At 69.9% G+C, this 54282-nt stretch carries 60 protein-coding genes and 1 tRNA gene (2 of these 61 running past the window's edge); 24 read left to right on the top strand and 37 right to left on the bottom strand.

Translation table 11 applies throughout. The annotated features are described in order from the left end of the window. From ACIPY5_RS01855 to ACIPY5_RS01890, 8 genes are all read right to left on the bottom strand, one after another. Positions 1-350: the start of an alpha/beta fold hydrolase gene (locus ACIPY5_RS01855; RefSeq protein ID WP_400965998.1), read on the bottom strand. The gene continues 646 nt to the left of window position 1, outside the view; the window shows 350 of its 996 coding nt (coding positions 1-350); its start codon is at positions 348-350; its stop codon lies beyond the left edge, outside the window. Positions 351-433: 83 nt separating this feature from the next. Beyond that, positions 434-736: a hypothetical protein gene (locus ACIPY5_RS01860; RefSeq protein ID WP_400966001.1), complete on the bottom strand. Its 303-nt coding sequence runs from the start codon at positions 734-736 to the stop codon at positions 434-436. Then, positions 733-966 (bottom strand): DUF4190 domain-containing protein, encoded by a 234-nt coding sequence (locus ACIPY5_RS01865; protein WP_400966004.1) that lies wholly within the window; start codon positions 964-966, stop codon positions 733-735. Before ACIPY5_RS01865 ends, ACIPY5_RS01860 begins: the two co-directional genes overlap by 4 nt. A gap of 661 nt (positions 967-1627) precedes the next feature. Beyond that, positions 1628-2068 carry a DUF3806 domain-containing protein gene (locus ACIPY5_RS01870; RefSeq protein ID WP_400966007.1) on the bottom strand — a complete coding sequence of 147 codons (441 nt, stop codon included), beginning with the start codon at positions 2066-2068 and terminating at the stop codon, positions 1628-1630. Between the two features lie 743 nt (positions 2069-2811). Then, positions 2812-3630 (bottom strand): TrmH family RNA methyltransferase, encoded by an 819-nt coding sequence (locus tag ACIPY5_RS01875; RefSeq protein ID WP_400966010.1) that lies wholly within the window; start codon positions 3628-3630, stop codon positions 2812-2814. 10 nt (positions 3631-3640) lie between these two features. Next, on the bottom strand, positions 3641-5995 hold the full coding sequence (locus ACIPY5_RS01880) for an ATP-binding cassette domain-containing protein (RefSeq protein WP_400966012.1): 2355 nt from the start codon (positions 5993-5995) through the stop codon (positions 3641-3643). Positions 5996-6082: 87 nt separating this feature from the next. Continuing rightward, a complete protein-coding gene (locus ACIPY5_RS01885; RefSeq protein WP_309338200.1) occupies positions 6083-6493 on the bottom strand; it encodes a VOC family protein in 411 nt (136 codons plus the stop codon). A gap of 10 nt (positions 6494-6503) precedes the next feature. Further along, on the bottom strand, positions 6504-6941 hold the full coding sequence (locus ACIPY5_RS01890) for a helix-turn-helix transcriptional regulator (protein ID WP_400966016.1): 438 nt from the start codon (positions 6939-6941) through the stop codon (positions 6504-6506). A 122-nt stretch (positions 6942-7063) separates the two neighbouring features. Here ACIPY5_RS01890 and ACIPY5_RS01895 point away from each other — a divergent pair, with 122 nt between their 5' ends. Continuing rightward, positions 7064-7648: a DUF308 domain-containing protein gene (locus tag ACIPY5_RS01895; protein ID WP_309338206.1), complete on the top strand. Its 585-nt coding sequence runs from the start codon at positions 7064-7066 to the stop codon at positions 7646-7648. 74 nt (positions 7649-7722) lie between these two features. Here the strand turns inward: ACIPY5_RS01895 and ACIPY5_RS01900 are convergent, their stop codons facing one another. Then, positions 7723-8487: an SDR family oxidoreductase gene (locus tag ACIPY5_RS01900; RefSeq protein ID WP_400966020.1), complete on the bottom strand. Its 765-nt coding sequence runs from the start codon at positions 8485-8487 to the stop codon at positions 7723-7725. A gap of 135 nt (positions 8488-8622) precedes the next feature. On the opposite strand from ACIPY5_RS01900, the gene ACIPY5_RS01905 reads away from it, so the two are divergent. The 4 genes from ACIPY5_RS01905 (at position 8623) to ACIPY5_RS01920 (ending at position 11439) form a co-directional block, all read left to right on the top strand. Continuing rightward, the gene (locus tag ACIPY5_RS01905; RefSeq protein ID WP_309338212.1) at positions 8623-9099 is read left to right on the top strand and encodes an NfeD family protein; all 477 of its coding nucleotides are present in this window, start codon (positions 8623-8625) and stop codon (positions 9097-9099) included. Between the two features lie 21 nt (positions 9100-9120). Further along, complete coding sequence (locus ACIPY5_RS01910) at positions 9121-10131, top strand: SPFH domain-containing protein (RefSeq protein ID WP_400966024.1); 1011 nt, start codon at positions 9121-9123, stop codon at positions 10129-10131. Between the two features lie 56 nt (positions 10132-10187). Further along, on the top strand, positions 10188-10901 hold the full coding sequence (locus ACIPY5_RS01915; protein WP_400968444.1) for a glycerophosphodiester phosphodiesterase family protein: 714 nt from the start codon (positions 10188-10190) through the stop codon (positions 10899-10901). A gap of 154 nt (positions 10902-11055) precedes the next feature. Further along, positions 11056-11439: an RNA polymerase-binding protein RbpA gene (locus ACIPY5_RS01920; RefSeq protein WP_309338216.1), complete on the top strand. Its 384-nt coding sequence runs from the start codon at positions 11056-11058 to the stop codon at positions 11437-11439. Here ACIPY5_RS01920 and lnt read toward each other — a convergent pair. From lnt to ACIPY5_RS01965, 9 genes are read right to left on the bottom strand one after another with little or no spacing between them, the layout of a single operon-like run. After that, positions 11436-13031: an apolipoprotein N-acyltransferase gene (gene lnt, locus ACIPY5_RS01925; RefSeq protein ID WP_400966028.1), complete on the bottom strand. Its 1596-nt coding sequence runs from the start codon at positions 13029-13031 to the stop codon at positions 11436-11438. The two genes, ACIPY5_RS01920 and lnt, sit on opposite strands and share 4 nt — an antisense overlap. Further along, a complete protein-coding gene (locus tag ACIPY5_RS01930; RefSeq protein ID WP_400966031.1) occupies positions 13028-15502 on the bottom strand; it encodes a DEAD/DEAH box helicase in 2475 nt (824 codons plus the stop codon). The genes lnt and ACIPY5_RS01930 overlap by 4 nt, the downstream gene beginning before the upstream one ends. Then, positions 15499-16254 carry a twin-arginine translocase subunit TatC gene (tatC, locus tag ACIPY5_RS01935; protein WP_309338223.1) on the bottom strand — a complete coding sequence of 252 codons (756 nt, stop codon included), beginning with the start codon at positions 16252-16254 and terminating at the stop codon, positions 15499-15501. Before tatC ends, ACIPY5_RS01930 begins: the two co-directional genes overlap by 4 nt. Positions 16255-16313: 59 nt before the next feature. Next, entirely contained in the window at positions 16314-16604 is a 291-nt protein-coding gene (tatA, locus tag ACIPY5_RS01940) for a Sec-independent protein translocase subunit TatA (protein ID WP_309338227.1), read from the bottom strand. 38 nt (positions 16605-16642) lie between these two features. Continuing rightward, positions 16643-17632, bottom strand: coding sequence for a helix-turn-helix transcriptional regulator (locus tag ACIPY5_RS01945; RefSeq protein WP_400966036.1), 990 nt, complete (start codon positions 17630-17632; stop codon positions 16643-16645). Next, positions 17629-18615 carry a helix-turn-helix transcriptional regulator gene (locus ACIPY5_RS01950; protein WP_400966039.1) on the bottom strand — a complete coding sequence of 329 codons (987 nt, stop codon included), beginning with the start codon at positions 18613-18615 and terminating at the stop codon, positions 17629-17631. Before ACIPY5_RS01950 ends, ACIPY5_RS01945 begins: the two co-directional genes overlap by 4 nt. Further along, a complete protein-coding gene (locus ACIPY5_RS01955; protein ID WP_400966042.1) occupies positions 18616-19524 on the bottom strand; it encodes an FKBP-type peptidyl-prolyl cis-trans isomerase in 909 nt (302 codons plus the stop codon). 10 nt (positions 19525-19534) lie between these two features. Further along, the gene (locus tag ACIPY5_RS01960) at positions 19535-20566 is read right to left on the bottom strand and encodes a tRNA (adenine-N1)-methyltransferase (protein ID WP_309338239.1); all 1032 of its coding nucleotides are present in this window, start codon (positions 20564-20566) and stop codon (positions 19535-19537) included. Continuing rightward, positions 20563-21249 carry an HAD family phosphatase gene (locus ACIPY5_RS01965; RefSeq protein WP_309338243.1) on the bottom strand — a complete coding sequence of 229 codons (687 nt, stop codon included), beginning with the start codon at positions 21247-21249 and terminating at the stop codon, positions 20563-20565. The genes ACIPY5_RS01960 and ACIPY5_RS01965 overlap by 4 nt, the downstream gene beginning before the upstream one ends. Before the next feature lie 92 nt (positions 21250-21341). On the opposite strand from ACIPY5_RS01965, the gene ACIPY5_RS01970 reads away from it, so the two are divergent. Next, a complete protein-coding gene (locus tag ACIPY5_RS01970; protein WP_309338244.1) occupies positions 21342-22193 on the top strand; it encodes a PAC2 family protein in 852 nt (283 codons plus the stop codon). An 82-nt stretch (positions 22194-22275) separates the two neighbouring features. On the opposite strand, the gene ACIPY5_RS01975 is transcribed toward ACIPY5_RS01970, so the two are convergent. Further along, positions 22276-23100: an undecaprenyl-diphosphate phosphatase gene (locus ACIPY5_RS01975; protein WP_400966048.1), complete on the bottom strand. Its 825-nt coding sequence runs from the start codon at positions 23098-23100 to the stop codon at positions 22276-22278. Between the two features lie 73 nt (positions 23101-23173). Further along, on the bottom strand, positions 23174-24475 hold the full coding sequence (locus ACIPY5_RS01980) for a M20/M25/M40 family metallo-hydrolase (protein ID WP_400966051.1): 1302 nt from the start codon (positions 24473-24475) through the stop codon (positions 23174-23176). Between the two features lie 147 nt (positions 24476-24622). On the opposite strand from ACIPY5_RS01980, the gene ACIPY5_RS01985 reads away from it, so the two are divergent. Then, positions 24623-24707, top strand: a tRNA-Leu gene (locus ACIPY5_RS01985). Between the two features lie 141 nt (positions 24708-24848). On the opposite strand, the gene ACIPY5_RS01990 is transcribed toward ACIPY5_RS01985, so the two are convergent. Both ACIPY5_RS01990 and ACIPY5_RS01995 read right to left on the bottom strand, forming a co-directional pair. Next, the gene (locus ACIPY5_RS01990) at positions 24849-25958 is read right to left on the bottom strand and encodes a VIT1/CCC1 transporter family protein (protein ID WP_400966054.1); all 1110 of its coding nucleotides are present in this window, start codon (positions 25956-25958) and stop codon (positions 24849-24851) included. Positions 25959-26104: 146 nt separating this feature from the next. Next, positions 26105-27847, bottom strand: coding sequence for a DEAD/DEAH box helicase (locus tag ACIPY5_RS01995; protein WP_400966057.1), 1743 nt, complete (start codon positions 27845-27847; stop codon positions 26105-26107). Positions 27848-28008: 161 nt separating this feature from the next. Here ACIPY5_RS01995 and ACIPY5_RS02000 point away from each other — a divergent pair, with 161 nt between their 5' ends. After that, the gene (locus tag ACIPY5_RS02000; RefSeq protein ID WP_400966060.1) at positions 28009-29268 is read left to right on the top strand and encodes an LCP family protein; all 1260 of its coding nucleotides are present in this window, start codon (positions 28009-28011) and stop codon (positions 29266-29268) included. Positions 29269-29336: 68 nt separating this feature from the next. Beyond that, entirely contained in the window at positions 29337-30161 is an 825-nt protein-coding gene (locus ACIPY5_RS02005; protein ID WP_309338262.1) for an SGNH/GDSL hydrolase family protein, read from the top strand. Between the two features lie 36 nt (positions 30162-30197). On the opposite strand, the gene ACIPY5_RS02010 is transcribed toward ACIPY5_RS02005, so the two are convergent. Beyond that, positions 30198-31016, bottom strand: coding sequence for a TrmH family RNA methyltransferase (locus tag ACIPY5_RS02010; protein ID WP_400966064.1), 819 nt, complete (start codon positions 31014-31016; stop codon positions 30198-30200). Positions 31017-31105: 89 nt separating this feature from the next. On the opposite strand from ACIPY5_RS02010, the gene ACIPY5_RS02015 reads away from it, so the two are divergent. From ACIPY5_RS02015 to ACIPY5_RS02025, 3 genes are all read left to right on the top strand, one after another. After that, entirely contained in the window at positions 31106-31942 is an 837-nt protein-coding gene (locus ACIPY5_RS02015; protein WP_400966066.1) for a Sir2 family NAD-dependent protein deacetylase, read from the top strand. Continuing rightward, positions 31939-32523: a histidine phosphatase family protein gene (locus ACIPY5_RS02020; RefSeq protein ID WP_400966069.1), complete on the top strand. Its 585-nt coding sequence runs from the start codon at positions 31939-31941 to the stop codon at positions 32521-32523. The genes ACIPY5_RS02015 and ACIPY5_RS02020 overlap by 4 nt, the downstream gene beginning before the upstream one ends. Positions 32524-32635: 112 nt before the next feature. Beyond that, on the top strand, positions 32636-33910 hold the full coding sequence (locus ACIPY5_RS02025; RefSeq protein WP_309338374.1) for an MFS transporter: 1275 nt from the start codon (positions 32636-32638) through the stop codon (positions 33908-33910). Between the two features lie 42 nt (positions 33911-33952). Here the strand turns inward: ACIPY5_RS02025 and ACIPY5_RS02030 are convergent, their stop codons facing one another. The 3 genes from ACIPY5_RS02030 to ACIPY5_RS02040 are packed head-to-tail and all read right to left on the bottom strand — an operon-like array spanning position 33953 to position 37468. Then, positions 33953-35350, bottom strand: a complete 1398-nt coding sequence (locus ACIPY5_RS02030) for a dihydrolipoamide acetyltransferase family protein (RefSeq protein WP_400966072.1) — start codon at positions 35348-35350, stop codon at positions 33953-33955. Then, complete coding sequence (locus ACIPY5_RS02035) at positions 35347-36357, bottom strand: alpha-ketoacid dehydrogenase subunit beta (protein WP_400966075.1); 1011 nt, start codon at positions 36355-36357, stop codon at positions 35347-35349. Before ACIPY5_RS02035 ends, ACIPY5_RS02030 begins: the two co-directional genes overlap by 4 nt. Position 36358: 1 nt before the next feature. Further along, positions 36359-37468 (bottom strand): thiamine pyrophosphate-dependent dehydrogenase E1 component subunit alpha, encoded by a 1110-nt coding sequence (locus ACIPY5_RS02040; protein ID WP_400966078.1) that lies wholly within the window; start codon positions 37466-37468, stop codon positions 36359-36361. 158 nt (positions 37469-37626) lie between these two features. Between ACIPY5_RS02040 and ACIPY5_RS02045 the strand changes: the two genes are divergently transcribed. Next, complete coding sequence (locus ACIPY5_RS02045; RefSeq protein WP_251440065.1) at positions 37627-38112, top strand: Lrp/AsnC family transcriptional regulator; 486 nt, start codon at positions 37627-37629, stop codon at positions 38110-38112. Here ACIPY5_RS02045 and ACIPY5_RS02050 read toward each other — a convergent pair. Next, positions 38072-38971, bottom strand: coding sequence for an alpha/beta fold hydrolase (locus ACIPY5_RS02050; RefSeq protein ID WP_400966082.1), 900 nt, complete (start codon positions 38969-38971; stop codon positions 38072-38074). The two genes, ACIPY5_RS02045 and ACIPY5_RS02050, sit on opposite strands and share 41 nt — an antisense overlap. Positions 38972-39061: 90 nt before the next feature. Between ACIPY5_RS02050 and ACIPY5_RS02055 the strand changes: the two genes are divergently transcribed. From ACIPY5_RS02055 to ACIPY5_RS02065, 3 genes are all read left to right on the top strand, one after another. Next, positions 39062-39808 (top strand): exonuclease domain-containing protein, encoded by a 747-nt coding sequence (locus tag ACIPY5_RS02055; RefSeq protein WP_400966085.1) that lies wholly within the window; start codon positions 39062-39064, stop codon positions 39806-39808. 41 nt (positions 39809-39849) lie between these two features. Beyond that, positions 39850-40143: a hypothetical protein gene (locus ACIPY5_RS02060; protein WP_400966087.1), complete on the top strand. Its 294-nt coding sequence runs from the start codon at positions 39850-39852 to the stop codon at positions 40141-40143. A 77-nt stretch (positions 40144-40220) separates the two neighbouring features. Beyond that, complete coding sequence (locus ACIPY5_RS02065) at positions 40221-40436, top strand: hypothetical protein (RefSeq protein ID WP_400966090.1); 216 nt, start codon at positions 40221-40223, stop codon at positions 40434-40436. A gap of 52 nt (positions 40437-40488) precedes the next feature. Here ACIPY5_RS02065 and ACIPY5_RS02070 read toward each other — a convergent pair whose 3' ends face one another. From ACIPY5_RS02070 to glgA, 3 genes are all read right to left on the bottom strand, one after another. After that, positions 40489-40746: a type B 50S ribosomal protein L31 gene (locus ACIPY5_RS02070; protein ID WP_045273153.1), complete on the bottom strand. Its 258-nt coding sequence runs from the start codon at positions 40744-40746 to the stop codon at positions 40489-40491. Positions 40747-40831: 85 nt separating this feature from the next. Beyond that, positions 40832-41614 carry an ABC transporter ATP-binding protein gene (locus ACIPY5_RS02075; protein ID WP_400966094.1) on the bottom strand — a complete coding sequence of 261 codons (783 nt, stop codon included), beginning with the start codon at positions 41612-41614 and terminating at the stop codon, positions 40832-40834. A gap of 16 nt (positions 41615-41630) precedes the next feature. Continuing rightward, complete coding sequence (gene glgA, locus ACIPY5_RS02080) at positions 41631-42815, bottom strand: glycogen synthase (protein WP_309338300.1); 1185 nt, start codon at positions 42813-42815, stop codon at positions 41631-41633. Positions 42816-42861: 46 nt separating this feature from the next. On the opposite strand from glgA, the gene ACIPY5_RS02085 reads away from it, so the two are divergent. From ACIPY5_RS02085 to ACIPY5_RS02095, 3 genes are all read left to right on the top strand, one after another. Further along, positions 42862-44106, top strand: coding sequence for a glucose-1-phosphate adenylyltransferase (locus tag ACIPY5_RS02085; protein ID WP_309338303.1), 1245 nt, complete (start codon positions 42862-42864; stop codon positions 44104-44106). A 63-nt stretch (positions 44107-44169) separates the two neighbouring features. Next, positions 44170-44805: a phosphoserine phosphatase SerB gene (gene serB, locus ACIPY5_RS02090; protein WP_400966098.1), complete on the top strand. Its 636-nt coding sequence runs from the start codon at positions 44170-44172 to the stop codon at positions 44803-44805. A gap of 90 nt (positions 44806-44895) precedes the next feature. Further along, complete coding sequence (locus tag ACIPY5_RS02095; RefSeq protein ID WP_400966101.1) at positions 44896-45588, top strand: alpha/beta fold hydrolase; 693 nt, start codon at positions 44896-44898, stop codon at positions 45586-45588. Positions 45589-45620: 32 nt separating this feature from the next. On the opposite strand, the gene fabG is transcribed toward ACIPY5_RS02095, so the two are convergent. Beyond that, on the bottom strand, positions 45621-46331 hold the full coding sequence (gene fabG / locus ACIPY5_RS02100) for a 3-oxoacyl-ACP reductase FabG (RefSeq protein ID WP_045273159.1): 711 nt from the start codon (positions 46329-46331) through the stop codon (positions 45621-45623). 117 nt (positions 46332-46448) lie between these two features. Here fabG and ACIPY5_RS02105 point away from each other — a divergent pair, with 117 nt between their 5' ends. From ACIPY5_RS02105 to ACIPY5_RS02120, 4 genes are read left to right on the top strand one after another with little or no spacing between them, the layout of a single operon-like run. Next, positions 46449-47078 carry a DUF4190 domain-containing protein gene (locus ACIPY5_RS02105; RefSeq protein ID WP_400966105.1) on the top strand — a complete coding sequence of 210 codons (630 nt, stop codon included), beginning with the start codon at positions 46449-46451 and terminating at the stop codon, positions 47076-47078. A gap of 38 nt (positions 47079-47116) precedes the next feature. Continuing rightward, a complete protein-coding gene (locus ACIPY5_RS02110) occupies positions 47117-47473 on the top strand; it encodes a DUF3099 domain-containing protein (protein WP_309338314.1) in 357 nt (118 codons plus the stop codon). Then, positions 47470-47694: a hypothetical protein gene (locus ACIPY5_RS02115; protein WP_400966108.1), complete on the top strand. Its 225-nt coding sequence runs from the start codon at positions 47470-47472 to the stop codon at positions 47692-47694. The genes ACIPY5_RS02110 and ACIPY5_RS02115 overlap by 4 nt, the downstream gene beginning before the upstream one ends. Further along, entirely contained in the window at positions 47691-48518 is an 828-nt protein-coding gene (locus ACIPY5_RS02120) for an SURF1 family protein (protein WP_400966110.1), read from the top strand. The genes ACIPY5_RS02115 and ACIPY5_RS02120 overlap by 4 nt, the downstream gene beginning before the upstream one ends. A 112-nt stretch (positions 48519-48630) precedes the next feature. Here the strand turns inward: ACIPY5_RS02120 and ACIPY5_RS02125 are convergent, their stop codons facing one another. From ACIPY5_RS02125 to ACIPY5_RS02140, 4 genes are all read right to left on the bottom strand, one after another. Beyond that, on the bottom strand, positions 48631-50229 hold the full coding sequence (locus ACIPY5_RS02125; protein WP_309338322.1) for an ABC-F family ATP-binding cassette domain-containing protein: 1599 nt from the start codon (positions 50227-50229) through the stop codon (positions 48631-48633). 119 nt (positions 50230-50348) lie between these two features. Next, positions 50349-50951, bottom strand: coding sequence for a CbiQ family ECF transporter T component (locus tag ACIPY5_RS02130; RefSeq protein ID WP_400966114.1), 603 nt, complete (start codon positions 50949-50951; stop codon positions 50349-50351). 10 nt (positions 50952-50961) lie between these two features. Then, positions 50962-51642, bottom strand: coding sequence for an energy-coupling factor ABC transporter ATP-binding protein (locus ACIPY5_RS02135; protein WP_400966117.1), 681 nt, complete (start codon positions 51640-51642; stop codon positions 50962-50964). Then, the gene (locus tag ACIPY5_RS02140) at positions 51632-52201 is read right to left on the bottom strand and encodes a biotin transporter BioY (RefSeq protein WP_400966119.1); all 570 of its coding nucleotides are present in this window, start codon (positions 52199-52201) and stop codon (positions 51632-51634) included. Before ACIPY5_RS02140 ends, ACIPY5_RS02135 begins: the two co-directional genes overlap by 11 nt. A gap of 98 nt (positions 52202-52299) precedes the next feature. On the opposite strand from ACIPY5_RS02140, the gene ACIPY5_RS02145 reads away from it, so the two are divergent. After that, positions 52300-52869 (top strand): TetR family transcriptional regulator, encoded by a 570-nt coding sequence (locus tag ACIPY5_RS02145; RefSeq protein WP_400966122.1) that lies wholly within the window; start codon positions 52300-52302, stop codon positions 52867-52869. Here the strand turns inward: ACIPY5_RS02145 and ACIPY5_RS02150 are convergent. Further along, positions 52832-54271 (bottom strand): MFS transporter, encoded by a 1440-nt coding sequence (locus ACIPY5_RS02150; RefSeq protein WP_400966125.1) that lies wholly within the window; start codon positions 54269-54271, stop codon positions 52832-52834. The two genes, ACIPY5_RS02145 and ACIPY5_RS02150, sit on opposite strands and share 38 nt — an antisense overlap. After that, positions 54268-54282, bottom strand: the final stretch of a protein-coding gene (locus ACIPY5_RS02155) for a MalY/PatB family protein (protein ID WP_400966128.1). 1158 nt of this gene lie beyond the right edge of the window; only the last 15 of its 1173 coding nucleotides appear in the window; its start codon lies off the right edge, out of view; its stop codon occupies positions 54268-54270. Before ACIPY5_RS02155 ends, ACIPY5_RS02150 begins: the two co-directional genes overlap by 4 nt.

A 54282-nucleotide genomic window follows, 5' to 3' on the forward strand; every position in this document is an offset into this window, starting at 1 on the left:
CCCTCGCTCGAGGTGCCGGGACGGTCGTAGGCGCAGACCCGGGTCAACCCCGCGGCCAGCGAGAACACCGCAGCGGGATCCGGAGAGGGGGTCGACAGGTTCTGCCAGATGTCCGCACGATCTCCGAAGCCGGACAGCAGCACCACCGTGGGGCTTCCGCTCCCGCGGCAGTCCATGAAGATCACGCGGTTGTGCCCGATGGCGACCGACCCGGCGAACGTCCCGTGCAGGGGAGAGGAGGCCGCGGTCGGCACCGACGTCGGCGCACCGGCGCAGCCTGCGAGCAGGGCGACGACGACGATCGCCGGCGAAACGCCGTGAAGGCGGGTTCGACGAGCCGTGCGCGTCATAGGAAAGACCTACACCACAGCGGACATGGTGGCTACTGCACCGACGAACAGGCGCGACAGATCGCCCGCGACGACGCGTGGCGTCAGCGGGCCTCTTCCCGGGTTGCAGGAGTCCGCCGGAGCTGGTCGGCCGTGGCCTGCACTGTGCTCGCGGTTATGAGTTCGCGCGGCGTCGTGCCCAGCGCGTCGGCCAGGCGTGCGACATCGTTCAGGGTGAAGCCCCCGTGGATGCAGGTGCGGAAGTCCGTCGCTTTCATTCCGACGTCGAACAGGATCCTTGACACGGACTTGCCGCTGCGGTCGCGGAAACGCTCCAGGGCGCGAGGGTGAAGCGCCACGCGGACCTCTCTGGTCGTGCCTTTCTGCTGTGCCTCGGCGTGGGTCATGGCCGGTTGACGATGATGACGATGATGGCGATGGCGATCACGACGACGAGGCCGGCCCACCCGAGCATGATTCCGCGGCCCGCCCGCTCTCGACCGCGTTCCCGATGCACCTCGATCTGGCGCCGCGCCGTGTACCCGGTGATGAGCGCGACGACGGATCCGAGCACGGGGGCCAGGCACACGATCCCGAGGAGCCCGCTGATCACCGAGATGGTGGCCAGGGTGTTCATCCGGGCGGAGGCGAACGGCGGATCCGTGAGGGGCACAGATCTCGCGGTCCGAGGACGGATCTCCATCGTCACACCGTGATCGTGCGCGCGGGCAGCGGGGCGGGAGGGGCAAGCGGATTCATGGGCTCACAGTGCTCGGGGGGCTGTTCGTCGCGGCAGAGGACGTCCCTGCGCCGCGACGCCGATGCGCCTCAGGGGGTCTGTGCCGCGCATCGAGGTGTCACCAAGAGAGACGCCATTGCCTGGGCTTCATTACGCGACGGTCTCCCGGCCGGGGCCCGAGTCTCGCGGAACTTGAACCGGCTCATCCGCAGCGCAGCTCTTCACCCTCCGCCGCGAGCATCTCGGCGGCTGGGGATCCTTCTGCGCGCAGTCGACTTGCGACCTGTCTGATTCGACGCACAACGGCTGGATCAGCGCGCGGATCCTTTCTGTCTCGCGAGTGATTCGCTCGAAGTGCTGTTGTCGGTGGGTCGTCGGTCGTCGCGAGCGAGCGTTCCGGATGATTGCGGTTCGAGCAAGACGCGCAACTGTTGGCGAGCGCGTTGGTAGCGTCCTCGGGCAGTGGAGGCGGGGATGCCGAGCAGGTCCAATGGGGAGGGGGCCAGTCGGGCCTCTGGCCGGCGTCGGGGCCGTCCGTAGCCTTGCGGCCAGCAACAAACTAGCTGTTGGTTCTGCTGATGATGTTCTGCGCCATCACACTGATGAAAGCGCCGGACTCGCCCTTCGTCCAGCGTTTTGCGACGGCGTTTGCGGGATATACGAGAAAGTCGGTGTCCTGGTCGCGAACTGCGAGTTCGGTTCCGTGCAGGTCGGTTGCGATTACCCACCGCATCGGCCCCTTGCGGACGAGGTGTTCGCCGAACGCAGTCCCGATGATGTTGATCGAGATGTTGGGATCGCTTCGGGATTCTGGAGGAGACTCTGTCCAGCTCTGCAACAGCATCTCGTAGAAGGAGGCGACTTGATCGGCGTCGTCGACGTCGACGTTCATCTCTGCTGCGAACAGGAGGTGTCCGGCCATCCAGTCACGCTCTGCCTGGTTGGGCTCCTCGAACTTGGGCCCGTAGCTCTTGCTACTCCGCTTTGAAAACAGCGCCATGACCAAAGCCTCGCATGAAGTGCGGCGATGATGAGGAAATCAGCTGAAGGCCTGCCCGCAAGCTGCTGACGCTTCCACCCGGTCAAGACCTCGCTCAGAAAGGCATCCGGATCCGCCTGCACGTCGGGCACCGGCAGCCAGCTCAGCCGCCCAAGCACCTCACCACCAAGCCCGTCCATCGAGTGCAAATCTTGCAGAGAAGATGCAGAACCTGCAAGAGACGCGAAGAGAATCCCAGTTCAGAGCACATCTCAGCGCCTGCACAAGCGATGCACCCCGAGCGCCACTAACCACACTCAGACGGACCGGAATAGTCCTGATCCGCGTCCTATTCGAGAACTCGGTAACCCGGCTATCAGGGGAGAGTACATCTGCAAGTTCCGCAGATGTGCCCGTTACGACCTGACATAATGTTGATTATCAGCGATATCACACCAGGCCCGCTGGCGCCCTCGAAACCGTGCCGATCACGCTCTGCCGCCTCGCGATCACACCGCCACACTGATCCTGCGCCTCGTGGACGCCGCATCAACGCCCACGAGGCGTCCGACGCGGCTCAGCTGTTCGAGTTTCCGACACGACCGCGCCGGCGCGAGCATCCGCTGGACCGCGCTCCGGTTCGCACGACCGAGCAATGGGATCGCGTCCTCGCTCGAAGGTAGCTCTTCCCTGTGGCGCCCCGCAGGTTGACCAACGCGAGAAGCTGACATAACGGATGCTCTCTCGTTATCGCCTGCTGCCATTCACCGGGCCGATGCCCGCTGCCTCGCCGCCTCGTAGAGCATGAGCGTGGCGGCGTTCGAGGCGTTCAGAGAACTCGCCGAACCGCTCATCGGCACGCGAATCATCACGTCGGCGGCATCGCGCCAACCGCGGGCCAGCCCGGTGGTCTCGTTGCCGATCAGGACGAGCGACGGCTGAGTGAAGTCGTAGTCCCAGACATCGACGTCGCCATGCTCGTCCGTCGCGACCAGCGTGAGCGGCGTCCCCCGGGCGCGCAACTCGTGCACCCAGTCGAATACCGGACCACCTGAGGCCGTCCTGATGACGGGCGTCGCGAACAGCGAGCCCGTTGAGGCGCGGACGGACTTCGGATCATAGGGATCCGCCGCGTGTCCGGAGACGATCAGGCCGTGCCCACCCAGAGCGTCCATCGACCGCAGGATCGATCCGATGTTGCCCGGCTGGGTCGGACGGTCGAAGACCATCCCCAGGAAGTCGTGCGGCACCGGAATCCGCGAAAGCTCGTCCTCTGGCATTGCCACCACGGCGATGATCTCGGTGGCCCCCTCGTCCTTGTCCGCGAGTTCAGCGAGGAGCGCAGGACTCATCGCGATCGTCTCCGGCGCCTGCTGCACCACCTCGCGCGCCCAGGGCGACAGGGATCGCTCCGCGTCATGGATCACTGTGAGGATCGTCCAGCCGTGCTCGATCGCCTGCGAGATAGGGCGCACTCCCTGCACGACGAAGCGGTGTTCGCGCAGCCGATGGTTGCGATTGCGGGTCAGCGCCTCGAGCAGTTGGAACCGCGAATTGCGCGTCGAGATCCGAAGGTCTGCCATCGTCTTCCCCTCACGCACCCACGTAGGCGGCGAGGTGCTCCCCCGTGACCGTGGACTTCGCCGCGACCAGGTCGGCCGGCGTGCCCTGGTAGACGATGCGCCCGCCGTCGTGGCCCGCACCGGGCCCGACGTCGATGATCCAATCGGCGTGCGCCATGACCGCCTGATGATGCTCGATCACGATCACCGATCTGCCGGCGTCGACGAGCCGGTCCAGCAGGCCCAGCAGGTTCTGCACGTCGGCGAGGTGCAGCCCCGTGGTCGGCTCGTCCAGCACATACGTCGCGGCGCCGTCTGCCATCTGCGTGGCGAGCTTGATGCGCTGACGCTCCCCGCCGGACAGCGTGGACAACGGCTGCCCGAGCGACAGATAGCCGAGCCCGACATCTTCGAGCCGGCTCAGGATCGCGACCGCGGCGGGGATCTTCGCCTCTCCCCCGCGGAAGAACTCGTGCGCCTGGGCTACCGGCATGTCGAGCACCTCGGTGATGTCCTTGCCCGCGAGCTTGTATTCGAGCACCGCAGCCTGAAAGCGCTTTCCACCGCAATCCTCGCAGGGGCTCTCGACAGTGTCCATGAAGCCGAGCTCCGTCACGATGACGCCGGCGCCCTTGCACGTCGGGCAGGCGCCCTCGGAGTTGGCGCTGAACAGCGCGGGCTTCACACCATTCGCCTTCGCGAATGCCTTGCGGATCGGTTCCAGCAGTCCGGTGTACGTGGCCGGGTTGCTCCGCCGAGAACCCTTGATCGCGGTCTGGTCGATGGAGACGACGCCCTCGCCCTTGGCGACGGAGCCATGGATCAGGGAACTCTTGCCGGATCCCGCGACCCCGGTGACGACGGTCAGGACGCCGAGAGGCACGTCGACGTCGACGTCCTGCAGGTTGTTGGTCGTCGCCCCGCGCACCTCGATCGCGCCGGTGCGCTCGCGCACCTCGGTCTTGAGGGCCGCCCGATCGTCCAGGTGACGCCCCGTGAGGGTTCCGCTGGCGCGCAAGCCCTCGACCGTGCCCTCGTAGCAGATCTCCCCTCCTGCGCTGCCTGCTCCTGGCCCCAGATCGACGACGTGGTCGGCGATCGCGATGGTCTCCGGCTTGTGCTCGACGACCAGCACCGTGTTGCCCTTGTCGCGCAGCTGCTCGAGCAGACCGTTCATGCGCTGGATGTCGTGCGGATGCAACCCGATCGTGGGCTCGTCGAACACGTACGTGACGTCGGTGAGCGAGGACCCCAGGTGCCGGAGCATCTTGATCCGCTGCGCCTCTCCCCCGCTCAGCGTGCCACTGGGGCGCTCGAGCGACAGATAGCCGAGCCCCAGCGTGACGAAGGCCTCGAGGTTGGCGCGCAGTGCGTCGAGCAAGGGCCCCGCGCCGGGAAGATCCAGGTCGCGCACCCACGCGGCGAGGTCCGTGACCTGCATGCGGCAGGCGTCCGCGATGCTCACGCCCTCGATCTTCGAGGAGCGCGCCCCTTCGGTCAGCCTGGTGCCATCGCACTCGGGGCAGATCGCGAACGTCGCGACGCGCTCGACGAAGGCGCGGATGTGCGGCTGCAGGGCCTCGATGTCCTTGGACAGCATGGACTTGGTGATCTTCGGGATCAGTCCCTCGTAGGTGATGTTGATCCCGTTGATCTTGACCTTGGTGACCTCTCCGTAGAGGAACAGCTGACGCTGCTTCTCCGTGAACGCCGAGACCGGCTTATCGGCCGGGTAGAAGCCCGACTCGGCGAACTGACGCACCATCCAGCCGTCGGCGGTGTAACCGGGCACCATGATCGCACCATCGTTCAGGGACTTCGCCTCATCGACGATCTGGGAAAGATCCAGATCCGACACCGCTCCCCTGCCCTCGCACCGCGGGCACATGCCACCGAGATAGATGGCGTCCTTGACGATCTTCTTCTCACCGCCAGGCCCCGTCATCACACCGCTGGCCTTCTGCGTGGGGATGTTGAAGGAGAATGCGGTCGGCCCGCCGATGTACGGCGTGCCGAGCTTCGAGAACAGGATCCGCAGCATCGCGTTGGCATCGGTCACGGTTCCGACGGTCGAGCGCGGGTTCGATCCCAGGCGCTCCTGATCGACCAGGATCGCCGTGGTCAGTCCCTCGAGCACGTCGACGTCGGGGCGCGGAACGGACGGCATGAAGCCCTGCACGAAGGCGCTGTAGGTCTCATCGATCATGCGGCGCGATTCGGCCGCGATCGTGTCGAACACGAGCGAGCTCTTGCCGGATCCGGAGACCCCGGTGAACACCGTCAGTCGGCGCTTCGGCAGCTCGATCGAGACGTCTTTGAGGTTGTTCTCCCGGGCGCCCTGCACCCGGATCGCATCGTGGGTGTCGGCGATGTGCGACTCGGTCATCGGCGTGCGGCTCCGTATCGTGCGGTAGAGGGGGCGGGACAAAGAATAGCGGTGCCCGCCGACGCAGCGCCGGGCACCGCAGAGCGGTCAGGCGACCTGCTGCAGACGGATCATGTTGCCCGCCGGGTCGCGGAACGCGCAGTCGCGGATCCCGTAGGGCTGGTCGATCGGCTCCTGCACGACGTCTGCCCCGCGCGCCTCGATCTCGGCGAACGCGGCGTCCACGTTCTCCGTGGCGAGGACGACGCCGCCGAAGCTGCCCTTCGCCATGAGCTCGAGGATCGTGCGCCGCTCCTCGTCGTTGATGCCGGGATCCACCGCGGGGGGCGTGAGCACGATGGAGGTGTCGGGCTGGTTCGCCGGCCCGACCGTGAGCCAGCGCATCTGCTGGTAGCCGACGTCCTTGCGGAGCTCCCAGCCGAGCACATCGCGATAGAAGCGGAGCGACTCCTCCGCGTCGGTGTGCGGAAGGAAGCTGGCGTTGATCATGATGTCCATGCCGCTCACGCTACGCCCGAGGATCCTGCGGTGCTTCTCGATTCCTGATCGGTCTCGTCGCCTGCTTCTCGATCCACGACGGGATGCCGGGGCCCAGCCCGGGATCGGCGCGGTACCGGCTCGGCGAGACGCCCACGAGCTCCGAGAAACGGGTGCTGAACGTGCCCAGCGACTGGAAGCCCACCGCGAAGCACGCCTCCGTCACCGAGACGTCGCCCCGGCGCAGCAGCGCCATCGCACGTTCGATCCGGCGCGTCATCAGATAGGAGTACGGGGGCTCGCCGTACACGAGCTTGAACTGCCTGCTGAGATGCCCCGCGGACATGTGCACGCCTGCCGCCAGCCGCTCGACGTCGAGCGGCTGCGCGTACTCGCGGTCGATTCGATCCCGTACCGTCCTCAGGGCCGCGAGGTCGCGCAGGCGATCGTCGTCGGCGGCCGAGGTCATCCCCCGATCCTCGCACGGCCGAGAGGGACACGGCTGCTCCCCCTTGCGGGCGCGGTCACAGCCGCCGCTGTACAGTGAGGGCATCCCCAACTCCCAGGGATTACTCAGAAAGGGCCATCCCCATGTCCGAAGCAGTTGCCGGAGCGAAGAGCCTCGTGAAGTCGCTTCGAGTGTTCCTCGCCGTCTCCGGCGTCATCGCCCTCATCGCGGGCATCGTCATGCTGGTGTGGCCGGTCAAGACCGCGTTCGTCCTCACCGGCATCATCGCCGCCTATCTGATCGTCGCCGGCGTCGTGTACGTCGGACTCGGCATCTTCAGCGCCGGGAAGTCGGGATGGGCCCGCCTGGGTCACATCCTGCTCGGCGTGCTGTACGTCGTCGCCGGCGTGATCGCGTTCACGAACATCCAGACCGCCGCGGTCGCCTTCGCGCTCGTGACGGTGATCTTCATCGGCGTGAGCTGGATCTTCGACGGCGTCGTTTCGCTCACGCTCATGGGCACCGACGGCTCGAAGACCTGGACGCTGCTGTACGCGCTGCTCAGCATCGTCGCGGGCATCGCGGTGATCAGCCTGGGCCTCGCCGCAGTGACGTTCTTCTGGCTGTTCCTGGCGATCTCGCTCGTCGTCCTCGGGATCGCGCAGATCGTCCGCGCGATCACGATCGGCAAGGACGCGAAGGCCGCGGCTGCCGCCGCCGGAATCTGATCCGAGCGCATCCCGCATGCGAGAAGCGGCCCGGAGCCATGAGCTCCGGGCCGCTTCTCGCATGTCTTCGGGGACTACTCCGCGACGAATCCGCTGACGTCGCCGATGAGCCGGGTGTGGTCGGCCGGAACCGGCTCGACGGCGGCCTGGGCGACCTCTGCCGCGAACTCCGCGACGTTGTAGAGGCGTCCCGCCGACTCGCGCCGCTGCGAGATCGCGCCGGGGTTCGCCCGCTCCAGCAGGGTGGCGGTGATGGTGCCCTCGATCATGTCGCCGGACACGACGACGAACTCGACGCCCTGCTCCTCGATCGACGGGATCAGTTCGCGCAGCGCGTCCTCGCCCGCACGCTTGGAGAGCGCGACGGGCTCGTACTCCGGCATCGTCGGCGTGGTGCGGATGAAGTGCGCCTGGTGGCTGGTGACGAACACGATGCGGCCGCCCTCGCGCAGCAGCGGCAGCGCTGTCTGCAGCACGTTGACCTGGGCGTCGCGGTTGAGGCGCAGCGCGTAGTCCTCGCCCATGTTCGACTCCATGCCGCCGGAGGCGTTGAGGACCAGGACGTCCAGGCCGCCGAACTCCGCCTTCACCGCGTCGAACATCTCGGCGACGGACGCGGGGTCCGTCAGGTCGGCGCCGACCACGAGGGCGCGGCGGCCGAGGGCGCGCACCTCGTTCGCGAGCTTCTCCGCGCGAGGGGCCTTGTTGCGGAAGTTGATCACGACGTCGGCGCCGGCTTCGGCGAAGTACCGGATCGTGTCGGCGCCGATCCCGCGGGAGGATCCGGTGACGAGGGCGACCTTGCCGGTCAGTGATTCGGCGGGAAGGATCTGAGACACGGGGACTCCTCGAGAGGGTGCGCACGCGGCGCGCGGGTGGGACCAGATCACCCTACCAATCCGCGTGATTCCGCGGCGCGTGACGCGGTGGCCCGGCGCGAACCGCATGGTAGGTTGGCAAAAAGAGGGGGCGGTATGGATACGATCCTGCAGATGTTCCAGGACTGGGCGTGGATCGGCTGGCTGGTCCTCATGGTCTTGTTCTTCGTCATCGAGATCTTCACTCTCGACATGACGTTCCTCATGCTCGGACTGGGCTCCGCCGTGGGCCTGCTGTCCACGCTCACCGGGTGGCCCGTCTGGGTGCAGGTGATCATCGCCGCCCTAGCAGCCGTGCTGCTGATCTTCTTGCTGCGACCTCCGCTGCTGAGGCGCCTGCACCGCGGCGAGGACCAGACCCGGTCGAACGTCGACGCGCTGCTCGGCCTGCATGGCACCGTGCTGCTCGAAGTCACGACGCTCACCGGGCAAGTCAAGCTCAGCAACGGCGAGACGTGGACCGCCCGTCTCGCCTCGGATGCGCCCGTCATCGCGCCCCTCTCCCCCGGTGCCCCCGTGACGGTGTCGCGCATCGAGGGCGCCACCGCTTACGTCCGTTCCGCCCACGTCTAGGAGAAACAGGAGCAGCCCTTCATGGACAGCGCATCCTTCATCCCCACCGCCATCGGGTGGATCCTGGCGATCGCCGTCATCATCTTCGTGCTGGTGACGATCGCGCGATCGGTCAGGATCATCCCGCAGGCGACCGCCGGTGTCGTCGAGCGGCTCGGCAGGTACCACAAGACCCTGATGCCGGGTCTGAACCTGCTCGTGCCGTTCATCGACCGCCTGCGCCCGCTCATCGACATGCGCGAGCAGGTCGTCTCGTTCCCGCCGCAGCCCGTGATCACCGAGGACAACCTGGTGGTCTCGATCGACACCGTCGTCTACTTCCAGGTGACCGACGCTCGGGCCGCGACCTATGAGATCGCGAACTACCTCGGCGCCGTCGAGCAGCTCACCACGACCACGCTCCGCAACGTGGTCGGCGGTCTGAACCTCGAGGAGGCGCTGACCAGCCGAGACAACATCAACGGCCAGCTGCGCATCGTGCTCGACGAGGCGACCGGCAAGTGGGGCATCCGCGTCGGACGAGTCGAGCTCAAGGCCATCGACCCGCCTGTCTCCATTCAGGACTCGATGGAGAAGCAGATGCGCGCCGAGCGTGACCGTCGTGCCGCGATCCTGACGGCCGAGGGCACCAAGCAGTCGCAGATCCTCGAGGCCGAGGGTCAGCGGCAGGCGGAGATCCTCCGCGCCGAGGGTGAGAAGCAGGCGGCGGTGCTCCGCGCGGAGGGTGAGGCGGAGGCGATCCAGAACGTCTTCAACGCCATCCACCAGGGCCAGCCGGACGACAAGCTGCTCGCCTACCAGTACCTGCAGATGCTGCCGAAGATCAGCGAGAGCGCATCCAGCAAGCTCTGGATCATCCCGAGCGAGTTCACCGAGGCCCTGAAGAACTTCGGTGGCGCGTTCACGCCGGGATCCGGCGGATCCACGCCGTTCACCCCGAAGGCGCCTGCGGCCGCCTCTGCGCCGACCACGCGCGCAGCCGCATCCGCGGCTGCCGTTCCCCCCGCGACCGCTGCCGACGGCGTCGCGTGACGCACCCGTACTTCCAGGGTGCTTCGGCGCCGAGAGTCCTCGCTCACCGCGGTCTGGTGGGCGGGGACTCGTCTGTGTTCGACAACTCCGCCCTCGCGATCGCCGCTGCGGACGCCGCGGGTGCGGAGTACGTGGAGACCGACTGCCGGGCCACCGCCGACGGCGATGCCGTGCTCTTCCACGATGAGACCCTGCAGCGGCTGCTGGGCGATCCGCGGCCGGTCGCCGAGGTCACGACGGCCGAGCTGGCGAGGCTCTTCGCCGCGCACGGCGGGCTCCTCACCCTCGCGGAGGCCCTCGATTCGTTCCCGCTGCTGCGGTTCAACGTGGATGTGAAGGCGCTTGCGGCCGCAGAGGATGTCGGAAGAGCGGTCGCCCCTCACGCGCATCGGGTCCTTCTCACGAGCTTCGACGATCGCAACCGGCACGCGGCGCTGGCGGCCACCGTGAAGGCGGATGCGGATGTGGTTCCCGCCTCCTCCGGAGGCAGGAACGCGATCGCGCTGCTCCGGCTCGCCTCCGCCCTCCGCCTGCGGGGCTGGGCGCGGCGGATCCTGCGCGGGCTCGACGCCGTGCAGATCCCCGAGCGCTTCGGTCCCCTTCGCGTCCTCACCCCCTCTCTCGTCCGCGCGGCGCATGACGCTGGCGTCGAGGTGCACGTGTGGACGATCAACGACCCGGAGCGCATGAGGGCTCTGGTCGCTGCCGGCGCCGACGGCATCGTCACGGACCGTGCGGACCTCGCCATCCGGACGCTGACGCCGCGCTGACATCCGATCCCACGCGGAACAGGACTCGATCTCATTCCCCGCGCCGAGCGGCTTCGGGCTGGGTATCGACTGTGAAAGCGTTCATGGTTTGCCCCCTTCGCATCTTCTGCACAGGCCGGGCCGATATACCTGAGGGCGACGAGAGGACCACACAATGGCAGATCGCAGCCTTAGAGGAATCCGACTCGGCGCCCAGAGCCTTCAGAGCGAAGAGGGCGTCGTCTTCATGGAACGCCAGCAGAGCGCATACACCTGCGACTCCTGCGGCCACGTGACCACCCTGATGTTCGCGGCCGACGCTGAGCCGCCGACCACCTGGGAGTGCCGCGCCTGCGGCGCCGAAGCCCGTCTGCAGGTCGACGGCAAGCCCGTCGAGATCGCGGAGGACGGCGACAAGGCCGGACGCACCCACTGGGACATGCTGCTGGAGCGCCGTACCCGCGCCGAGCTCGAGGAGCTCCTGGAGGAGCGTCTCGCCTTCATCCGCGCGCGCCGCGGAGCCGGTGAGGATCCGACGCGAGAGCGGATCGGCGCCTAAGCTCCCGACCGGCCCCGTCGCACCCGGGCGGCCACGCCCCCGATCACGACCACGAGCAATCCGCCCCACAGCAGGATCTGCTCCAGCCAGGGCCCGATGAGCACCCCCGCGGTCGCCCCGGTGTGCAGCTCGACATCCTCGAGCAGCGCACCGGGGCGATCCTCGTTCAGAGACGCTTGAGTGGATCCGTCCGCGCGGATCACCTGACTCGTGCCGACGGTCGAGATGTTCACGACCGAACGTCCGGTCTCCACGGCGCGCATGCGGGCGATCCCGAGCTGCTGCAGATTCTCCTCGGTGCCCCGGAAGTCCGCGTTGTTGGTCTGGAAGACGAGCACCTGCGCACCCGAATCGATGCCCTGCGCGATGAGGTCGTCGTAGATCACGTCGAAGCAGATCGCGAGTCCCACCGGGGTGCTCCCGACGCGGACGACGGGCGCATCCGTACCCGGGGTGTACTCGCGTCCGATCAGGCCGATGAGGTCCGGGACGATCGCGTTGTAGAAGGCCCTGTCCGGCACGTACTCGCCGAACGGCACCGGGTGGCGCTTGGCGTGCGTCTGCACGTCCTCCCGCGTCAGAGAGCGCTGGTTGCCGGCCGGCCACAGGAACGAGGTGTTGTAGAACAGCTCGCCCTTCTGCGTGGCCGCATTGGCGAGGATCGGCGCGTTCACACGCGCCGAGATCGCATCGAGGGCGTCGGCGAGCACCGGGTACTGGAACGGATCGTCATCAAGGCCGCCCTCGGGCCAGACCAGCAGATCCATCCGCTTGCCGAACAGGGGCTCCGTGGCCGCCGCCTGGGCGTTCAGCACCGACAGCGGCTCGCGCTTGTCGAAGTATCCGGTCGGGCCGTTGCCCTGAACCGCTCCGATGCGCATCGAGCCGTTCGCCGTCGTCGGGAACGCGGGCAGGAATGCGAGCAGCGCGATGAGCGCCACGGGCATGAGGAGCGACGCGGCGCGCGGGCGCCGGCGGGTGCGCACGGCCTCGACGAGGAAGGCGACGAGGAGGACCATCAGGAAGCTCAGCCCGCTGATCCCGATCCAGCTCGTCACGCGCGCGGCCGACGTGTCGGACAGCGTGTATGCAATGCGCGCCCACGGGAAGCCGCCGTAGGGCCAGTTGCCCAGGAACAGCTCCCGTCCTGTCCACAGCGCGGCGACGACGAGTGAGATCACGAGCGCGCGCAGGAACCCCGGGCCCAGGATCCGCGGGATCCACCGGTACGCGAGCGTCACCGGGATCAGTGCGATCGCCGTTAGAGCCCCCTCGAGCAGCCCGAGGGCGAGCCAGGGGATCGGCCCCAGATAGCGGGCCGTCCACGAGACCAGGACGAGGAAGAACACGGCGCCGTAGACGAAACCGACCAGCAGCGCGGACCAGGTGCGGCGCCCGATCAGCGAGAGCAGCAGCAGCGCGACGGCGGGGAAGGCCACGATCCAGAGCGAGAGCGCCGGGAACGCCAGATTCAGCAGCCCACCGGCGGCTGCGGCGGCGATCAGCGCCACCCACAAGGGCAGCACGGGACGGATCGCGGAGGGCGGGGCGTCGGCGTCGACGGGCGCGGTGAGGTGGGTCGTCACGGTCACATCGAGGAGTAGGCGACGATGCCGCGGCGGACGCCGTCGAGCGCGGTGCGGGCGGTGCGAGCCGTCTCCGCGTTCGGGGCGACGATCGAGAGCTGATCCAGCAGATCGATCGTCTGCTTGGCCCAGCGGACGAAGTCTCCCGCCGGCATGTCCGCATCCTCCAGCACCACGTCGAGCGCGCTCCCGCGCGCCCAGGCGCGCATCGCGCCGGCGAGTCCGGCCGACGGCCGGTCGGATCCCGGCAGCCTGTTGTCGTGTTCGAGATCGTCGAGTTCGGCCCAGAGCTCCTGCGTGCGCTCCCAGGCGATCCTGAACCGGCCTCGCGGCAGGTCGCGAGGGTCGATCGATCCGTCATCGCGGCGCGGCTCGTAGACGAGCGCGCAGGCCATCGCCGCCAGCGAGGGCGCGTCCAGGCCGTCCCACAGACCGCGGCGGAGCGACTCCGCCACGAGCAGGTCGCGCTCTCCGTAGATGCGCTGCATGGTGCGCCCGGCGTCGGTGAGCGTCAGCGCATCGCCGCGCCCCTGCACGTAGCCGACCTCCGTGAGCACGTCGAGCACGCGGTCGAAGACACGGGCCACGGTGCCAGTGCGGTTCTCGATCTGGCGACGGGTGCGGTCGGTCTCGCGCTTGAGCTTCCAGTACCGCTCGGCCCAGCGCGCATGCTGCTCCCGATCGGGGCACCGATGGCAGGCGTGGCGCTGCATCGCACGGCGGAGCGACTCGATCTGATGCAGCCGCTTCTCCCGTACGCCTCGCGGCGCCTGCTGGTCGGTGCGGTTCTTCTTCTCCAGATCGCTGAGCTCGCGTCGGATCCCCGAGTACTCCGTGAAGTCGCCGCGGTCGCAGGTCATCGATCCGAGGTATCCCTCGAGCGATGCCTCGGCCTCGCGTACCGTGCGCGCAAGACCCACGACCGCGCGATCCGCCTGGAACTGCGCGAAGGAAGACTCCAGCACTTCGCGGGAGCGATTCCGTCCGAAGCGGTCCAGCAGGTTCACCGCCATGTTGTAGGTGGGCCGGAAGCTGGAGTTCAGCGGATAGGTGCGCCGCGAGGCGAGTGCCGCGACGGCCTGGGGATCCATCCCCTCTGTCCACTGCACGACGGCATGGCCCTCGACGTCGATCCCGCGCCGACCGGCCCGTCCGGTGAGCTGGGTGTACTCCCCCGACGTGATCGCGACGCGTGCTTCGCCGTTGAACTTCTCCATGCGCTCGAGCACCACGGTGCGCGCCGGCATGTTGATCCCGAGCGCGAGGGTCTCGGTCGCGAACACGACCTTCAGCAGGCGCTGCTGGAAGAGCTCCTCGACGATCTCCTTGAACGCTGGCAGGAGTCCGGCGTGATGCGCGGCCACACCGCGCTCCAGGTTGTCGAGCCAGTCCCAGTAGCCGAGCACCGCCAGGTCCTCGTCGCGCAGCGTGCGCACTCGGTCCTCGACGATCGCGCGGATCTCCCGCCGCTCCTCGGCCGTGGTCAGCCGCAGGCCGGAGCGACGCACCTGCTGCACCGCCGAGTCGCACCCCACCCGGCTGAAGATGAAGAAGATCGCCGGCAGCAGGTTCGCGCGATCGAGCAGGTCCACGACCTGCGGCCGGTCGAGCCGCTCGATGCGGCGCACGTTGGCCGATCGCACAGGCCGCTTGCCGCCCCGCTGCGGACGGCGCCCCTGCGCTCCCCCGTGGCGTGCGCTGCGGTACTGCTGCGCTTCGCGGTTGCGCTCGTAGTTGGCGCCGCCGAAGGAGCGGATCCGCAGCAGCTCCTGATTGACCTGCGCGGTGGCGATGCCGGCGCGGTCGTCGAACAGCGGCAGCAGATCGTCGCGCACGAGCACGTGCTGCTCGAGCGGCACCGGACGCGTCTCGGAGACGATGACCTCGGTGCCCCCTCGGACGGTGTCCAGCCAGTCGCCGAACTCCTCGGCGTTGGACACCGTCGCACTGAGCGCGACGAGCCGCACGCTCCGCGGCAGGTGGATGATGACCTCTTCCCACACCGCGCCGCGGAAGCGGTCGGCGAGGTAGTGCACCTCGTCCATGATCACGTAGCGGAGATCGTCCAGCGCTCGCGAATCGGCGTAGATCATGTTGCGCAGCACCTCGGTGGTCATCACCACGATGCGCGCGGAGCCGTTGATGTTGACGTCGCCGGTGAGGAGACCCACCTGGTCGGCGCCGTAGACGTCCACCAGCTCACGGAACTTCTGGTTCGACAGCGCCTTCATCGGCGTCGTGTAGAACGCCTTGTCCGAGGGCGTCGACATCGCCTGATGGATCGCGAACTCGCCGATGATCGTCTTGCCGGCGCCCGTGGGAGCGGCGACGAGCACACTGCTGCCGCGCTCGAGGGCGTGGCAGCCCTCGACCTGGAACGGGTCCAGCTGGAAGCGCTGCATCGCCGCGAACGAGGTCGTGGCGGGGTGGTCCTGAGCGGCACGGGCGGCGGCGTAGCGATCCGCCGGTGAGGTCATACCGTGGACTCCTCGAGGAACTCCTGCTGGCGCTTGTGCTTGCGCCTGTCGAAGAGCAGCGACAGGCACGCCGCGGCGAAGTACAGCACGATGAGGATTCCCGCGAGCATCAGCATGCTCACGACGTCGGCCGCCGGCGTCGCCAGGGCGGCGAAGAGGCAGGCGATGAGGATCGCGATCCGCCACGCCTTCAGGATCGCCCGCCCCGACATGATCCCGGCGAAGTTCAGCGCGACGAGGAACACCGGGATGATGAACGAGACGCCGATGACGATCATCAGCTTGAAGACGAAGTCGTAGTAGTCCTGCGCGTTGTACAGGTTCTGCGCGCCCTCGGGCGTGAAGCCGGCCATGAGCTCGATGATGTGCGGCATGACGAGCACGCCCACATAGCAGCCGGCGAAGAACAGCGGCACCGCGGAGGCGACGAACCCCACCGTGTACCGGATCTCCTTCTTCGTGAGCCCGGGCATGATGAACGCCCAGATCTGCCAGAGCCATACGGGCGCCGAGAGGAAGATGCCGATCGAGAACGCCATGCGCATCCGCAGATCGAACGGCGCTGTCACCGAGGAGAAGGTGAAGCCGACCAGATCCTTGCCGCGCTCCTTCGCCACCTGCCGGATCGGCTCGGTCACGAAGTTGAGGATCGGATCTGTGATGAAGAACGCGATCACCATGCCGATGATGAGCGCGGCCGCGGCGATGACGAGTCGCTTGCGCAACTCGATGAGGTGCCCCGCGAGGGGCATGGTGCTATCGCGACGCGGCTTCCGCCCCTTCGTCGCCGGTGACGCGTCGGTCACGCCCGTCAGCGCTGGGTACCGGCGTCGTGCGGCGGGTTGACAGCGGTGGTGTCGGCGGCGTTCGGCGCAGCGGTCGGCAGCGCGGTGGTCGCGGGCGCCTGCGTCGATGCGGCGGTGGCGGCGTCCGTCGCAGCGGCTGCCGCGTCGTCGTCCTTCATGGCCTTCATCTCACCCTTGAAGACACGCGCCGACTGGCCCATGCTCTTCGCGAGCGCGGGAAGCTTAGCCGCGCCGAACAACAGCAGGATGACGGCGAGGATGATGACCAGATGCCATCCGTTGAGTCCGGCGAACATGATGATCTCCCTTGATGGATCGGGTGTTGCGCCACAGTCTACCGTGACTGCGGGGTGGTTTGTTCGGAGTACAGCGCAAGTGCTGCGATCGCCCATTCGCGAGCGGCGGATCGCGCCGACACGGGCTCCAGGATCTCCACCGCGCCGCCGAAACGAGCGGCCAGCCGCTTCAGGCTGAGCGGATCCCCCACGTGAAGCGTAGCGGTCATGAAGCCGTTCTCCACGTCGGCCTCGGCGCGGCGCAGGTAGTCGCGCAGCAGCGGGGCGAGACGCTCCGGGAAGCGGATCACGGCCTCGTCGCGCTCCTCGTTCCCGGCGAACAGCTCCGGAACGGGCTCGTCCCCGTGGGTGATCGGGATCTCGGTGAGCCGTGGCTCGCTGACGCGATCGAGATGGAACGTGCGCATCGCGCGGCGCAGGTGGCACCAGCCCTGCAGGTACCACTGCCCGTTGGTGATCAGCACGGTCACGGGATCCACGGTGCGGGTCGTCGGCACCGAGTCCGGGGCCCGATAGGTGAAGGACACCGCGACGTGCTCCTGCAGCGCGGTCGCGACCACCGTGCGGACCTCGTCGACCGGGCCCGGCGCGACGATGACGTCGGCAGGCAGCCCTGCCGCTCCGCGGGAGAGCTTCGCGATGAGCCCCTGCACCACGCCCGAATCGGCGACGCCGGGCACCGCCGAGGCCAGCTGCAGGCCGGCGACCAGCGCCGCGGCCTCGCGCGCCGTGAACTTCGGAACGCGTCGCAGCCCCACGTCGTTCGTGATCTCGATGATGCCCTGCTCGTCGAGCAGGTCCCAGTTGATGTCGAACAGCTCCTGCGGCGCCTGCCAATAGCCCTCGTCGCCGGGAAGACCGATCACCGTGAGCTTCTCGACCATGGCCCGCATCTGGGTCTCGGTCATGTCGAACTCCGCGGCGGCCTCGGCCAGCGACACCTCGCCGCGCTCGAGCAGGTACGGCACGAGCGTGAGGTAGGCCCGGACGCGGTCCGAGCTCAGCAGAGGTCTGCGCTGCGCCATCATGCCCCGTCCTTCGCGTCGACGTGCGCCGCCGCCGCGGCGCGCAGGCGCACGATGACCGCATCGCGGAGAACGGCGGGCTCCACCACGCGCACCTCGGGCCCGTAGGAGGCCAGCTCGTCCGCGAGGATGTGCAGATCGACATAGGGCACGCGGATGCCCTGCAGCGCAGGTTCTGCACGCCGCCCCAGACGGAGCGCCGCTTCGGTGCCCGGCGTGATCTCGAGGAGTGCGGAGTGCGCGGCGGCGACGGCCTCCAGGCTCGCGAGCGCCCGCTCCCCCGCGCCTTCGCGCAGCTCGGCGGGGAAGACGTCGTTCGTGACCGTCACGTCGCCGACGATGCGCGTCAACAGGAACATCCGGTCGCCCTCGGCATCCACGTCCCGCCCGAAGACGTGCCAGCGCGCTTCATACTCGACCAGGGCGAGCGGCTGCACACGCCGCCGGCGGGGCGCCTGCTCCCCGGGCTTCAGGTAATCGAAGACCACGACGACACTGCGCTCGATGGCCCCCTGCAGCGGCGCGAAAGCGGCGTCGCGGGCCGTGATCCGCGGCGCGAAGCCGATGATCGGCTCGTCCACGTCGATTCCCAGCGCGCGGATCTTGCGCACCCCCGCCTGGGCGTCGGCGGACAGCGATTCCTCGCTCCACACGCTTCCCGCGAGCCGGAGGACCGCGAGCTCGGCCGGCGTGAACTCGATGTCGACCGGCAGGTCGTATTCCGCCTTCGGAATGCGGTAGCGGGCCTCGCGCAGGTCATTCGGGTCGGCGTGGTCCCCCAGCGTCTCGATCGGGATGCCGAGTGCGCGCAGCTCGTCCTTGTCCCGCTCGAACATCTTGTCGAGCGCGTCGGCGCGCCCCTCCGCCCGCTGGCGGTAGCCGGAGACGGAGGCGAGGATCTGCTGCTTGGTCAGGCCGATCTCCGTGGCCATGAGCGCCACGACGAGATTCGTCAGGCGCTCCTCCGCGGGGATCCGTTCCGCCATCTACTGCCCCGTCGCGGAGGAATCGTCGATCCCGAGGATGTCGACGACGATCGCCTGCGTGCCGCTGCCGTCCGAGCCTGTGCTCTGGCCGGCGGCCGCCGGCGGGACGATCAGAAGGACCTGGGATCCGACGGTCTGACCCTCGATGCCGGCCGCGCCGGAGATCACCGTGGACTGCGAGTCCCACGTGCTGTTGACGACCTTGCGGGTGTCCCAGTCCACGCTCGTGAACTGCACGCGCACACCGTCGGTCTTCTTCACCTTCGGACCGTCTCCGTGGATGAGCGTCTGCACCACCTGCTTGGTGGGCTTCTTGGCGTCCGGGATGATGATGCCGGGGCGGCCATCCGGAGCGCGCACCACGGTCGGCAGGCCGAGGGCGTCGTTGTACTCGAGCGAGCCCTCCGCATGCGGCAGGAACACCGTGCGCACGTCCACGACGCCGACCGCGGCCTCCTTCGCGGCGGTCCCCGCCGGGAAGCCGATGAGCAGACGGGATCCGGCCTTGGCGCACTCCAGCGCGTCGCCGAGCACCTTCGCCTGCGCGGCCAGGGTGTTCACGTCCGCGACGGCGGTGGTGCCGTCGAAACCGGTCGCGCCGATCCGCTGCCCCGTCCGTGCGTCGTAGAGGGCGATGTCGGCCACGAAGGGCTGGTTCTTCGCGGTGATCGCGGTGCCGGTGCCGTGGATGAGGTCGTCGACGCTCGCCTTCTGCACCTTCGTCGGCAGCGACAGAGTGACCGACGGCTCCTTGCCGAATTCGCCCTTCACCGTCACGGAGTTCGTGAGGGCGGAGGAGGTCGGCATCTCGGAGCAGGCCTGTCCCGCGAAGGACGGACCAGCGGAGCAGCCGGCCAGCGCGAGGGCGGCGAGGCCGAGGGTGATCAGAGCAGCGGCAGTCTTACGCACGCGCTCCAGTCTATGCGGACGGATCCGCGCTCCCTGTCGCATCCTCGTCCGCGTCGCCCGAAGCGGCGAGTCGTGCGCCGCCCGCCGCGCGCTGCGCCTCGCGCACGCGCTTGCGCAGGTTCTTGTCGGTGATCTCCCGGTCGCCCACGGCGCCGGGGGTCCACAGCTCCACGTCCTCGTCGCCGTAGCTCGGCTTCTTGGCGGCGCGCCGCTTCACGTCCGGCGGGATGGCGCCCGGGGCGAGCCGGCGCGCGGTGATGAGGAAGCCGGTGTGCGCGACCATGCGGTGATCCGGGCGCACCGCGAGACCCTCGACGTGCCAGCCGCGGACCATCGTCTCGGACGACTCCGGCTCGGTGAACAGCCCCGTGGCCCGCACGTACTCGGCGACGCGGGACAGCTGGGTCGCGGTCGCGATGTAGCAGAGCACCACACCGCCCGGCGCGAGGGCCTCGGCCACGGCGTCGATGCACTCCCAGGGGGCGAGCATGTCCAGGACCACGCGATCGACGCTGCCCGTGGGGAACTCCGAGGCGAGCTGTTCCTGGAGATCGCCCACGACGATCTTCCACGACTCGGGCAGCTCGCCGAGGAACGTCTCGACGTTCGCGCTCGCGACCTCGGCGAAGTCGTCCCGTCGTTCGAAGGAGACCAGGCGCCCCGCGGGCCCGATCGCCCGGATCAACGACAGCGACAGCGCGCCGGATCCGACCCCGGCCTCGACGACCGTCGCGCCGGGGAAGATGTCGGCCTGGGTGAGGATCTGGGCGGCGTCCTTCGGGTAGACGATGGCGGCGCCGCGCGGCATCGACATCACGAAGTCGCGCAGCAGCGGGCGCAGCGCCAGATACTCGTTCCCGGAGCTGTTCGCGACGACGGATCCGTCCGGCAGGCCGATCAGGTCACGGTGGCGCAGCACGCCGTGATGCGTGTGCAGCTCGCCGTCCTCGCGCAGCGTGACCGTGTGCATCCGGCCCTTGGGGCCGGTCAGCTGCACGCGATCGCCCTCGCGGAACGGACCGCTGGGTCGCTGCGCGCTCACCGCGCGGCCTCCGCACGCGCGGCGCGGACGCGGGTGAACTCGGCGGCGAGGTCGTCGACCCCTCGTCCCGCGAGCGACTCCCAGAGCGCGTCCGCGTCGAGTCCGTCGAGAGCGACGATGTGCGGCACGCCGATCGCGACGGTGCGGGCGGACACGGCGGCCTGCAGCCCCGTGCGGGAGTCCTCGAGCGCCACGGTGTCGGCGATGTCGACGCCCAGGGCGTCCGCCGCCTGCAGATAGGGGTCGGGGAAGGGCTTGGGACGCTCGACGTCGTCGCCGCCCACGATCACGTCGAACGCGTCGAAGCCGATGAGCGACACGATGTCTTCCGCCATGCGGCGCAGCGACATGGTGACCAGGGCGGTGCGGATGCCCGCCTCGCGCAGCTCGCGCAGCAGCTCCCTCGCGCCCGGCCGGAACGGGACGCCGTCCTGCTGCAGGCGCACGCGCACGCGCTCGGTGAGCTCGTCGACGATCTCCTGGGCGCCCATCTCGACGCCGGCGCCCTGCAGGATGATCGCGCTGTCGATCAGGCCGTTGCCGACCAGCTGGAGTGCCTGCTCGTGCGTCCAGGTGCCGCCGAAGGACTCGATCAGATCGGTCTCGGCGTCCATCCAGTACGGTTCGGTGTCGACAAGGGTTCCGTCCATGTCCCAGAGGACCGCGCGAGGGTGCTGATTCACTCCCCCATCGTACCGGCGGCCCGCGCCCCCGACGGTGGCGGGGACTAGCCTGGACGGAACACACGGCGCAGGTCGCCGCAGGAAGGAACACTGTGCAGGTACTCGGGACCCGGATCATCGTCGCCGCCTTCGACGGCTGGAACGACGCCGGTGAGGCCGCGTCCGCCGCCGCCGAGCAGATCGACGACGGCGGATTCGAGGTCGTGCACGCCGCGGACCCCGAGCTGTACTTCGACTACCAGTGGGCCCGGCCGACGCTCGAGCGCGACGAGGAGGGCAACCGCAGCCTGCGCTGGCCCTCGGCGCGGATGCTGCGGCCGACGGACGCCGCCGACGGCGCAGAGCCGCGTCTGTGGCTGCTGACCGGAACCGAGCCCGCACGCGCCTGGCAGGCGTTCAGCGCCGAATTCATCGACGCCGCGCTGAGCGAGGACATCACCGGTTTCGTCACCCTCGGCGCGATGCTCTCCGATGTGCCGCACACGCGGCCGATCTCGATCTTCGCCTCGAGCGAGAACGCCGAAGTGCGCGAGGCGCTCGGCATCGAGCGCTCCACCTATGAGGGTCCCATCGGCATCCTCTCCGCGCTCGAGCATGCGGCGGAGCAGGCCGGGATCCCGGCGCTCTCGCTCTGGGCCAACGTGCCGCACTACGTGCAGACCGGCGGTTCCTCGCCCAAGGCGACCCTCGCGCTGCTCGACCGGCTGCACGAGGTGACCGGGGTCGACGTCCCGCGCGGGCATCTCGCCACCGAGGCCGCCATGTGGGAGGCGACGATCGACGCGGCCGCCGCGGAGGACGAGGAGATGGCCGCCTACATCGCGCAGCTCGAGACGAAGCGCGACACCTGGGATTCGCCGGACGCCTCCGGTGAGGCGATCGCCCAGGCCTTCGAGCGGTTCTTCCGCCGCAACGGCGAGGGTCCGGGCGAGCACAAGCGCTGAACTGTCCGGTCCCTGAGCGTGTCGAACGGTCCGGGGGGCGGTCCTGAGACTGTCGAAGTGTCCGGGACCGGTCGACGCGTCCTCAGGGCTTGATCACGCCCAGCGCGAGCAGGACGATGAGCACGATGCCGAGCAGGATCCGGTAGATCACGAACGGCAGGAAGCTGCGCTGGGAGATCCAGCGCATGAAGAACGCGATCACGCCGAGGCCGACGACGAAGGCGATGCCCGTGGCGGCGAGGGTCTCGCCCGCCGAGAACACGCTCGGTTCGCCGATGCTCTTGACGGCCTGGTACACACCGGATCCGAAGACCGCGGGGATCGCGAGGAGGAAGGCGTAGCGCGCGGCGGCCTCGCGCTCGTACCCGAGCAGCAGTCCGGCCGTGATGGTGCCGCCGGAGCGGGAGACGCCGGGGATCAGCGCGAGCGACTGGGCGAGGCCGTAGACGATGCCGTGGCCGAGGGTGAGGTCCTTGAGCTTGCGGCGCTGCGCCCCGATCGCGTCCGCGACCCCGAGCAGCACGCCGAACACGATCAGCATGATCGCGACGAGCCACAGCGAGCGGAACACGGTCTCGATCTGGTCCTTGAAGACGAGACCCAGCACCACGATCGGGATGCTGCCGATGATGATCAGCCAGCCCATACGGGCGTCGGGGTCGTTGCGCGGGATCCGGCCGATCAGGGCCGCCCACCAGGCGCCGATGATCCGCACGATGTCGCGCCAGAAGAACACCACGACGGCCGCCTCGGTGCCGATCTGGGTGATGGCGGTGAATGCGGCGCCGGGATCCTCGAGACCCGGCATGAACGCGCCGACGATGCGGAGGTGCGCACTGGAGGAGATGGGCAGGAACTCGGTGAGTCCCTGGACGATCCCCAGGAAGATGGCTTCGAGAAGGTGCATGGATCGCTTTCGCGTCGTGCGCAGGCTCGCGCGGTTCGGTCGGTCGGTGAACGGTCGGGGTGCGGGGAGGCTCTCAGTAGGTCCGCAGGAGGTCGGTGAGCACACGCTGCCCGAACACCAGGGACTCGATCGGCACCCGCTCGTCCACGCCGTGGAACATGCCCGTGAAGTCGAGATCGGCGGGCAGCTTCAACGGCGCGAACCCGTAGCCGGTGATCCCCAGGAAGGCGAGCGCCTTGTTGTCGGTGCCCGCTCCGAGCAGGTAAGGGATGACGGGGACGCCGGGATCGTGGCGGTCGAGCGCCGTGACCATCGCGTCGACGAGAGAGCCCGCGAACGGCGTCTCCATGCCGATGTCCTGCACGACCATCTCGATCTCGATGTCGTCGCCGACGAGTGCGCGCAGCTGAGCGAGCACCTCCTCCTCCTGACCGGGGATCACACGCACGTCGATGAGCGCTTCCGCGCGCTCGGGGATCACGTTGTGCTTGTAGCCGGCCTGCAGCACGGTCGGGTTCGTCGTCGTCCGCAGTGTGGAGCGCAGGAACGCCTCTGCCGGGCCGGCGGTGGCGGCGAGGGCGTCGGGGTCGTCCACCGGGAGTCCGGTCAGGGCGCTCATCCGGTCGAGGAACTCGCGCGTCGTGTCGGTCAGCTGGATCGGCCAGGACGTGCGTCCGATCGCGGCCACGGCTTCGGCGAGCCGCGTGACGGCGTTCTCCGGATGGAACCGGCTGCCGTGGCCGGCCCGCCCCTTCGCGATGAGGCGGATCCACATCAGCGCCTTCTCCCCCACCTGGAGGAGGTAGGCGCTCTGGTCACCGACCGGGATCGAGTAGCCGCCGACCTCGCTGATGGCCTCGGTCGCACCCGCGAACCACTCCGGGCGGTTCTGCACGACGAGCGCCGAGCCCTCGACGCCGCCGTTCTCCTCATCGGCGAAGAAGGCGAGGATGAGGTCCCGCTCGGGCTGCTCCCCCGCACGCAGGATCTCCGCCACCGAGGTGAGGATCATGGCGTTCATATTCTTCATGTCGACCGCGCCGCGGCCCCACAGCATGCCGTCGCGCACGACGCCGGCGAACGGGTCCACCTGCCAGTCGCCCGCCATCGCGGGCACGACGTCGAGATGACCGTGCACGACCAGCGCCGGCTTGTCCCTGTTCCGGCCTGCCACGCGCGCCATGACGTTCGTGCGCCGCGGGATCGGCTCGTAGTACTCCGGCTGAAGACCGAGCGCCTCCAGATAGGCGCCCACGTACTCCGCGGCCTCGCGTTCGCCCTTCGCGTCACCGCCGCCGAAATTCGACGTGTCGAAGCGGATGAGCTCGGCGGCGATCCGCGCGACCTCGGGAAGTTCGGCATCCGGCTGGGGCATGCGTCCAGGCTACCGAACGGCCGAGGCCGGTCCGGAGCCGCGCGGCTCCGGACGAGGTCGCGACGCGCCCGACATGCGCCGCGGTTCGAGGGGCCCCGTGGAACGTGATAGTGTCATTCCTCGGTTGGGAACAGCCGAAAAACACCAGCGCGGGTGGCGGAATAGGTAGACGCGCTAGCTTGAGGTGCTAGTGCCCGAATAGGGCGTGGGGGTTCAAGTCCCCCCTCGCGCACGCTGGTGAGAAGGCCCGGATCGAATGATCCGGGCCTTCTTCGTGTCCCCAAGACGGGCGCACGCGGACGTAGATGCGGCCGCGGGCGGACGCGGAGAGCCGGGATCGACGACCCCGGCTCTCCTTCGGCGCCGGTGGGCGTCAGCCCACGCTGACGTTGAACAGCAGTCCCAGCCCGTAGGTGACGGCCGCCGCGCCGAAGCCGATCGCCAGTTGGCGCAGCCCGCGGCGCAGCGGCGGGCCTCCGGAGAGGACGCCCACGGTCGCACCGGTGCCGAGCAGTGCGATGCCGACGAGCGCCAGAGCCACCAGCACCGCCGGAAGGCCCTGCATGCCGAAGATCCAGGGCAGCACCGGCACGATCGCGCCGGAGGCGAACAGCAGGAAGCTCGAGATCGCCGCGGGCCACGCGTTGCCGATGATCTCGTGCTCATCGCCGTCCTCCACGGACGCGCGCAGCGGCCCGGTCGCGCGCTGCGCCAGACCCGCCTTCGCCGCGCTCACCACACGGCGGGCGCGCTGCAAGGACTCGTCCGTGTCCATGCCCCTGGCCCGGTAGACGAGCGCGAGCTCGTTCTCGTCCAGATCCAGGTCGCCTGCGGTGGCGGCGCCGTGCCCGTTCTCCTCAGTCGCCTCGAGCAGCTCTCGCTGGGAGCGGACGGACACGAACTCCCCCGCGCCCATCGAGAGCGCGCCGGCGAGAAGGCCCGCGAAGCCGCTGAACAGCACCAGGCTGCTGCCGGCGCCCGTCGCCCCGATGCCCAGCACGAGCGCCAGGTTGCTGACGAGCCCGTCATTCGCGCCGAAGACCGCGGCCCGGAACGAGCCGGACAGCTGGCGGCGGCCTCGGGCGGCGAGACCGCGGACGACCTCGAAGTGCACCTTCTCATCGGCGCGCATGGCCGGCGTGGCGTAGACCTCGGCGTCGTACGGCGACCGCGCCTCCGCGCTCTGGGCGAGCGCGAGCACGAAGATCGAGCCGAACCGTCCCGCCATCCACCCCAGGGTCCTGGTCCGCAGGCCCGGCCGCGGGAGCCGTGCGGGCTCGCCGCCGAGCAGCGCGAGCCAGTGCGCCTCGTGACGCCCCTCCGCGGCGGCGAGCTCGAGCAGGATCTCCCGCTCCTCGCCCTCCCGGCGCTGGGCGAGCTGCTGGTAGACGTGCGCCTCGGCGCGCTCCTCGACGAGGTAGCGCGCCCAGCGGCGGCGATCGGCCGCGGTGGGTTCGGCGTGGGCGGTGTCAGGCGTGTTCATGAGGTCCTTCATGGATCGGAGCGACCGCTCAACGCTATCGACGAGAAGCCCCGGATTCCGCGTCAGGACGGGGATTGACAGCATTTCGGGGATCCGAACCGGGCACTGCCGGGCGCGTCACCGTGGGGCCGACGGAACCGGGCCGATCAGGCTCGGACGCGCCGCCGCAGGAGGTCGATCCGCGACTGCAGCTGGGTCACCGTGGCCTGCGCGACCGCCGGACCGCCGCAGAGCCGGCGCAGCTCCGCGTGCACGGCGCCGTGCGGCTCGCCGGTCTGCCGCGCATAGACGCCCACGAGGCTGTTGAGCAGCTGCCGTTGTTCCCGGAGGGTCCGGTGCAGCGGCTCCGGCAGGGTCGTCGTCTGCGCCGGCAACGCGGCCTCGCGGGCCTCCCGCAGCCGGGATTGCCGTGACTGCCGCTGCATGAGCAGCTCATGCACGTGCTCGGGCTCGAGGAGTCCGGGGATCCCGATGAACTCCTCCTCCTCGGGCGTGCCCGGCTCCGCGAGCTGGCCGAACTCCTTGCCGTCGAAGACCACGCGGTCGAAGTGCGCGAGCGAGGAGATCGCCTGATAGCTGAACTCCTGGGTGAGCGCGTCGGATGCCTCGTCCTCGCGGTTCGCGCTCTCCAGCAGCGAGTCCTCGAGTCCGTCCTCGTCCTTGGACTGCCGGTCCAGCGCATGGTCGCGCTGCTTCTCGAGCTCGTTCGCGAGCTTCATCAGCACCGGGACGTTCGGCAGGAACACGCTCGCCGCCTCGCCCCGACGACGGGCGCGCACGAAGCGGCCGATCGCCTGGGCGAAGAACAGGGGCGTCGACGACGACGTGGCGTAGACGCCGACGGCCAGACGCGGCACGTCGACGCCCTCGGACACCATGCGCACCGCGACCATCCAGCGATCGCTGGAGGCGCTGAACTTCTCGATGCGCTCCGATGCCGTCGCGTCGTCGGACAGCACCACGGTCGCCCGCTGGCCCGTGAGCGAGTGCAGGATCTTCGCGTACGCGCGAGCCACGGTCTGATCCGTCGCGAGCACGAGGCCGCCCGCGTCGGGCACGTGCTGGCGGATCTCGGTGAGCCGGCGGTCGGCGGCGGAGAGCACGGCGGGCATCCACTCCCCCTCCGGATCCAGCGCGGTGCGCCAGGCCTGGGAGGTGACGTCCTTCGTATTGTCCTGCCCGAGATGCGCCTCGAGCTCGTCGCCCGCGCTCGTGCGCCAGCGCATCTTGCCCGCGTACATGTGGAACAGCACGGGTCGGACGACGCCGTCCTGCAGCGCTCGCCCGTAACCGTAGGCGTAGTCGGTGCTGGAGATCCGCGCGCCGGACTCGTCCGGGAAGTACTCGACGAACGGGATCGGCGCGGTGTCGCTGCGGAACGGAGTGCCGCTCAGGAGCAGTCGCCGCTTGGCCGGGCCGTAGGCATCGCGGATCGCATCGCCCCAGCTCAGCGCGTCGCCGCCGTGGTGCACCTCGTCCAGGATCACGAGGGTGCGCCCGCCCTCCGTGAGGTGCTTGTGCACCGAGGACTTCGCGGCGACCTGCGCGTAGGTCACGACGACGCCGTGATACTGCCGCGACGGCGCCCAGTGGCTGTTGCGGAACCGCGGATCCAGCCGGATGTGCACGCGCGCCGCGGCGTCGGCCCACTGGGTCTTGAGGTGCTCGGTGGGCGCGACGACGATGACGCGATCGATCTCGTTCGTGTGCAGCAGCTCGACCGCGAGCGTGAGCGCGAACGTCGTCTTGCCGGCGCCCGGCGTCGCGGCGACCAGGAAGTCCCTGCGCTCGGGGATCCGGAAGTACTCCTCCAGCGCCTCGCGCTGCCATGCCCTCAGCCTGTCGGCGGTACCCCAGGGGGCGCGCTGAGGGAAGGACGGGGAGAGCATGGGATTCCACGATAGACGAGGCGGCTGACATTCCCGGGCGCGTCGGATTCCCGGGCGCCGGTCACAGCAATCCCAAGGGATCGGCTCAGCGGATCCACCGCAGACGTTCGTAGAGTGCAGTCCGGCATTCCACTCGGAGCGCCCTGCCCGAAGGAATCTCCGTGACACGACACCGTTCGGCGCGCCCGATCGCTCAGCACAGCTCTGCGCGACGTCCCCGCGCCCTGGCGCGAGCGCTTCGCACGCTCGGCATCGCACTCGCCGTCGTCCTGGTGAGCGGCGTGGCCGTGGTCGGGTACGTGGTCAGCGACCTCACCGCGGCCGTGGCGCACAACAGCGTGCAGCTGGAAGGCGGCCCGACGACCGCACCCGACATCGGCGCCTACAAGAACGGCTTCAACCTGCTCGTCGTGGGCATCGACGCCTGTGAGGCGAAGTACGCCGATCTTTTCCCCGGGCGCTGCGACGGCCCTGACGCCTCGAGCGTGAACAACGACGTGACGGTGCTCATGCATGTCTCGAACACCCCGCGCCGCATCACGGTCGTCAGCTTCCCTCGCGACATGGTCGTTCCCGTGCCCTCGTGCACGGCCAAGGACGGCACGTCGGTCTCCGCCCAGAGCGGCGCGATGATCAACACCACCTACGACGAAGGCGGGCTGTCATGCGTCGCCAAGACCGTGTCGGCACTGTCCGGACAGCAGGTCGACTTCGCGGCCGCGGTGAACTTCGGCACCGTGATCGACATCACGAACGCGATCGGAGGAGTCCAGGTCTGCCTCGCGACGCCGATCGACGATGCCTACACCGGACTCAACCTCAGCGCGGGCGAGCACACGATCCAGGGCCTGCAGGCGCTGCAGTTCCTGCGCACCCGCCACGGTCTCGTGAGCGGGAGCGACCTCGCGCGCATCGGCAACCAGCAGCAGTATCTGGCCAGCCTCGCCCGCCAGCTCACGAGCGGCAAGGTGCTCTCGAACGTGCCCGAGGTGCTCAAGATCGCCACGATCGCGCTGTCGAACCTCGAGGCGAGCACGACGCTCAACAACCCCACGACGATCCTCCAGCTCGCGCTCGCGGTCAAGGACGTGCAGCCTTCGGACATCACCTTCATCCAGTACCCGAACCTCACCGACCCGGACAACCCCAACCGCGTCATCCCGGACGACTCCTCCGCCCAGACCCTCTGGGCCGCGGTCGCGGCCAACCAGCCGGTGCTCATCACGCATCAGAACACGGTGAACGACGGCGTCACGGTCGAGCCGACGACGCCGACGGCGGCGCCGACTCCGGCGCCCAGCACCTCGGCTCCGGCGACCGCGGCGCCGACGCCGGCCCCCTCCGCGGTCCCGCTCTCGGACAACGTGCGCGGCAGCACCGCCGCGCAGCAGACCTGCACGAACGGCGACACCAGCGGCTGATCCTCCCCGTCCGCGGGTAGTCTCGGATGCTGTGCCGCCGAACAGGCGCCCGCGAGGAGGAGAGGATCATGTCCGGTCACGAGCCGCGCACCCCGTACGTCCCCAACGACACCCCGCACCCGTGGCATCGCTACGTGGCCCTCGGCGACTCGTTCACCGAGGGGATCGGCGATCCGGAGCCGAGCGCGCCCGGGGGCCACCGCGGCTGGGCCGATCGCGTCGCTGAGGTGCTCGGTGCCCAGAGCGAGGACTTCGCCTACGCCAACCTCGCGGTGCGCGGCAAGCTCATCGGGCAGATCAGCGACGAGCAGGTCGCCCCGGCGATCGCACTGAACCCCGACCTCATCACGCTGTGCGCGGGCGGCAACGATGTCATCCGCCCCGGCACGGATCCGGACGAGATCGCCGTGCTGCTCGACGACATGGTCACCCGCCTCGCCCGCACCGGTGCCGCGATCGTGCTGATCACCGGCATCGACACGAACTTCACCCCGGTGTTCCGGCCGTTCCGCGGCAAGGTCGCGATCTACAACGAGAACGTGCGCGCGGTCGCCGAGCGGCACGACTGCATCGTCGCCGATCAGTGGGGGCTCAAGACCATCCAGGATCCGCGCTTCTTCGCCGACGACCGGCTGCACATGAACCCGCTCGGCCACCATGAGGTCGCGCGGATGGTGCTGCGCGCCCTGAACGTGCCGAACGACCTGCAGGAGATGGTCGCCGACCCGTTCCCCGAGCGCACCTGGCGCGAAGCCCGCAATGAGGACCTGGTCTGGGCGCGCACGCACCTCGTGCCCTGGGTCCTGCGGCGCCTGCGCCACCAGTCCTCCGGCGACACGATCGAGGCCAAGCGCCCCGAGCCGATGCCCGTGGTCCTGCCGCACGAGGAATGAGGCGGCACCGGAGCGCCCGAGCGCTCCGGAACACTGTCAGGACCCTGCTGCCGGCGGATGCTGCAGCGCCCAGAGCGCGACGGCGGCGGTCGAGGCGACGTTGAGCGAATCCACGCCGCCGGCCATCGGGATGGTCACGACGGCGTCCGCCGCCGCCAGCGCCGGGGCGGTGAGTCCTGGCCCCTCGGATCCGAACGCGAGTGCGACCCGTTCCGGACGCCGCGCTGCGTAGGACTCGAGCGTCTCGGCATCGTCGCGGAGCGCGAGCGCGGCGATCCCGATGCCCTCTGCGCGCAGGATCGGCGCCAGCTCCTCCCAGCCGGCGAAGCGCGTCCACGGCACCTGGAACACGGTTCCGGTGCTGACCTTGACGCTGCGGCGGTACAGCGGATCCGCGCAGCGGGCCGAGACGAGCACCGCGTCGGCGCCGAGAGCCGCTGCCGCGCGAAAGGCGGATCCGACGTTCTGATGCTCTACGAGATCCTCCAGCACGAGGATCGTGCGGGCGTCGCGGACCACCTCCTCGAGTGCGGGGAGTGCGGGCCGGTGCATGGCCGCCAGCGCACCGCGATGCACGGGGAATCCCGCGGCCGCCTCGACCACCGTGTCGGCGCAGACGTACACGTCGACCTCGGCGTCGCCGAACAGCGCGCGAAGGCCGTCCAGCCAGCGTTCCTGGGTCAGCACGGACCGCGGGTGGTGAGCGGCCCCGATCGCCCGTTCGATGACCTTGAGGGACTCGGCGATGTACAGCCCGCCGTCGACATCGCTGCGCAGGCGCAGCGCGGTGTCGGTCAGCCCGCGATAGTCGTCGAGCCGGGGATCTGCGGGGTCGTCGATGCGGATCTCGTGCACGGATCCACTCTCGCAGGTCGTCCCGCCGCGTGCCCGCCCACCCGGCCGCCGTGCAGGATCGCGCCCGTAGACTCGGGCGAGGAGGTCGGATGAACAGCAGCACCGCGTCGTTGCACGCCCAGCTCGAGCCCGTCGCAGAGCTCCTCTCCGATCGCCGCATCGCGGTCCTGACGGGCGCCGGACTCTCCACCGACTCGGGCATCCCCGCCTATCGCGGAGCCGGATCGACGCCGCGGCGCACGCCGATGACCGTGCAGACGTTCCTCGCCACGGAGGACGCGCAGCGCCGCTACTGGCTGGGCAGCCATCTCGGCTGGCGGTCGTTCGGCACCGCCGCGCCGAACGCCGGCCATCGGGCGATCGCCGGGCTCGAGGAGGCCGGCCGGGCGGTCGGCGCGATCACGCAGAACGTCGACGGCCTGCACCTCGCCGCCGGGTCCGCCCGCGTGGTCGAGCTGCACGGCACGATGCGGACCGTGCTGTGCCTGCGCTGCGGGCAGAGCTTCTCCCGCGATGCCGTCGCCGCCCAGATCGAGGAGAGCAACACCTGGCTCCACGTTCCGGACGAAGTGCTGCTCGGCCCGGACGGCGATGTGCGCCCCGAGACCACGGAGGGCTTCGTCCTGCCGGTCTGCACGGTGTGCGCCGGCCCGTTGAAGCCCGATGTCGTCTTCTTCGGCGAGTTCATCCCGGCCGAACGGTTCGCGACCGCCGAGGCCCTGCTGCGCTCCGGAGACGCACTGATCGTCGCGGGATCGTCCTTGGTCGTCAACTCGGGCATCCGGATCATCGAGCGCGCTCGCCGCCGCGGTCTGCCCATCGTCATCGTCAACCTCGAGCCCACGCGCGCCGACGCGTGGGCATCCGCGACGATCGCCGCCTCCACAAGCCTCGTCCTCCCCGCCCTCCTGGAGCTGCTCACGTGACCCTGATCACCCTCATCCGCCACGGTCAGACCGATTGGAACCTGGAGGGCCGCATCCAGGGATCCACCGACATCCCCCTCAACGACACCGGCCGTGCACAAGCGCGCGACGCGGCTGCGCAGCTGTCGGGCGTCGCCTTCGATCACGTCTACGCGAGCCCGCTCGGACGCGCACGGGAGACCGCGGAGATCATCGCCCGCGAGCGAGGACTGCCCGCGCCGCTCATCACGGTCGGGATGCGCGAGCACGAGTTCGGTGAGGCCGAAGGGCTGCTCTGGGATGAGTACCGGATGCGGTTCGGAGCGCGGAGCGACGACGTCCCCGGTGCCGAGACCGTGCGCCAGCTGACGGATCGTGCCCTCGCCTCGCTCGCGCGGATCGATCTCTCGGCACGGCGCCGCTCCGCACCCCGTGTGGAGTCGGTGCTGGTCTGCACGCACGGCGGCGTCATCCGCGCGCTGCTCGAGCATGCCTCCGGCGGCACCCTGCCCGCGCCGGGCGAGCGACTCGGGAACGCCTCGGTGCACCGCTTCGCGATGGACGGCGGGGGCCTCCGCCTGCTCGACGCCTCCCTCGTCTGAGGCCCGCGCGGCCGGGGCGGCGCCCCGACCCGCCTCACGGCCGGGCGTAGGATCGAAGTCGCCGCCGATCCCGAGGAGAGCCGTGAATCCCGCCCCTGCACCGACCTGGCGGATGTGGCTGATCTGGATCGTGGGCGTGTCCGCCTACGTGCTCTCGATCACGAACCGGACGTCCCTTTCGGCGGTCGGCGTGGACGCCGCGCACCTGTTCCAGGCCGACGCATCGACGCTCTCGCTCTTCGCGGTGCTGCAGCTCGCCGTGTACGGACTCATGCAGATCCCCGTGGGCCTTCTGCTGGACCGCTACGGATCCCGGCCGATCATGGTCGCGGGCATGCTGCTCATGGCGGTCGGCCAACTCGTGATGGCCTTCGCACCGAACGTGGGCGTCGCGATCGTCGCGCGCATGATCCTCGGCGCCGGCGACGCGGCGATCTTCCCCGGTGTGCTGCGCCTCGTGGCCATCTGGTTCCCCGCGCAGCGCGGGCCGCTCATGGCGCAGCTGACCGGCATCGTCGGCCAGCTCGGGCAGCTGGTCGCGCTCCTCCCCCTGCCGTTGCTGCTCCACTCGACCTCGTGGTCCGTCACGTTCGGAAGCCTCGCCGGGCTCGGCGTCCTGTTCACCGTGCTCGTCTTCGCCCTGATCCGCAACCGCCCGCCCGAGCTCACCGAGGACGTCTCGGTGAACACCGACACCGGTGCGATCCGCGTGGTCACCTCGCAGGCGGATCTGCGCGTCACCCTGCGCGAGGCGCTCGCCCACCCCGGAACGCGCCTCGGCTTCTGGACGCACTTCACCACGCCGTTCGCGGGCACGGCCTTCATGATGCTCTGGGGCATCCCGTTCCTCACCAACGGCGAGGGCCTCTCGATCGGGGCCGCCTCGCTCGTCACGACGGTCTACGTCCTGTTCGGGATCCTGTTCGGCCCGGTGCTGGGAACGCTCTCCGCACGCCACCCGACGAGCCGCTCGCTCATGCTCGTCCTGCCGACCATCGCCCTGCAGGTGGTCGTCTGGCTGGCCGTGATCCTCTGGCCCGGTCAGGCGCCGCTCTGGCTGCTGATCCTGCTCGCGATCGCCCTCGCCACGGGCGGCCCCGCCTCGATGGTCGCCTTCGACCATGCGCGCACGCACAACCCGCAGCACCGGCTCAGCACGGCGACGGGCGTGGTCAACGGCGGAGGCTTCCTGGCCGCGCTGATCGCGATCTTCCTGATCGGCCTCGCGCTCGACCTGCAGGGCGCCGGAACGCCCGCCACGTACACGCTCGACGCGTTCCGGTGGGCGTTCGTCACCCAGGTGCCGCTGTGGATCATCGGCACGGCCTTCATCGTGCGCGAGCGGCGCCTCACCCGGCGGGTTCTGGGGCTGGAGCGCCGCCCCTGACGCGGCCGATCGCGCCACCCTCCGGCGGCGCGATCAACGCATTCAGCCCAGCAGCATCGCGCGGCCCGGCTCCTGCAGGACGTCTGCGACGGCCTTCAGGAACTGCGCGCCCTCGGCGCCATCCACGATCCGGTGATCGAAAGACAGGCTGAGCGTCATGACGTCGCGCAGCGCGATCTCGCCCTTGTACTCCCAGGGCAGTCGCCGCACGGCTCCGAGCGCGAGGATCCCGGTCTGCCCCGGAGGAAGGATCGGGGTGCCCGCGTCGATGCCGAACACACCGATGTTGGTGAGCGAGAACGTGCCGCCGATGAGGTCCGCCGGCGGGGTCTTGCCGCTGCGCGCCGTGCGCGTGAGGTCGGCGACGGCGGCCGCGAGCTCGCCGAGCGGCATCCGCTCGGCGTCGCGGATGATCGGCACGATCAGGCCGCGCTCCGTCGCGGCCGCGATACCGAGATCCACGAAGTGCTGCTGCACGATCTCGCCGGCATCGCCGTCCCACCGGGAGTTCAGCCCGGGGAACGCGGCGAGGGCCAGGCACACCGCCTTGGCGACCACGGTGAGCACGCCGATCCGCGGAGCCTCGGGCTTGGCGGTCGCCCGCAGCGAGGCGATCAGCTCGCTCGTCGCGGTCACGTCCACCGTGTGGAAGGTGGTCACGTGCGGCGCGGTGAACGCGCTCTGCACCATCGCCTCGGCGGTGTGCTTGCGCACTCCGCGGATCGGGATCCGGGTGGTGGCGCGCTCCCCCGTGGTCCGGCGCACCGGGGCGGCCGCCGCCGCGGACGCCGAGGGCGCCTCCGCAGCCGCACCCTCGCCGCGCTGCACGAGGCGCTCGCGGTAGGCGTCGACGTCGGCGCGGGTGATCACCCGGTCGCCGAGCTCGGCCGCGACGAGCACCAGGTCGATGCCCAGGCCCTTCGCATAGGCGCGGACGGGCGGGGTGGAGCGGGGGCGCTCGCCGCGGACAGGCGGGGCCGGGACCACGGCGATGTCGTCGTGCGGGGCCGCCACGCGCACGTCGACGTCCGCGGTGACGGTCGTCGCGGCGACGGTTCCCGCGCTCGCGCGGCGTGCACGACGCTGCGGGCGGCCGCTCGACGGCGCGGCGCCGTAGCCGACCAGATTCGGCCCGGAACCCTCTTCGACCTCGGCCGCGGCAGCGCCGGCGGCCGGCGCTGCGGATTCGGGCGCCTCCTGCCCCTCGATCTCGAAGCCCACCAGCGGCGCGCCCACGAGGACCACGTCCCCCGCGGCCGCGTGCAGGGAGGCGATCACGCCCGCGTGCGGCGAGGGCAGCTCGACGATCGCCTTGGCGGTCTCCACCTCGGCGAGCGTCTGGTTCAGCGTGACGGTGTCGCCCTCGGCGACCAGCCACTGCACGATCTCCGCCTCGGTGAGACCCTCACCGAGGTCGGGAAGGAGGAACTCCTGCTTCATCGGTCGACCCCCTCCAGCAGCTGCTCGTCATCGCAGACGCGGTCGACCGCGTCCAGGATCCGATCCAGGTCCGGCAGGTGGAACTTCTCCAGCTTCGCCGGCGGATACGGGATGTCATGGCCCGTGACGCGCAGGGGTGCCGCCTCGAGCCAGGTGAAGCACTTCTCGGTGATGCTCGCGATGACCTCGGCGGCGACGCCGGCCTCGCGCGCCGCCTCGTGCGCGACGACGACCCGCCCGGTCCGGCGCACCGAGGCGCAGACGGTGCCGTAGTCGATCGGCGAGAGCGAGCGCAGATCGATCACCTCGAGCGACCGCCCCTCGGCCTCGGCGGCCTCGGCGGCCTCGAGTGCGGTGCGCACCATGGCGCCGTAGGTCACGATCGTGGCGTCCGTGCCCTCGCGGACCACCCGGGCGAGGCCCATCGGCGCCGCGTCCGCGAGCGGGGTGTCCAGATCGACCTCGCCCTTGGCGTGGTACAGCCGCTTGGGCTCGAAGAAGATCACCGGGTCGTCGCTCGCGATCGCCTGACGCAGGCAGGTGTACGCGTCCTGCGGGTTCGAGACGGCGACCACGCGGAGACCGGCAGTGTGCACGAAGTACGCCTCCGGCGACTCCGAGTGGTGCTCGGCCGCGCCGATGCCTCCGCCCCAGGGGATCCGGATCGTGATCGGCATCGGCACGGTGCCCTGCGTCCGGTAGTGCAGCTTCGCGACCTGGGAGACGATCTGATCGAACGCGGGATAGACGAAGCCGTCGAACTGGATCTCGACCACCGGCCGGTAGCCGCGCATCGCGAGCCCGACGGCCGTGCCGACGATCCCGGACTCCGCGAGCGGCGTGTCGATGACCCGCTCCGCGCCGAACTCGTCCAGGAGACCGTCGGTGATCCGGAACACGCCGCCGAGTTTGCCGATGTCCTCGCCGAGCAGGACGACCTTCGGGTCATCCGCCAGGGACTGCGTGAGGGCGGCGCCGAGCGCCTTGCCCATCGTCATCTGGGTCATGTCACGCCTCCGCGAGGGTCGCGAGGTAGCGGGCGTAGTCGGCGCGCTCCTCGTCGAGACCGGTGTGCGGCTCCGCGTACACGCCGTCGAACACCGCCAGCGGCGCGCGCGTCGTGAGGCTCAGGCACGCGGCGCGCATCTGCATGGCCGCTTCGTCCGCCTCCGCCGCGAAGCCCGCGGCGATCTCGTCGGTGAGCACGCCCTCCGCGCGCAGCAGCGCCTCGACCCGCGCGAGCGGATCCTTGCCCCGCCAGTACTCGAGCTCGGCAGGGTCCCGGTAGCGGGTGGGGTCGTCCGCGGTGGTGTGCGGGCCCATCCGGTACGTGACGAGCTCCAGGAACGCCGGAGATCCGCCGCGGGCCTGCTCGAGCGCCCAGCGGGTCGCCGCGAACACCGCGAGCACGTCGTTGCCGTCCACGCGCATGCTGGGGATCCCGAAGCCGGGGGCGCGCCCCGCGATCGGGTGCTGCGACTGGACGGCCACGGGCTCGGAGATCGCCCAGTGGTTGTTCTGGCAGATGAAGACGACCGGGGCGCGGTACGAGGAGGCGAAGATCATGGCCTCGTTCACGTCGCCCTGGCTCGTCGCCCCGTCGCCGAAGTAGGTGACCGCGACCTGGTCGGAGCCGTCGTGCTGGATGCCGAGCGCATAGCCGACCGCGTGGAGCGTCTGCGCGCCGATGATGATCTGCAGAGGCGCCATGTGCATCACGGCGGGGTCGTAGGCGGCGCCCTCCTCGCCGCGCCACATGCGCACGTAGTCGCCGGGCTGGGCTCCGCGCGTGAGCATCACCCCGGTCTCGCGGTAGCTCGGGAAGACCACGTCATCGCTCTTGAGCGCGCGGCCGGAGCCGATCTGTGCGGCCTCCTGCCCCTGGCACGGGGCCCACAGGCCGAGCTGGCCCTGGCGCTGCAGCGCCACGCCCTCGCTGTCGAGCCGGCGCAGGACGATCATGTCGCGCAGGAGCGAGAGCAGCTGGTCGGAGGAGACCTCCGCGGCATAGGGGGCGAGACGCGTGTCGTTGCGGCGCCGCCCATGGGCGTCGATGAGGGCGGCGGGCTCGTCGAGCCCGATGCCGGTCACGGTGATGGGATCAAGGTGGGTTGACATCTTCGTCCTCCTCAGTGGGTCCGCCCTCGTGGGAAGGATCCGGTGCGTCTTCGCTTGCCCTGAGCGTACGTCTGCTTCACACGTCGCTCAAGCATTCGACGGCTGTCTGAGCATGTTGCCAACTAATGCCTCTTAGCAGGGTGCTAGCCTTTGGCAACATGGCAACCCTTGATCGCACCGATCTCGACATCCTCGAGATGCTCTCCGCCGACCCGCGCACGACGGTGGTCGCGATGGCCGAGAAGCTGCGCCTCTCCCGCAACACCATCCAGGCCCGCATGGCCCGGCTGGAGCAGACCGGGGTGTTCCTGCCCTATGAGCGTGCCTTCTCCCCCGCCGTCCTCGGGTACCCGCTGCAAGCCTTCGTGAGCATCGGCGTCCGCCAGACCGAGCTGCCCCGGATCATCGCCGAGCTCGCACGCGTGCCGGAGGTCGTGCAGGCGCACGGCCTGAGCGGTTCGATCGATCTGCTCGCACTCGTCGCCTGCCGCGACGCGCGCCACCTGTTCGACACCGACGCCCGTATCCTCTCGATCGACGGCGTGGAGCGGACCGAGACGTCGCTCGCGATGGGCGAGGTCATCCCGTTCCGCGTCGGCGGCCTTATGGGGCTGGCACGACGAGAGGCCGGAGGAACCGCCTGATCGCGCCCGCGGCCTCGGCCGGGGTCTCGTAGTGGATCAGATGCCCGACGTGCGCGATCTCGACGAGCTCGGCGTCCGGGAAGAGAGGCACGAGCGCGCGCTCGGCCTCGATCGGGGTGATGTCATCGCGCTGCGCGGCCAGCAGCAGGGTCGGGACCGCGATACGCGGCGCGAACTCGCGGACGTCGTGCGAGACGCTCGTGCGGAACGCCTGGCTGAGCACGTCGCGGTCGGAGAACCGTGAGAAGTACGTGTCGTGCTGATCGTGCACGAACCGGCGCAGTTCCGGATCCCGCGTCTTCGCCATCGCGATGCTCATCGCGCGCACGATGACCCTGTTGCGCAGAAGCTCGGTGCCGAGGGCCTCGGGAAGCCGCGCGCCGAGGGCGTAGTAGAGCATGGCCAGACGCGTCAGCACCGCCTTCGGTCCTTCCAGCGCGGGCGCGCCGATCGGATTGACCAGGATCAACCGCGGCGTCTCCAGTCCCCCGGCGACGGCGGCGGAGGCCACGATCGAGCCGAAGGAGTGCCCCAGGACGACCGCGCCAGGGGCGACCTGCGCGGCGAAGTCCGTGAGCCACTGGGCGTAGGCGTCGATGTCGTGCTCACGTCCGGGAAGCGGCGCCGTCTCGCCGAAACCCGGCAGATCCGGCATGATCACGCGCACTCCCGGAAGGTGGGCGACGACGGGCTCGAGCCCGTGGTGCTCGCCCCGGAAGCCGTGCACGGCGAGAACCGTGACCTCCGCGTCCTCAGGACCGTAGACCCAGTACGCGGTTCGCCCGCCGAGGACCTCGGCCTCCTGCCGGTGCACGGGGATGCGATCCAGGCGTGCGGCGTAGGGGGAAGGCGCGGGCATGCCTCGAGTCTACGGGCGCGATCCCGGCCGCCTGCGCGCACTGCCGCGCGCCGGACCGGCGATGTCGGCCCCTCGCCCTACGGTGGCGTCATGACCGCTTCGACGCCGCTGCCGCCCTGGGTGACCCGCGTCGGAGTCTTCGACCTCGAGACCACGGGGATCGACGTCACGCGGGATCGCATCGTCACCGCGCACGTCGGCGTGCTGGACCACCACGGCGCCGAGATCGCGGCACGGACGTGGCTGGCGGATCCTGGCGTGCCCATCCCGGCCGGCGCCACCGCGATCCACGGCATCACCTCGGAACGCGCGCACCGCGACGGCTCTCCCGCGGCCCAGGTCATCGCAGGCGTGGTCGCGGCTCTGAGATCCCTCCTCGACCAGGGTGTGCCGGTCGTGGCCTACAACGCGGCGTTCGACTTCTCCCTCCTTGCGCATGAGGCGCGACGGCACAGGATCGCGCCGCTGGAGAACCCGTCTCCGGTGATCGATCCGCTGATCATCGACAAGACCTACGACCGCTACCGCCCCGGCAAGAGGACGCTCGAGATCGTCGCCGCGCACTACGGGGTCGATCTGACCGGCGCGCACGACGCCTCCGCGGATGCCGTCGCGGCGGGCCGGGTCGCGCAGGCCCTCGCCCAGCGCTTCCCGCTCCCGCCCAGCGCCGGCGAGCTGCACACCCGTCAGATCGGCTGGGCCCGAGCACAGGCCGCGAGCCTCACCGACTACTTCGTGCGCATCGGGCGCATCGAACCGACCGAGCGCGTCGACGGCCGCTGGCCCGTCCGCGACGGTGATGCCACCCGTCAGGACGTCGCGGCCGGATCCCTCTGACGACGGATCCGGATCCGCGTCGGGAGGCGTAGCCTGCTGGTGTGAAGGAGACCCTGAACGCAGTGCTGGGCTGGGGCGCTGTCGCCCTGCCCGTCGCGCTCGGGCTGTACGTCCTCGGCTACGCCGTGTGGACGCTCTCCCCTCGCCGACCGCTCGAGAAGCGCTATGCCGGGCGCGGCGGAGGAATCGGCGGCGCCTTCGACAGCGTGTTCGCCCCTTCGTCGATGGAGGCCGAGGCCGAACGCGACCGGCAGACCCGGCGGACCGCTCCGGCGCCCGCCCCCGGCGACCCGCCGTGGGGAATCGACGGCGACAGGATCCGGATCGACCTCTGAGCCGCACGGTCGGCACCCGCGGACGGGCGCGCGGTAAAATGGGCGGTTACCCGATGGAGGGAGATCCGATCGCCATGATGAACGACACCGAGCGCATCGACGTCCTCGAACGCGAGATCGAGAGGATGCAGACCGTCATCGACTTCCTGCAGGTGACGTTCGCCCACGAGCCGAAGCGCAAGAACCGCTTCCGGCGCGTGATCCGGCACGCCGAGGGCAAGATCGACGGCATCCGGTTCGCCCTGGAGACGATCCGGTCCTCGCCGTCCGACGCCGGAGGACCCTCCTCCTAGACAGCGGAAAGCCCCCGTCCTCGATCGAGGACGGGGGCTTTCGCGGAGGCGATTACTTGGAGGAACCGCCGAAGTTCTTGAAGCGCTGGTTGAACTTCTCGACGCGGCCGGCCGAGTCCATGATGCGCTGCTTGCCCGTGTAGAACGGGTGCGAGGCCGAGGAGATCTCGACGTCGATGACGGGGTACTCCACGCCGTCCAGCTCGATCGTCTTGTCGCTCGTGACCGTCGAACGGGTGAGGAACGTGTCGCCCGAACCGAGGTCGCGGAACACGACGGCCTGGTACTGGGGGTGGATGTCAGTCTTCATGGGATTCCTTACGTGGTGCCCTGGATTGTGCCAGGGGCGAGGGAAGTCTGCGGTGCAGAGCGCACCAAGGATCGATTCTAACAGATCAGGCGGCTCGTGCCGCGTAGCGGCCTTCGACCCGGTCCAGCGAGATCGGCATGCCGAACGCGTCGCTCAGCGCCTCGGCCGTGAGCGTCTGCTCGATCGGTCCCGCCGCGACGATCGCGCCGTCGCGCAGCAGCAGGACGTGCGTGAAGCCGACCGGGATCTCCTCGACGTGGTGCGTGACCATGACCATCGCGGGCGTCGTCGGCGACTGGGCGAATCCGCCGAGCAGGGCCAGCAGCTCCTCGCGTGCGCCGAGGTCGAGGCTCGCGCTCGGCTCGTCCAGCAGCAGCAGCTCCGGATCGGTCATCACGGCCCGCGCGATCTGCACGCGCTTCTGCTCGCCGTCGCTGAGCGTACCGAAGTGGCGCTCGGCGAGATGCTCCAGATGCCACTGCTCGAGAACGCGCATCGCGCGGCGCTCGTCGATCGACTCGTAGGACTCGTTCCAGCGCCCCATGACGGAGTACGCCGCGGTCATGACGGTGTTCAGCACGGTCTCGTCGGCCGGGATCCGGCGGGCCATCGCCGAGGAGGCGAAGCCGATCCGCGGACGGATCTCGAACACGTCGGTGCGGCCGAGGGTCTCCCCCAGGACGTCGACCCGACCCTGGGTCGGATGCATGAGGGTGTCGGCCAGCTGGAGCAGCGTCGTCTTGCCCGCGCCGTTGGGACCGAGCACGACCCAGCGGTGGTCGTCCTCGACGGTCCAGGTGAGGTGATCGACGATGTTGCGGCCGTCGCGGCGCACCACGACATCCGAGAATTCGAGGACGGCAGACATGCCTTCACCCTATCGGTCAGGCCGTCAGCTCCTCGTAGAGCGCCCTTGTCGTGTCGGCGATCGCGCCCCAGCTGAACTCCTCCGCCGCGCGACGCCGCCCCGCCTCGCCGTACGCCTTCGCCTGCGCGGGATCCGAGACGACCTCGGTCAGCACGGCGGCGAGATCCGACACGTAGCGATCCGGATCCACCGGGGTCCCCGTGCCGTCCTGCACCTGCTCGATCGGCACCAGGCGGCCGGTCACCCGGTCGTCCACGACCTCGGGGATCCCTCCCGTCGCGGTCCCGACGACCGCCGCTCCACAGGCCATCGCCTCGAGGTTCACGATGCCGAGCGGCTCATACACGGACGGGCATACGAACGTCGTCGCGGCGGTGAGGATCGCGGAGAGCTCGTGCCGGGGCAGCATCCGCTCGATCCAGACCACGCCCTGCCGCGTCGCCTGCAGACCACGGACGAGCTCCTGCACCTCCGCCATGATCTCCGGGGTGTCCGGCGCGCCGGCGCACAGCACCAGCTGCACCTCGGGCGGGAGCAGCGCTGCCGCCCGCAGCAGGTAGGGCAGGCCCTTCTGACGTGTGATCCGCCCGACGAACACGACGGACGGCCGGTCGGGATCGATGCCCTGGGCGCGCACGAAATCGGGGTCGTCGACCGGGTGCCAGGCCTCCACATCGATGCCGTTGTGGATGACCCGCACCTTCGCGGGATCCACCTGCGGATAACTGCGCAGGATGTCGGCGCGCATGCCCGCGCTCACCGCGATGATCGCTGCCGCGTTCTCGTAGGCGAGTCTCTCCACGCCGCTCGAGACCGCATAGCCGCCGCCGAGCTGCTCCGCCTTCCACGGCCGCAGCGGCTCGAGGCTGTGCGCGGTGAGCACGTGCGGGATGCCGTGCAGCTGCGACGCGATGTGCCCGGCGAAGTTCGCGTACCAGGTGTGACTGTGCACGACGTCGGCGCCCGCGACGTCCGGCACGATGACCAGATCCGTGCCCAGCGTCTGCAGCGCGGCGTTCGCCGAGGCCAGTTCCGCAGGAGTTCGGTAAGCCGTCACATCCTGTTCATCCCGCTCCGCGCCGAAGGCCCGAACCCGCACATCGATGCTCTCTCGCAGGGCTTTCACCAGCTCGGCGACATGCACGCCGGCCCCTCCGTAGATCTCCGGCGGGTACTCCTTGGTGACGATGTCGACGCGCATGTCGTGAACGCTAGTACATGCATCGACGTGGCTCTATGGTGGACCCATGTCGGCACCAAAGAAGGTTTTCGGGATCATCCTCGCCGGCGGCGAGGGCAAGCGGCTCATGCCTCTGACGGCGGATCGAGCCAAGCCCGCCGTGCCCTTCGGCGGTCAGTACCGATTGATCGATTTCGCGATCTCCAACCTGATCAACTCGGGTCTGCGCCAGATCGTGGTCCTCACGCAGTACAAGTCCCACAGCCTCGACAGGCACATCTCGCAGACCTGGCGGATGTCGGCGCTGCTCGACTCCTACGTCACCTCGGTGCCCGCTCAGCAGCGACTCGGCAAGCGCTGGTTCTCCGGATCCGCGGACGCGATCCTGCAGAGCCTGAACCTGATCCTGGACGAGAAGCCCGACATCGTCGTCGTGATCGGCGCCGACCACGTCTATCGCATGGACTTCCGCCAGATGATCGACGCGCACATCGAATCCGGCGCGCGCGCCACGGTCGCCGGCATCCGGCAGCCGCTCGCCCTGGCCTCGCAGTTCGGCGTGATCGACGTCGCGGACGACGACTCCGGCCGCATCAACCAGTTCCTGGAGAAGCCGTCCGACCCGACGGGGCTCCCGGACTCCCCGCACGAGGTGCTCGCCTCGATGGGCAACTACGTGTTCGACGCCGATGCGCTCATCGAGGCCGTCGAGGCCGACGGCGAGCTGGCCGGGTCCAACCACGACATGGGCGGCGACATCGTCCCCTACTTCGTCGGTCGCGGAGAGGCCGGCTTCTATGACATGAAGCAGAACGAGGTTCCGGGCTCCTCCCCGCGCGACCGCTCCTACTGGCGGGACGTGGGCACGATCGAGTCGTTCTTCGACGCGCACATGGATCTGATCTCCACGCTGCCGATCTTCAACCTCTACAACATGGAGTGGCCGATCCACGCGCAGGCGGTGAACTCGCCGCCCGCGAAGTTCGTGCGCGACTCGGTCGGGCGGATCGGCAATGCGATCGACTCCATCGTGTCGCTCGGATCCGTGCTCTCCGGCACGCATCTCGAGCGCAGTGTCGTCGGTCCGTGGACCCTCGCCGCCGGCGGGTCGACGATCACCGACTCGGTGCTGTTCGACGGCGTGAGGGTCGGACAGGGCGCGCGCGTGCACAGGGCGATCCTGGACAAGAATGTCGTGCTGCTCGACGGCGCCACAGTCGGCGTCGATCGGGAGCGCGACCTCGACCGCGGCTTCACGATCACCGAGACCGGCTTGACCGTGGTCGGCAAGGGAGTGCGCATCGAGCGCTGAGCGACGCCCGTCCCGATCGTCACAGCGGCGGGGACCCGCCGGCCCGGCCGCTACGCTCATCGAGTGACCTCTGCGCGCTTCCTCGTCGTCCTCGATGCCGATTCCACGCTCATCCGCAACGAGGTGATCGAACTCCTCGCCGAGGAGGCCGGCCGCCGGGACGAGGTGCAGGCCGCGACCGAGGCGGCGATGCGCGGCGAGGTCGACTTCGCGACGAGCCTGCGCTCCCGCGTCGCGGCGCTGACCGGCGTCCCCACGGCCGCGTTCGAGCGGGTGCGCGGCCGTATCGAGCCCACCCCCGGAGTGCGCGAGCTCACTGCGGCCGTGCACGAGCGCGGTGGCGTGGTCGGCGTGGTCTCGGGAGGCTTCCACGAGATCCTCGATGCCATCGCGCCGGAGCTCGGCGTGGACCGGTGGCGTGCGAACCGTCTCGAGGTCGCGGAGGATGCGCTGACCGGACGGGTCGACGGCGCCATCGTCGACGGCGCGGCCAAGGCGGCGTCCCTGCGAGAATGGGCCGCCGAGCTCGGCGTCGCCCCCCACGCCACGATCGCGATCGGCGACGGCGCGAACGATCTTCCGATGATGGCGGCGGCGGGGCTGGGTCTCGCCTTCAACGCGAAGCCCGCCGTCCGCGCGGCGGCCTCGCTCGTCGTCGGCCGGGTCGACCTGTCCCAGGCCATCCCGCTGCTGCCCTGACCGCACGGCCGGCCCCGCGGCGCCGGCCGGCCCCTGGCGCTCTGTCGGCCCCCCTGGCGCTCTGTCGGCGGCCCCGCCTAGCGTGGGCGCATGGACATCATCCTCGTACCCGGCCTCTGGCTCGATGCCGACTCCTGGGCCCCTGTGCTCGAACCGCTGCGCGAGGCCGGCCATACGCCGCGGCCGCTGACGCTGCCCGGCGTGGGTGCGCCGTCTTCCGGATCCGCCGACCTGCGCTTGGACGACTGGATCGCCGCGGTCGTCGCCGCGGTCGACGAGGCGCAGGGCGACGTGGTGCTCGTCGGCCACTCCGGTGGGGGCAACGTGATCTGGGGCGCCGTGGATGCGCGTCCCGACCGCGTGCGCCGTGCGGTCTTCGTCGACACAGTCCCTCCGCCGAACGGCAGCGGGATCAGCGAGTTCCCGGTGGTGGACGGGGTCATCCCGTTCCCCGGCTGGGACTTCTTCGACGCGAGCGACGTCGAGGATCTCGACGCGCCGACCCGAGAGGCAGCGGCCCGCGCCGCGCGGAGCGTTCCCGCGCGGATCCCGACGGATCCGATCGCGCTGGCGGATCCGCGTCGCTACGACGTCCCGGCGACCCTGCTCATGGGGTCGCTCACGCAGCCCGAGCTCGAGGGATACCTCGAGCAGTGGGGCTCCTACGGCGACGAGTACCGCGGCATCCGCGACGCCGAGGTCGTGCGGATCGGATCCGGTCACTGGCCGCAGTACTCGGCCCCGGAACGGCTCGCGGAGCTGCTGGTCGCGGCCGTCCGCTGACGCGGACGGTCACGCGCGGGGATCGGCGCGCTTCAGTGCCCCATGCCGAGGCCGCCGTCGACCGGGATGACGGCGCCGGAGATGTAGGCGGCGTCATCCGAGGCGATCCACGTGACCACGCCGGCCACCTCGTCCGCGGAGGCGAAGCGGCCCGCCGGGATGCTCGCCTTGTACTGCTTCTGGGTGTCCTCGGGCAGCTCGGCGGTCATGTCGGTCTCGATGAAGCCGGGGGCGACGACGTTCGCCGTGATCCCGCGGGCTCCGAGCTCGCGGGTGAGCGAGCGGGCGAAGCCGACGAGCGCGCTCTTCGACGCCGCATAGTTGATCTGGCCGGCGGATCCGTAGAGTCCGACCACGCTGGAGATGAGGATCACGCGTCCGAACCGCGCCTTGAGCATGCCCTTCGACGCGCGCTTGACGACGCGGAAGGATCCGCCCAGGTTCGTCGACACCACGCTGTCGAAGTCGTCCTCGCTCATCCGCAGCAGGAGCGTGTCCTTCGTGATGCCGGCGTTCGCGACGACGATCTCCACTGGACCCAGCTTCTGCTCGACCTCCGTGAACGCCGCATCCACCGCCGCCGCGTCCGTGACGTCGGCGCGTACGGTCAGCGTGCCCTCGGGGCCTTCACCGCTGCGCGCGGTGACGGCGACGCGATAGCCGTCACGCACGAAGCGCTCGGCGATCGCGCGGCCGATGCCGCGGTTTCCGCCGGTGACGAGGACGACGCGATCAGTGCTCATGCAGGCTCCCAAGAATCGAGGTGTACGGCTCGCAAGCCTATCGAGCGGATCTTGCGGCAGGAATTGACAGGGCCCTGAGAGCACGGAAATCTTTGTGTTGACCCAGGAGGAACAGTCATGAGCAACGACAACGGCGGCACCCCGCCGCAGGGACAGCAGCCCCCCGCATACCCGGGCGCCCCGGTGCCCCCGCAACAGCCCGCCTACCCGTCCGCCGCACCGGCACCGCAGAACCCGGTTCCGCCGGCACCCGCCTACCAGGGAGCCGCTCCGCAGCAGCCCGCCGCACCGCAGCAGCCCGCGCCGTCCTACCCGGGAGCTGCACCGCAGCAGCCCGCGTATCCCGCGCCGGGTGCGCAGCAGCCCGCCGCACCGAGCTACCCGGGCACGGCCCCCGCAGCACCCGGTTACCCGGCAGGCTCGTACGCACAGCCCTACGGGCAGCCGTACCCCGCACCGCTGAAGTCGAACGGTCTCGCGATCGCCTCCATGATCTGCGGCATCGCGAGCGTGCTGTTCTGCTGGGTGTACCTCATCCTGCCGCTGGCGCTCGGCCTCGCGGCCGTCATCATGGGGCACATCTCGCTCAAGAGGATCAAGAACGACTCGGCGCTCGGCGGCAAGCCGCTGGCGATCACCGGCCTCATCACCGGTTACGTCGGAATCGCGCTCGGCGTCATCATCGGCGCCTTCCTGATCTTCGCGATCATCTACGCGGTCTCGCTGAGCAACAGCTACGGCTACTGAGCGCCTGCGAGGTCGCGGCGGCGTAGGCTGGAGTCATCGTGAGAAGGACTCCAGACGCCGCCGTGACCTCCCTGCCGCGCGCACCGCGCGACGAGGCGAGGGACCGCGTGCGCCATTACGTCATCACGATGTCCATCCGCATGGTCTGCTTCGTGCTGATGTTCGTGGTGCAGCCGATGGGCTGGTGGACCTGGGCCTTCGGGATCGCCGCGGCGGTCCTTCCGTACATCGCGGTCGTCTTCGCGAATGCGGGCGACGATTCGGTGCCCACCGGTGTCGAGTCGCCGCGCATCCAGATCGCGGCGAGCGATGACGCTCCCCCGCCCGCGCCGAGCGAACCCCCGGTGATCACGATCTCCGAGACGGCCGCGCACCCCGCCGAGCCGCGCTCGTGATCGCTCGCGATCCGGCCCTGAAATGCTCACGCGCCGGCTGCCGCTCCGCGGCGACGCACCGCATCGTGTGGCGCAATCCGCGCATCCACGGTCCTGAGCGGGAGAAGATCTGGCTCGCGTGCGATGAGCACCTGCGCTTCCTGTACGACTACCTGCGCGCCCGGGAGTTCCCGGCGCGCATCGACGACGCCGTGGGCGAAGGCGAGGGCGAACCCGGATGATGCGTCAGCGCCTGCTCCGATGGAGCGCCTACCTCGCCGTCGCGATCGTGTTCGCGATCGTGTGCGCCTACCTCTCGAACTGGCAGTTCTCACGCAACGACGGGCGTCAGACTCAGCTCGAACTCGTGCAGCAGAACTACGATGCAAAGCCCGTGCCGCTCGGGCAGCTGCTCTCCCCCGGCGAGACCCTCCCGGAGAAGTCCCAGTGGCACCCGGTATCGCTGAAGGGGCGGTACGAACCCTCCGGACAGCTGCTGGTGCGCAACCGCCCGCACGGCGGCACCAGCGCCTTCGAAGTGCTCGTGCCGTTCCGCACGGATGACGGCCGTGTGTTCATCGTCAATCGCGGATGGGTCATCGCGGGCGACGGATCCGATGTGCCGACCTCGATCCCGGCGCCCCCCGCGGGCGAGACGACGGTGATCGCACGCCTCCGCCCTGCTGAGCCGTTGCCGCCTTCCGGCCGCGGCGCACCCGAGGGCCAGGTGCCCAGCATCAACCTCGCGCTGGTGGCGGACAAGATCGGCGGCGGCGCCGCGGTGGACACCGGGGCGTACGGCGAACTCGTCAGCGAGTCCCCCGCTCCCGCCTCGCGCCCGCACGCGTTCGAGGCCCCCTCGGACGATCCCGGACCGTTCCTGTCCTACGCGATCCAGTGGATCCTGTTCGCCATCATGGGCTTCATCTTCATCGGCTACGTCATCCGCACCGAGATCATCAAGCACCGCGACGAGGCCGCCGGCCGCGCACCGCGCGAGCCCCGCCGCCGTCGCGATCGCGACATGGACGACGAGGACGCCCTCCTCGACGCCGTCCAGCACTGACCGCGCTTCCGCACTCCCCGCGACCGCGAGACTCCAACGGGGCGACGAGACTGCGCTTCTAGAGCGCAGTCTCGTCGCGGAGTTGGAGTCTCGCGGTCAAGAAGGGGGGGGGTCAGGCCAGCTCGATGAGGTCCTGGTACTCCTTGGACCAGATGTCCTCGACGCCGTCGGGCAGGATCAGCACGCGCTCGGGGTTGAGGGACTCCACGGCGCCGGGATCGTGCGAGACGAGGACGACGGCGCCCTCGTAATGCGCGAGCGCACCGAGGATCTCCTCGCGCGAGGCGGGGTCGAGGTTGTTCGTGGGCTCGTCCAGCAGCAGCATGTTCGCCGCCGAGACGACGAGCGTCGCGAGCGAGAGGCGCGTCTTCTCACCACCGGAGAGGACTCCGGCCGGCTTGTGCACATCCTCGCCCGTGAACAGGAAGGATCCCAGGACCTTGCGCGCCTCGGTCTCGTTGAGATCGGGGGCGGAGGACATCATGTTCTCCAGCACGGAGCGCTTCACGTCCAGGTTCTCGTGCTCCTGGGCGTAGTAGCCGACCTTGAGACCGTGCCCGGGCTCGAGCTGCCCGGTGTCCGGCTGGTCGACCCCCGCGAGGATCCGCAGCAGCGTGGTCTTGCCGGCGCCGTTCAGACCCAGCACCACGACCTTGGATCCGCGGTCGATCGCGAGGTCGACGTCGGTGAAGATCTCGAGCGAGCCGTAGGACTTCGACAGCCCGGACGCCATGAGCGGGGTCTTGCCGCAGGGCGCGGGCTTCGGGAAGCGCAGCTTGGCGACGCGGTCGACCTGGCGCACCTCCTCCAGCCCCGAGAGCAGCTTCTCCGCGCGCGCCACCATCTGGTGCGCCGCGGCGGCCTTGCTGGCCTTCGCGCCGAAGCGGGCGGCCTGCTGCTGCAGCGAGGTCGCCTTCTTCTCGGCGTTGGCGCGTTCCTTCTTGCGGCGCTCCTCGTCGGCCACGCGCTGGCGGAGGTAGTTCTTCCAGTTCATGTTGTAGATGTCGATCATCTGGCGGTTCGCGTCCAGGTAGAACACCCGGTTCACCGTCTCGCCGACGAGCTCGACATCGTGGCTGATCACGATCAGCCCGCCCTTGTAGCCCTTGAGGAACTCGCGGAGCCACACGACGCTGTCCGCGTCGAGGTGGTTGGTGGGCTCGTCGAGGATCATCGTCTCCGCATCGGAGAACAGGATGCGCGCGAGCTCGATGCGACGGCGCTGGCCGCCGGAGAGCGTCTTGAGCTGCTGGTCGAGGATCCGGTCGGGCAGCGAGAGATTGTGCGCGATCGATGCCGCCTCGGCCTCCGCGGCGTACCCGCCCATCGCCTCGAAGCGCTCGGTGAGGTTGCCGAACTGACGCATCGCCTTCTCCGCGACCGCCGGGTCATCGGAGCCCATGAGCTCGGAGGCCTCGCGGATCCGCAGGGTCAGGGATCCGAGCCCGCGGGCATCCAGGATCCTGGTGCGGGCCAGCATCTCGGGGTCGCCGGAGCGCGGGTCCTGCGGCAGGTACCCCAGCTCCCCGTTGCGGTCGACCTTGCCGTCGGAAGGGATCAGGTCCCCCGCGAGCACCTTCGTCAGCGTGGTCTTGCCGGCGCCGTTGCGGCCGACGAGGCCGATCTTGTCGCCGTCGGCGACGCGGAAGGACACGTTCTCCATGAGGAGGCGCGCCCCCACGCGGATCTCGAGGTCGTGCACGGCGAGCACAGCGGACGTCCGTTCTTCAGAAGGGGGTGAGCGGCCGGATGGCCAGCCCCCCAGTATAGGACGCACGGCTGGACCCGATCTGCGCGTCCGGGCCGGCGACCGCGTCCGCCCGGACGGCGTCAGCCCAGCCCGCGCGCGGCGAGGGCCTCCCCCACAGCGTCCGCGTGGCGCAGCGTGCGGACCAGGAGCGGCACCGCCATCCGCGGCCCCAGGCGCACTCCCCGCGCCTCCTGCGCCTCCCGGACGGCGCTCACGAAGCTCCCCACGACCGGTGCCATCGTGATGGTCAGCGAGAGGACCAACGCGACGGCGTCCGCGTTCACGCCGAGCGGCCGCAGCGGGAGCAGCAGCCTCCGGATCACCGCCATGAGCGCGCTGGTCGACGTCGAGCGGGTCACCAGCTCCGCGAGGAGCAGCAGCGCCACGATCCGGCCCGTGTTCACGGCCGCCGCCGTCACGCTCACGGAGACCACCAGGGCGATGCCGAGGATGAGGACGAGCCAGCGCAGCCGCCACCAGGCCTCCCCCAGAGCGCGCACGCCGAAGCCGCCGAGCAGGAACAGCACGCTGACCGCCAGGACCACGCCCGCGATCGGCAGGACGGCGCCGGACGTCGCCGGCACGAACGAGAGCCCGAGCGCGATCACCGCCAGCAGCGCGAGCTTCACGCCCGCGGGCGCCCGGTGCAGGAACCCGGATCCGGGACGGTAGAGCGAGATCATCCGCGGATCCTCACGCGCAGGCCTGCAGGTATGCCGCGATCACTTCGTCCGGCGCCCCCTGGGCGAGGACGCGCCCCTCCTCGATGAGCACGGCCTCGTCGCAGCGCCGGGCGAGCTCGAGGTCGTGCGTCACCAGCACGAGAGGGACATCGAGCTCCTCCAGAAGCGCATCGCCGATGCGGCGGCTGTTGCGCAGATCGAGGCGCGTGGTCGGCTCGTCTGCTACCACGAGTCGCGGGCGTCCGATCAGCACCGAGGCCAGCGCGAGCAGCTGCTTCTGGCCCCCGGACAGCTCCGCCGCGGGCGCGTGCCGCAAAGGGCCGAGTCCGCACAGCATCAGCGCTTCGTCCACGCGCGCCGCGCGCTCGTCCGCGGGAACGTCGTGCAGCGACAGTGCGAGGTCCTCGGCGGGCGTCGGCATGAGGATCTGGGTCTCCGGATCCGCGAACACGAACCCCACCCTGCGTCGCACCTCGCGCGCATCGCGCGCCGGATCGAGCCCGCCGACGCGCACCTCGCCCGCGGTCGCGACGTGCAGACCGTTCAGCAGGCGGGCCAGGCTCGACTTCCCCGATCCGTTCGCTCCGATCACAGCCGTCCGGCGCGCCGCCAGCCGCAGCGAGACGTCATCGAGGATCGTCCGCCCGTCGATGCGCAGCGAGACCGCGCGCAGCTCGATGTCAGGCGACACGCACGGCCGTCCGCCGGAAGGCGCGCGGGTAGGCGCGCTGCAGCGCGACGACCAGCACGGTGGCGACGACCGCCTTGAGGAGGTCGCCGGGGAGGAACGCGAGACTCGACAGGGCCGTCAGTCCGAGGGGCGCGCCCGTGGCCAGAGACTGCACGGGGATCCCGAACAGGTACACGACCCCGATGCCGCCGAGGACCGCCGCGAGGCCCGCGCGCCACCAGGTGACGCGCCGGGACCCCATGATCAGTCCGATCACGACGACGCCCGCGACCCAGCCCACGAGATAGCCCGCGCTCGGACCGGCGAAGACGCCCAGTCCACCGCGACCGCCCGCCAGCACGGGCAGCCCCACCGCGGCGAGGGCGAGCACGACCAGCACCGACAGCGGCCCGAGACGCGGACCGAGGACGAGTCCCGCGAGCATCACGCCGAGGGTCTGCGCCGTGATCGGCACTCCCCCGGGAAGCGGCACGATGACGAGTCCGAGCGCGATGATGAGCGCCGCGAACACGGCGATGCGGGCGGCGTCTGCGCCCCAGGGGTGGGAGGTCGAAGTCATGGGATCCCCTTCGGATCTACGGCTGGAGCGGCGGTTCGGGTGGAAACGCACACATCCTGAACACTGTTCACCTGAACGGCGTTCAGTATACTCATGCCATGACCCCCGCACGCACCGGACGACATGACCGCCAGCACATCATCGGGATCGCCCTCGACCTGCTGGACCGCTACGGCCTGCCCGACCTCACCATGCGGCGCCTGGCGACCGAACTCGAGGTGCAGCCCAGCGCCCTGTACTGGCACTTCGACAGCAAGCAGGATCTGCTCGCGGCCGTGTCCGATCGCATCCTCGCACGCATCCCCGAGCCGGAACCCGGCGCCGACCTCCTCGGCGCGGCGCAGGCGGTGCGCGACGCGCTGCTCTCCTACCGAGACGGCGCCGAGGTCGTGCTGAGCTCTGCCGCCCTCCGCCCCGGCGGATCGCGCGCGGAGGACGCGCTCCGGGCGGCGCTGCCGACGGCGCTCCCCGACACCGGCCTCGCCGCGACGGCGGTTCTGCAGTTCATCCTCGGCCACACCACGCTCGTGCAGCAGCGCATGCACGGCGAGAGTCACGGCGCGGCGAGCACCTCCGGCGGTCCGGCCGGCGGGGAGGATGCGGCCGTGTTCGAGGCGGGGATCGCGCTGCTCAGTCGCGGCGCGGGTCTGACGCCGACGCTGCGCTGACGGCATCCGCCTCGATCGCGCGCGGTCCGTCGCCGATCCGAAGGCCGGGGACCGTGGCGATCAGCAGCACGACGGCCGCCAGCGCGAACACCGCAGGGAACCCCGACCCCGCGAACGGAAGGCTCACGAACAGCAGCCCCGCGACCGCGATCGTGACCGCCGATCCCGAGGCATCCGAGATCGAGAGCGCCGAGGAGTTGAACCCCTCGTCCGCCGGTGTCGAGTAGGCGAGGGTGAGCACCGTGAGACGCGGATACAGCAGTCCCATCGCTCCGCCCGCGATTCCCCACAGCAGGACGACGACCCAGGGCAGCGCATGGGTCACAGCGACGACGGCGAGGCCGAGGAGAGAGACCAGAAGGAGTACCGCGCTGATCACGACCATCCGGCGGCTTCCCAGCTGCTCGCCGTACCGTCCCTGCACCGCGGAGGCGCCCGACCAGGCGAGCGCCGCCGCGGTGAGGGCGAGACCGGCGATCGTCGGGCTGAAGTCGAAGCGCTCCATGAGCATCTTCGGCACGTAGGCCTCGGCGGCGAAGAACGCACCGGCGACGAGGCCGCGCATGAGTACGACGCTCGGAAGCCGCGGCGCCGCGCGCAGCGATCCCGCCGGCAGCAGCGGCTTGATCGCGAACGCGATGACCGCGATCGAGACGAGGGCGAGCGGCCAGCCGACCGCCGGAGCCGCGTCCGCCGCGAATCCGACGGCGACGGCGGCGATCGCCACGACGACGGCGAGAAGGATCCGCAGGCCGATCCGGCCACCGTCCGGTGCGGCGGGCTCCTTCTCCGAAGCGGCATCGGGGTGCGCGTTCAGATCCACGGCGCGCAGCCGCACGACGACGAGGATGAACGCGATCACCGTCAGAACGGCGACTCCGAGGAAGGTCCACCGCCAGTGCAGGTACTGCGCGACCGCGCCTGCGAGGAACGGACCGATCATCGAGGGCACCACCCACGCGGCGGCGAAGGCGGCGAAGATCCGGCCATGCAGCTGCGGCGGGTACACGCGGGCGACCACGACGTAGAGCGCCACGGTCTGGCCGCCCGCGCCGAGGCCCTGGATGAGCCGGCCGAGGATCACGAGGTACATGTCGGTGGCGACGCCCGCGATCAGCAGACCGACGATGAAGAGCACGACGGCGGTGTACAGCGGCGCCCGCGGGCCCGACCGGTCGCTCCACGCTCCGGCGACGACCATGCCGATCACTCCGGTCGCCAGCGTCCCGGCGAAGGCCACCGCGTACAGCGCCTCGCCGTGCAGGTCCGAGGCGACGAGCGGCATGACCGTCGTGACCGCGAGCGCCTCGATCGCGGCGAGGAAGATCAGGACGACGGATCCGATCGTGATGCCGAGGCGATGCCGATCCCAGATCGTGGCGACGGGCGCGTCGCCGCTCACCGCTGCACCAG

This window comes from Microbacterium sp. NPDC089698, assembly GCF_044749045.1.
GTDB lineage: Bacteria > Actinomycetota > Actinomycetes > Actinomycetales > Microbacteriaceae > Microbacterium.

Bases quoted from the DNA above. Each gene is read 5' to 3' on its own strand.
- ACIPY5_RS02075 (WP_400966094.1), bottom strand. From the start codon at position 41,614: ATGTCTGCCGTCCTCGAATTCTCGGATGTCGTGGTGCGCCGCGACGGC.
- ACIPY5_RS01885 (WP_309338200.1), bottom strand. From the start codon at position 6,493: ATGGACATCATGATCAACGCCAGCTTCCTTCCGCACACCGACGCGGAG.
- ACIPY5_RS02005 (WP_309338262.1), top strand. From the start codon at position 29,337: ATGTCCGGTCACGAGCCGCGCACCCCGTACGTCCCCAACGACACCCCG.
- ACIPY5_RS01910 (WP_400966024.1), top strand. From the start codon at position 9,121: ATGGACAGCGCATCCTTCATCCCCACCGCCATCGGGTGGATCCTGGCG.
- fabG (WP_045273159.1), bottom strand. From the start codon at position 46,331: ATGAGCACTGATCGCGTCGTCCTCGTCACCGGCGGAAACCGCGGCATC.
- ACIPY5_RS02140 (WP_400966119.1), bottom strand. From the start codon at position 52,201: ATGACTTCGACCTCCCACCCCTGGGGCGCAGACGCCGCCCGCATCGCC.
- ACIPY5_RS01975 (WP_400966048.1), bottom strand. From the start codon at position 23,100: ATGCACCTTCTCGAAGCCATCTTCCTGGGGATCGTCCAGGGACTCACC.
- ACIPY5_RS02045 (WP_251440065.1), top strand. From the start codon at position 37,627: ATGGCAACCCTTGATCGCACCGATCTCGACATCCTCGAGATGCTCTCC.
- tatA (WP_309338227.1), bottom strand. From the start codon at position 16,604: ATGTTCGCCGGACTCAACGGATGGCATCTGGTCATCATCCTCGCCGTC.
- ACIPY5_RS02105 (WP_400966105.1), top strand. From the start codon at position 46,449: ATGAGCAACGACAACGGCGGCACCCCGCCGCAGGGACAGCAGCCCCCC.
- ACIPY5_RS02085 (WP_309338303.1), top strand. From the start codon at position 42,862: ATGTCGGCACCAAAGAAGGTTTTCGGGATCATCCTCGCCGGCGGCGAG.
- ACIPY5_RS02120 (WP_400966110.1), top strand. From the start codon at position 47,691: ATGATGCGTCAGCGCCTGCTCCGATGGAGCGCCTACCTCGCCGTCGCG.
- ACIPY5_RS01950 (WP_400966039.1), bottom strand. From the start codon at position 18,615: ATGGCGGAACGGATCCCCGCGGAGGAGCGCCTGACGAATCTCGTCGTG.
- ACIPY5_RS02065 (WP_400966090.1), top strand. From the start codon at position 40,221: ATGAACGACACCGAGCGCATCGACGTCCTCGAACGCGAGATCGAGAGG.
- ACIPY5_RS02050 (WP_400966082.1), bottom strand. From the start codon at position 38,971: ATGCCCGCGCCTTCCCCCTACGCCGCACGCCTGGATCGCATCCCCGTG.
- ACIPY5_RS02130 (WP_400966114.1), bottom strand. From the start codon at position 50,951: ATGATCTCGCTCTACCGTCCCGGATCCGGGTTCCTGCACCGGGCGCCC.
- ACIPY5_RS01870 (WP_400966007.1), bottom strand. From the start codon at position 2,068: ATGGCGCTGTTTTCAAAGCGGAGTAGCAAGAGCTACGGGCCCAAGTTC.
- ACIPY5_RS01860 (WP_400966001.1), bottom strand. From the start codon at position 736: ATGACCCACGCCGAGGCACAGCAGAAAGGCACGACCAGAGAGGTCCGC.
- ACIPY5_RS01895 (WP_309338206.1), top strand. From the start codon at position 7,064: ATGTCCGAAGCAGTTGCCGGAGCGAAGAGCCTCGTGAAGTCGCTTCGA.
- ACIPY5_RS01880 (WP_400966012.1), bottom strand. From the start codon at position 5,995: ATGACCGAGTCGCACATCGCCGACACCCACGATGCGATCCGGGTGCAG.
- ACIPY5_RS01890 (WP_400966016.1), bottom strand. From the start codon at position 6,941: ATGACCTCGGCCGCCGACGACGATCGCCTGCGCGACCTCGCGGCCCTG.
- ACIPY5_RS02015 (WP_400966066.1), top strand. From the start codon at position 31,106: ATGAACAGCAGCACCGCGTCGTTGCACGCCCAGCTCGAGCCCGTCGCA.
- tatC (WP_309338223.1), bottom strand. From the start codon at position 16,254: ATGCCCCTCGCGGGGCACCTCATCGAGTTGCGCAAGCGACTCGTCATC.
- ACIPY5_RS02025 (WP_309338374.1), top strand. From the start codon at position 32,636: ATGTGGCTGATCTGGATCGTGGGCGTGTCCGCCTACGTGCTCTCGATC.
- glgA (WP_309338300.1), bottom strand. From the start codon at position 42,815: ATGCGCGTCGACATCGTCACCAAGGAGTACCCGCCGGAGATCTACGGA.
- ACIPY5_RS02145 (WP_400966122.1), top strand. From the start codon at position 52,300: ATGACCCCCGCACGCACCGGACGACATGACCGCCAGCACATCATCGGG.
- ACIPY5_RS02070 (WP_045273153.1), bottom strand. From the start codon at position 40,746: ATGAAGACTGACATCCACCCCCAGTACCAGGCCGTCGTGTTCCGCGAC.
- ACIPY5_RS02095 (WP_400966101.1), top strand. From the start codon at position 44,896: ATGGACATCATCCTCGTACCCGGCCTCTGGCTCGATGCCGACTCCTGG.
- ACIPY5_RS01930 (WP_400966031.1), bottom strand. From the start codon at position 15,502: ATGACCTCACCGGCGGATCGCTACGCCGCCGCCCGTGCCGCTCAGGAC.
- ACIPY5_RS01905 (WP_309338212.1), top strand. From the start codon at position 8,623: ATGGATACGATCCTGCAGATGTTCCAGGACTGGGCGTGGATCGGCTGG.
- ACIPY5_RS02030 (WP_400966072.1), bottom strand. From the start codon at position 35,350: ATGAAGCAGGAGTTCCTCCTTCCCGACCTCGGTGAGGGTCTCACCGAG.
- ACIPY5_RS01875 (WP_400966010.1), bottom strand. From the start codon at position 3,630: ATGGCAGACCTTCGGATCTCGACGCGCAATTCGCGGTTCCAACTGCTC.
- ACIPY5_RS01865 (WP_400966004.1), bottom strand. From the start codon at position 966: ATGAACACCCTGGCCACCATCTCGGTGATCAGCGGGCTCCTCGGGATC.
- ACIPY5_RS02040 (WP_400966078.1), bottom strand. From the start codon at position 37,468: ATGTCAACCCACCTTGATCCCATCACCGTGACCGGCATCGGGCTCGAC.
- ACIPY5_RS01945 (WP_400966036.1), bottom strand. From the start codon at position 17,632: ATGATGGCGCAGCGCAGACCTCTGCTGAGCTCGGACCGCGTCCGGGCC.
- ACIPY5_RS02055 (WP_400966085.1), top strand. From the start codon at position 39,062: ATGACCGCTTCGACGCCGCTGCCGCCCTGGGTGACCCGCGTCGGAGTC.
- ACIPY5_RS02035 (WP_400966075.1), bottom strand. From the start codon at position 36,357: ATGACCCAGATGACGATGGGCAAGGCGCTCGGCGCCGCCCTCACGCAG.
- ACIPY5_RS01980 (WP_400966051.1), bottom strand. From the start codon at position 24,475: ATGCCCCAGCCGGATGCCGAACTTCCCGAGGTCGCGCGGATCGCCGCC.
- ACIPY5_RS01920 (WP_309338216.1), top strand. From the start codon at position 11,056: ATGGCAGATCGCAGCCTTAGAGGAATCCGACTCGGCGCCCAGAGCCTT.
- ACIPY5_RS01995 (WP_400966057.1), bottom strand. From the start codon at position 27,847: ATGCTCTCCCCGTCCTTCCCTCAGCGCGCCCCCTGGGGTACCGCCGAC.
- ACIPY5_RS01990 (WP_400966054.1), bottom strand. From the start codon at position 25,958: ATGAACACGCCTGACACCGCCCACGCCGAACCCACCGCGGCCGATCGC.